Source organism: Stutzerimonas sp. S1 (genome assembly GCF_025966695.1).
In the GTDB taxonomy this organism is placed as follows: domain Bacteria; phylum Pseudomonadota; class Gammaproteobacteria; order Pseudomonadales; family Pseudomonadaceae; genus Stutzerimonas.
Genome location: NZ_JAOEIY010000009.1, coordinates 57,672 through 112,643, shown reverse-complemented (window position 1 = coordinate 112,643; position 54,972 = coordinate 57,672). Strand labels below are relative to the sequence as shown.

General features: G+C 63.2%; 47 protein-coding genes and 1 pseudogene (1 of these 48 cut by a window edge). 32 read left to right on the top strand and 16 right to left on the bottom strand.

Annotation, left to right across the window (positions count from 1 at the left end; all coding sequences use genetic code 11):
* Positions 1-63 precede the first annotated feature (63 nt).
* The 6 genes from msrQ to N8H22_RS19100 all read right to left on the bottom strand — a co-directional run bounded on the left by msrQ (position 64) and on the right by N8H22_RS19100 (position 6,050).
* Positions 64-687: a protein-methionine-sulfoxide reductase heme-binding subunit MsrQ gene (gene msrQ / locus N8H22_RS19125; protein ID WP_264592072.1), complete on the bottom strand. Its 624-nt coding sequence runs from the start codon at positions 685-687 to the stop codon at positions 64-66.
* Positions 687-1,694, bottom strand: a complete 1,008-nt coding sequence (gene msrP / locus N8H22_RS19120) for a protein-methionine-sulfoxide reductase catalytic subunit MsrP (protein ID WP_264592071.1) — start codon at positions 1,692-1,694, stop codon at positions 687-689. The genes msrQ and msrP overlap by 1 nt, the downstream gene beginning before the upstream one ends.
* A 54-nt stretch (positions 1,695-1,748) precedes the next feature.
* Positions 1,749-2,588: a CDP-diacylglycerol--serine O-phosphatidyltransferase gene (gene pssA, locus N8H22_RS19115; protein ID WP_264592070.1), complete on the bottom strand. Its 840-nt coding sequence runs from the start codon at positions 2,586-2,588 to the stop codon at positions 1,749-1,751.
* A 153-nt stretch (positions 2,589-2,741) separates the two neighbouring features.
* The gene (gene ilvC / locus N8H22_RS19110; protein WP_003303406.1) at positions 2,742-3,758 is read right to left on the bottom strand and encodes a ketol-acid reductoisomerase; all 1,017 of its coding nucleotides are present in this window, start codon (positions 3,756-3,758) and stop codon (positions 2,742-2,744) included.
* 73 nt (positions 3,759-3,831) lie between these two features.
* The gene (gene ilvN, locus N8H22_RS19105) at positions 3,832-4,323 is read right to left on the bottom strand and encodes an acetolactate synthase small subunit (protein ID WP_003288852.1); all 492 of its coding nucleotides are present in this window, start codon (positions 4,321-4,323) and stop codon (positions 3,832-3,834) included.
* Between the two features lie 2 nt (positions 4,324-4,325).
* A complete protein-coding gene (locus N8H22_RS19100; RefSeq protein WP_264592069.1) occupies positions 4,326-6,050 on the bottom strand; it encodes an acetolactate synthase 3 large subunit in 1,725 nt (574 codons plus the stop codon).
* 406 nt (positions 6,051-6,456) lie between these two features.
* Between N8H22_RS19100 and N8H22_RS19095 the strand changes: the two genes are divergently transcribed.
* On the top strand, positions 6,457-6,891 hold the full coding sequence (locus N8H22_RS19095) for a DUF4124 domain-containing protein (RefSeq protein ID WP_264592068.1): 435 nt from the start codon (positions 6,457-6,459) through the stop codon (positions 6,889-6,891).
* Positions 6,892-6,948: 57 nt separating this feature from the next.
* On the opposite strand, the gene N8H22_RS19090 is transcribed toward N8H22_RS19095, so the two are convergent.
* The 3 genes from N8H22_RS19090 to mrcB are packed head-to-tail and all read right to left on the bottom strand — an operon-like array spanning position 6,949 to position 10,338.
* Entirely contained in the window at positions 6,949-7,269 is a 321-nt protein-coding gene (locus N8H22_RS19090) for a YqcC family protein (protein ID WP_264592067.1), read from the bottom strand.
* Positions 7,269-7,967, bottom strand: coding sequence for a tetratricopeptide repeat protein (locus N8H22_RS19085; RefSeq protein ID WP_272890910.1), 699 nt, complete (start codon positions 7,965-7,967; stop codon positions 7,269-7,271). The genes N8H22_RS19090 and N8H22_RS19085 overlap by 1 nt, the downstream gene beginning before the upstream one ends.
* 58 nt (positions 7,968-8,025) lie before the next feature.
* Positions 8,026-10,338 (bottom strand): penicillin-binding protein 1B, encoded by a 2,313-nt coding sequence (gene mrcB, locus N8H22_RS19080; RefSeq protein ID WP_264592065.1) that lies wholly within the window; start codon positions 10,336-10,338, stop codon positions 8,026-8,028.
* Between the two features lie 158 nt (positions 10,339-10,496).
* Here mrcB and N8H22_RS19075 point away from each other — a divergent pair, with 158 nt between their 5' ends.
* The 4 genes from N8H22_RS19075 to N8H22_RS19060 all read left to right on the top strand — a co-directional run bounded on the left by N8H22_RS19075 (position 10,497) and on the right by N8H22_RS19060 (position 14,103).
* A complete protein-coding gene (locus N8H22_RS19075) occupies positions 10,497-12,059 on the top strand; it encodes a bifunctional aminoglycoside phosphotransferase/ATP-binding protein (RefSeq protein WP_264592064.1) in 1,563 nt (520 codons plus the stop codon).
* 72 nt (positions 12,060-12,131) lie between these two features.
* Positions 12,132-12,917 (top strand): class I SAM-dependent methyltransferase, encoded by a 786-nt coding sequence (locus tag N8H22_RS19070; RefSeq protein WP_264592063.1) that lies wholly within the window; start codon positions 12,132-12,134, stop codon positions 12,915-12,917.
* Between the two features lie 18 nt (positions 12,918-12,935).
* Positions 12,936-13,202, top strand: a complete 267-nt coding sequence (locus N8H22_RS19065; protein ID WP_264592062.1) for a TfoX/Sxy family protein — start codon at positions 12,936-12,938, stop codon at positions 13,200-13,202.
* A 103-nt stretch (positions 13,203-13,305) separates the two neighbouring features.
* Positions 13,306-14,103, top strand: a complete 798-nt coding sequence (locus N8H22_RS19060; RefSeq protein WP_264592061.1) for a cyclic nucleotide-binding domain-containing protein — start codon at positions 13,306-13,308, stop codon at positions 14,101-14,103.
* 212 nt (positions 14,104-14,315) lie between these two features.
* Here N8H22_RS19060 and N8H22_RS19055 read toward each other — a convergent pair whose 3' ends face one another.
* The 3 genes from N8H22_RS19055 to N8H22_RS19045 are packed head-to-tail and all read right to left on the bottom strand — an operon-like array spanning position 14,316 to position 17,008.
* Positions 14,316-15,194 (bottom strand): ChaN family lipoprotein, encoded by an 879-nt coding sequence (locus N8H22_RS19055; RefSeq protein ID WP_264592060.1) that lies wholly within the window; start codon positions 15,192-15,194, stop codon positions 14,316-14,318.
* Between the two features lie 9 nt (positions 15,195-15,203).
* Positions 15,204-15,971, bottom strand: coding sequence for a heme ABC transporter ATP-binding protein (locus tag N8H22_RS19050; RefSeq protein ID WP_264592059.1), 768 nt, complete (start codon positions 15,969-15,971; stop codon positions 15,204-15,206).
* Positions 15,971-17,008 (bottom strand): iron ABC transporter permease, encoded by a 1,038-nt coding sequence (locus N8H22_RS19045; protein WP_264592058.1) that lies wholly within the window; start codon positions 17,006-17,008, stop codon positions 15,971-15,973. Before N8H22_RS19045 ends, N8H22_RS19050 begins: the two co-directional genes overlap by 1 nt.
* A 121-nt stretch (positions 17,009-17,129) precedes the next feature.
* On the opposite strand from N8H22_RS19045, the gene N8H22_RS19040 reads away from it, so the two are divergent.
* From N8H22_RS19040 to N8H22_RS18975, 14 genes are all read left to right on the top strand, one after another.
* Positions 17,130-17,465, top strand: coding sequence for a Rieske (2Fe-2S) protein (locus N8H22_RS19040; RefSeq protein WP_264592057.1), 336 nt, complete (start codon positions 17,130-17,132; stop codon positions 17,463-17,465).
* A gap of 60 nt (positions 17,466-17,525) precedes the next feature.
* Positions 17,526-19,301: a protein-disulfide reductase DsbD gene (locus N8H22_RS19035; RefSeq protein ID WP_264592056.1), complete on the top strand. Its 1,776-nt coding sequence runs from the start codon at positions 17,526-17,528 to the stop codon at positions 19,299-19,301.
* Positions 19,302-19,453: 152 nt separating this feature from the next.
* Complete coding sequence (gene aroQ, locus N8H22_RS19030) at positions 19,454-19,897, top strand: type II 3-dehydroquinate dehydratase (RefSeq protein ID WP_264592055.1); 444 nt, start codon at positions 19,454-19,456, stop codon at positions 19,895-19,897.
* Positions 19,898-19,972: 75 nt separating this feature from the next.
* Positions 19,973-20,431, top strand: a complete 459-nt coding sequence (accB, locus tag N8H22_RS19025) for an acetyl-CoA carboxylase biotin carboxyl carrier protein (protein WP_165593595.1) — start codon at positions 19,973-19,975, stop codon at positions 20,429-20,431.
* A 17-nt stretch (positions 20,432-20,448) separates the two neighbouring features.
* Positions 20,449-21,798, top strand: coding sequence for an acetyl-CoA carboxylase biotin carboxylase subunit (accC, locus tag N8H22_RS19020; protein ID WP_165593596.1), 1,350 nt, complete (start codon positions 20,449-20,451; stop codon positions 21,796-21,798).
* Between the two features lie 232 nt (positions 21,799-22,030).
* Entirely contained in the window at positions 22,031-22,912 is an 882-nt protein-coding gene (prmA, locus tag N8H22_RS19015; RefSeq protein ID WP_264592054.1) for a 50S ribosomal protein L11 methyltransferase, read from the top strand.
* 70 nt (positions 22,913-22,982) lie between these two features.
* A complete protein-coding gene (locus N8H22_RS19010; RefSeq protein ID WP_264592053.1) occupies positions 22,983-24,251 on the top strand; it encodes a DUF3426 domain-containing protein in 1,269 nt (422 codons plus the stop codon).
* A 209-nt stretch (positions 24,252-24,460) separates the two neighbouring features.
* Complete coding sequence (dusB, locus tag N8H22_RS19005; RefSeq protein ID WP_264592052.1) at positions 24,461-25,474, top strand: tRNA dihydrouridine synthase DusB; 1,014 nt, start codon at positions 24,461-24,463, stop codon at positions 25,472-25,474.
* Positions 25,471-25,791: a DNA-binding transcriptional regulator Fis gene (fis, locus tag N8H22_RS19000; protein WP_264592051.1), complete on the top strand. Its 321-nt coding sequence runs from the start codon at positions 25,471-25,473 to the stop codon at positions 25,789-25,791. Before dusB ends, fis begins: the two co-directional genes overlap by 4 nt.
* Positions 25,792-25,888: 97 nt before the next feature.
* Positions 25,889-27,493 (top strand): bifunctional phosphoribosylaminoimidazolecarboxamide formyltransferase/IMP cyclohydrolase, encoded by a 1,605-nt coding sequence (gene purH / locus N8H22_RS18995; RefSeq protein WP_264592050.1) that lies wholly within the window; start codon positions 25,889-25,891, stop codon positions 27,491-27,493.
* Between the two features lie 240 nt (positions 27,494-27,733).
* Positions 27,734-29,026 carry a phosphoribosylamine--glycine ligase gene (purD, locus tag N8H22_RS18990; RefSeq protein WP_264592049.1) on the top strand — a complete coding sequence of 431 codons (1,293 nt, stop codon included), beginning with the start codon at positions 27,734-27,736 and terminating at the stop codon, positions 29,024-29,026.
* Between the two features lie 114 nt (positions 29,027-29,140).
* A complete protein-coding gene (locus N8H22_RS18985) occupies positions 29,141-31,942 on the top strand; it encodes a hybrid sensor histidine kinase/response regulator (protein ID WP_264592048.1) in 2,802 nt (933 codons plus the stop codon).
* 217 nt (positions 31,943-32,159) lie between these two features.
* Positions 32,160-33,098 (top strand): YbhN family protein, encoded by a 939-nt coding sequence (locus tag N8H22_RS18980; RefSeq protein WP_264592047.1) that lies wholly within the window; start codon positions 32,160-32,162, stop codon positions 33,096-33,098.
* A 99-nt stretch (positions 33,099-33,197) separates the two neighbouring features.
* Positions 33,198-33,926: a VC0807 family protein gene (locus tag N8H22_RS18975; protein ID WP_264592046.1), complete on the top strand. Its 729-nt coding sequence runs from the start codon at positions 33,198-33,200 to the stop codon at positions 33,924-33,926.
* 216 nt (positions 33,927-34,142) lie between these two features.
* Here N8H22_RS18975 and N8H22_RS18970 read toward each other — a convergent pair whose 3' ends face one another.
* The 4 genes from N8H22_RS18970 to N8H22_RS18955 form a co-directional block, all read right to left on the bottom strand.
* Complete coding sequence (locus N8H22_RS18970) at positions 34,143-35,042, bottom strand: AEC family transporter (protein ID WP_264592045.1); 900 nt, start codon at positions 35,040-35,042, stop codon at positions 34,143-34,145.
* Between the two features lie 121 nt (positions 35,043-35,163).
* Complete coding sequence (gene rfbD / locus N8H22_RS18965) at positions 35,164-36,084, bottom strand: dTDP-4-dehydrorhamnose reductase (RefSeq protein WP_264592044.1); 921 nt, start codon at positions 36,082-36,084, stop codon at positions 35,164-35,166.
* A gap of 281 nt (positions 36,085-36,365) precedes the next feature.
* Positions 36,366-37,106: a DNA/RNA nuclease SfsA gene (gene sfsA, locus N8H22_RS18960; protein WP_264592043.1), complete on the bottom strand. Its 741-nt coding sequence runs from the start codon at positions 37,104-37,106 to the stop codon at positions 36,366-36,368.
* Complete coding sequence (locus N8H22_RS18955) at positions 37,106-38,278, bottom strand: pyridoxal phosphate-dependent aminotransferase (RefSeq protein ID WP_264592042.1); 1,173 nt, start codon at positions 38,276-38,278, stop codon at positions 37,106-37,108. Before N8H22_RS18955 ends, sfsA begins: the two co-directional genes overlap by 1 nt.
* Before the next feature lie 191 nt (positions 38,279-38,469).
* On the opposite strand from N8H22_RS18955, the gene dksA reads away from it, so the two are divergent.
* The 13 genes and pseudogenes from dksA to N8H22_RS18890 form a co-directional block, all read left to right on the top strand.
* The gene (dksA, locus tag N8H22_RS18950) at positions 38,470-38,916 is read left to right on the top strand and encodes an RNA polymerase-binding protein DksA (RefSeq protein ID WP_008568911.1); all 447 of its coding nucleotides are present in this window, start codon (positions 38,470-38,472) and stop codon (positions 38,914-38,916) included.
* A gap of 48 nt (positions 38,917-38,964) precedes the next feature.
* Positions 38,965-39,870, top strand: a complete 906-nt coding sequence (gluQRS, locus tag N8H22_RS18945) for a tRNA glutamyl-Q(34) synthetase GluQRS (protein WP_264592041.1) — start codon at positions 38,965-38,967, stop codon at positions 39,868-39,870.
* Positions 39,871-39,964: 94 nt separating this feature from the next.
* Complete coding sequence (locus N8H22_RS18940; protein ID WP_003095129.1) at positions 39,965-40,141, top strand: hypothetical protein; 177 nt, start codon at positions 39,965-39,967, stop codon at positions 40,139-40,141.
* Positions 40,125-43,079 carry a sensor histidine kinase gene (locus N8H22_RS18935; protein WP_264592040.1) on the top strand — a complete coding sequence of 985 codons (2,955 nt, stop codon included), beginning with the start codon at positions 40,125-40,127 and terminating at the stop codon, positions 43,077-43,079. Before N8H22_RS18940 ends, N8H22_RS18935 begins: the two co-directional genes overlap by 17 nt.
* Positions 43,080-43,140: 61 nt before the next feature.
* Positions 43,141-44,550 (top strand): sigma-54 dependent transcriptional regulator, encoded by a 1,410-nt coding sequence (locus tag N8H22_RS18930; protein ID WP_264592039.1) that lies wholly within the window; start codon positions 43,141-43,143, stop codon positions 44,548-44,550.
* A gap of 647 nt (positions 44,551-45,197) precedes the next feature.
* Complete coding sequence (locus tag N8H22_RS18925; protein WP_264592038.1) at positions 45,198-46,586, top strand: polynucleotide adenylyltransferase PcnB; 1,389 nt, start codon at positions 45,198-45,200, stop codon at positions 46,584-46,586.
* Between the two features lies 1 nt (position 46,587).
* A pseudogene (gene folK, locus N8H22_RS18920) lies at positions 46,588-47,114 on the top strand (2-amino-4-hydroxy-6-hydroxymethyldihydropteridine diphosphokinase).
* 122 nt (positions 47,115-47,236) lie between these two features.
* Positions 47,237-48,037, top strand: coding sequence for a 3-methyl-2-oxobutanoate hydroxymethyltransferase (gene panB, locus N8H22_RS18915; protein WP_264592036.1), 801 nt, complete (start codon positions 47,237-47,239; stop codon positions 48,035-48,037).
* Entirely contained in the window at positions 48,034-48,897 is an 864-nt protein-coding gene (gene panC / locus N8H22_RS18910) for a pantoate--beta-alanine ligase (RefSeq protein ID WP_264592035.1), read from the top strand. The genes panB and panC overlap by 4 nt, the downstream gene beginning before the upstream one ends.
* Before the next feature lie 77 nt (positions 48,898-48,974).
* Positions 48,975-49,355, top strand: a complete 381-nt coding sequence (gene panD, locus N8H22_RS18905; RefSeq protein WP_008568931.1) for an aspartate 1-decarboxylase — start codon at positions 48,975-48,977, stop codon at positions 49,353-49,355.
* A gap of 313 nt (positions 49,356-49,668) precedes the next feature.
* Positions 49,669-51,336 (top strand): glucose-6-phosphate isomerase, encoded by a 1,668-nt coding sequence (gene pgi, locus N8H22_RS18900; protein ID WP_264592034.1) that lies wholly within the window; start codon positions 49,669-49,671, stop codon positions 51,334-51,336.
* A gap of 94 nt (positions 51,337-51,430) precedes the next feature.
* Positions 51,431-52,303 carry an oxygenase MpaB family protein gene (locus N8H22_RS18895; RefSeq protein ID WP_264592033.1) on the top strand — a complete coding sequence of 291 codons (873 nt, stop codon included), beginning with the start codon at positions 51,431-51,433 and terminating at the stop codon, positions 52,301-52,303.
* Between the two features lie 94 nt (positions 52,304-52,397).
* Positions 52,398-54,972 carry the 5' portion of a DUF748 domain-containing protein gene (locus N8H22_RS18890; RefSeq protein WP_264592032.1) on the top strand. The gene runs 317 nt beyond the window's last position, so 2,575 of the gene's 2,892 nt are visible here — the first part of the coding sequence; the start codon lies at positions 52,398-52,400; its stop codon lies off the right edge, out of view.

Below are 54,972 nucleotides of genomic sequence, written 5' to 3'. Positions count from 1 at the left end.
TTACTTAAGGACTGCGCCGGAAGTGGTGCGCATTATAGGGGCCTCAAAACTGGCGTCAACCGCTTATTTCAGTTTTGTTGCCAACTTGGTTCTTTGACTGCGAGGCCGCCCCATAGCAGAGGCCACGACTGGACACCGTAGAGCAAGCAGGATCACAGCTACACCGGCGTAAAACGCCCATCTGCCAGCGTCGGCACGTACAACCCAAAGCATATGCAGCAACACCACGATGACGATTACGTAGATCAGTCGATGCAGGGTTTTCCAGCGTTTACCGAGACGACGCATGCTCCATCGAGAGGAGGTAGCGGCCAGCGCGGTGAGCCCAAGTAACCCGAGCATCCCGACGAGAATATATGGGCGTTCGCTCAACTCCTCGGGCAAACGCGAGAAGTCCGCACCCAGCAGGAAGAAAAGATAACCAGCGAGATGCAGCAACGCGTAGGTGAAGCACCAAAGTCCGAGCTGGCGGCGTACGGCGAGCCAGCCGGCCCAACCCGTCACCCGCTGCATGGGCGTCATGGCAAGCGTTAGAAGCAAGAGGACCAGCGCGCCCTGCCCCAGGTTATCCACCAAAACCTTTCCAGGGTCAGGCCCCAGCGCAGACGTCCAGGCGAGATATAGCCAGTACAAAGGTACGCTGGCGGCGCATAGGAACACGCCCAGCCGCCACAACGGGTAACGCATCAGTAGTCCTTGGTGAGATCCATCGAGGCGTACAAACCTGCCACCTGATCGGCATAGCCGTTGAACAACTGGGTCTCCCGGACGTTAGGGCTGAACAAGCTGCCAGGAAGCCGCCGCTCACGAGCCTGAGACCAACGCGGGTGGGAGACCTGCGGGTTGACGTTGGCGTAGAACCCATACTCCTCAGGGGCCATCGACTGCCAGGTGGTGGCCGGCTGCTCACTTACAAAGCTGATCCGCACGATCGATTTGACGCTCTTGAAGCCGTACTTCCAGGGCACGACCAGCCGTAATGGCGCGCCATTTTGATTGGGCAGTACCCGCCCATACATGCCAACGGCGAGCAGGCTGAGCGGATGCATCGCCTCATCCATGCGCAACCCTTCGACATACGGCCAATCGATCAGTGCAAAGCTGGAACGCGTGCCACGCATCTCGTCGGGCCGGTAAGCCGTTTCGAAGCGAACAAACTTTGCCGCCGAAAGGGGCCGAACCCTCCGTACCAGGTCCGCCAACGGAAAACCTAGCCAGGGAATCACCATCGACCAGGTCTCCACGCAGCGCAGCCTATAGATTCGCTCCTCGAGCTGACCTTCAGCAAAAAGGTCGTCGAGCGGGTAGCGCCCTGGCTTTTCGACTTCACCATCAATCAGCACCGTCCACGGCTCGACTTTCAACTCAGCGGCATAACGTGCCGGGTCGCCCTTGTTGGGGCCGAACTCATAGAAGTTGTTGTACTGGGTGGCGTCCGCATACGGAGTGACGGCTTCGCCTTCCGAGGCGACAGCGCGCCAACGGGTATCGCTCAGTTTGCCTACGAACCAAGGAGAGGCTGGCGCGACGGGGACGCCGGGGTACTGCTCGGACGCCCCGACCAGAGAGGGCAGTCCTAATGCCGCCCCGGCAAGTGCTGCCCCCTGGATGAAGCTACGCCGACTTCGATAGACCGTCTCCGGCGTCACCTCGGATTCACGGCACGCACCGGAAGGGGGGATTCTGATCAGCATGAGTAGCTCCGCGTATCGGCTCTGGACGAGCAATACGCGCAGCCAGATGGAAAATCAACCCTCGACGCGCTTACGCCGACGCAGCTGCATCAGGTACTGAACCGGGCCGGAAACCGCATATGCGAGGAAGATCAGCAAGAGGATTCGAGGCGGGTCACTGAACACGACTGCAAACACCAGGACCACGACCAGAATCGCAACGAAGGGAACCCGCCCTTTCAGATCCAGATCCTTGAAGCTGTAGTACTTGATATTGCTGACCATCAGCAGACCGGCAGCCGCGACCATCAGCGCAAAGAGCATGACCAGCACCAGCGGCAGTTCGACACCACGAATGCCGGCTTCATCGAGCGCCCATACGGCCCACACCCAACCGGCAACCACACCCGCCGCGGCCGGGCTCGCCAGCCCGATGAACCAGCGTTTGTCCACCTTGCCAATCTGCGTATTGAAACGCGCCAGACGCAGCGCGGCGCAGGCGACGTAGATGAAGGCGACCGTGAGCCCGACATTGCCCAACTCGGACAACGCCCATTCATACGCCAATACGGCGGGCGCCAGACCGAACGCCACCATGTCGGAGAGCGAATCGTACTCAGCCCCAAAGGCACTCTGGGTGTTGGTCAGGCGCGCCACACGCCCGTCCAGACTGTCGAGAACCATCGCGACGAATACGGTCGCTGCGGCCACGTAGAAATTGCCATTGATCGCCGTAATGATCGAGAAGAACCCGGCAAACAGGTTGGCAGTGGTGAACAGGTTGGGCAGCAGATAAATGCCCCGATGGCGAACCTTGCGGCCATCGGCCTCTTGGGTTTCCTCGACATGCTCGTCGATCGGCAGCAGGCTCTCTGGCTCGACTGGCTTGTTCGGCTCTTCGGGTTGTCCACTCATGCGCATTCACCTTCTACAACAGGTACGGATAGATTTCGACCAGATCGACAGACTCGCGGTTCAGCCTGGCCAAACTCTCGATTTATACCAGAAGCCTGGCAGTCAGAACGAAAAAACGCGGCCGAAGCCGCGTTTTCTTGAGCAGGAGAACGATCAGTTCTTGCTCTTGTCGACGATCTTATTCGCCGCAATCCAGGGCATCATCGCACGCAGCTTCTCGCCGACCACTTCGATGCCGTGAGCCGCATTGTTGCGGCGGTAGGCCGTCATGGACGGATAGTTGGCGGCACCTTCGGTGATGAACATCTTGGCGTACTCGCCGTCCTGAATGCGCTTCAGGGCATTACGCATGGCGGCGCGGGACTCGGCGTTGATCACTTCAGGGCCGGTCACATACTCGCCGTATTCGGCGTTGTTGGAGATCGAATAGTTCATGTTGGCGATGCCGCCTTCGAACATCAGATCGACGATCAGCTTCAGCTCGTGCAAGCACTCGAAGTAGGCCATTTCCGGCGCGTAGCCAGCTTCGACCAGAGTTTCGAAACCGGCCTTGACCAGCTCGACGCAACCGCCACAGAGAACGGCCTGCTCGCCGAACAGGTCGGTTTCGGTTTCGTCCTTGAAGGTGGTTTCGATGATGCCGGTACGGCCACCGCCGACGCCGCAGGCGTAGGACAGCGCGACGTTACGGGCATTACCGGAAGCGTCCTGATAGATCGCGATCAGGTCAGGAATGCCGCCACCCTTGACGAACTCGGAACGCACGGTGTGACCCGGTGCCTTGGGAGCGATCATGATCACGTCAAGATCAGCACGCGGCACGACCTGGTTGTAGTGGATCGAGAAGCCGTGAGCGAAGGCCAGGGTCGCGCCTTGCTTCAGGTTCGGTTCGATTTCGTCCTTGTACAGACGGCCCTGGAACTCGTCCGGGGTCAGGATCATCACCAGGTCGGCAGCGGCAACAGCGGCCGGCACGTCACTGACCTTCAGGCCATGGGCCTCGGCCTTGGCAATCGACGACGAGCCCGGGCGCAGGCCGACGGTGACGTCAACACCGGAATCCTTCAGGTTGCACGCGTGTGCGTGGCCCTGGGAGCCGTACCCGATGATGGCGACTTTCTTGCCCTGGATGATCGAAAGATCGCAATCTTTATCGTATGAAACCTTCATGAAACTACCCCTGTTACCGGCCTCGTGGGCCATTCGATAAAACGTTGCCGACTGGCTCAGCGAGCGTGGCCAGTCAGATACTCAGTACCTTGTCGCCCCGGGAGATCCCGGTGACGCCACTGCGTACAACCTCAAGAATCGCTGCGGTTCCGATAGCCTGGATGAAGCTGTCCAGCTTGTCGCTGGTTCCGGCCAACTGAATGGTATAGACGCTGGTAGTCACATCGACGATCTGTCCGCGGAAGATGTCGGTGGTGCGCTTGACCTCGGCACGCTGGGCGCCGGTGGCCTTGACCTTGATGAGCATCAGCTCGCGCTCGATATGGGCGCTCTCCGACAGGTCCACCAGTTTGACTACCTCCACCAGCTTATTGAGGTTCTTGGTGATCTGCTCGATCACCTCCTCGTGGCCGATGGTGGTCAGGGTCAGGCGCGACAGCGTCGGATCCTCGGTCGGCGCCACGGTGAGGCTCTCGATGTTGTAGTTGCGCTGCGAGAACAGCCCGACCACGCGAGACAGTGCGCCCGGTTCGTTTTCCATCAAAAGGGAAATGATGTGTCTCATGATCAGGTCCGCTCCGTCTTGCTCAGCCACATGTCGCGCATTGCGCCGTCTTTGATCTGCATCGGATAGACATGCTCGCTGGTGTCAACGGCGATATCGAGGAATACCAGGCGATCCTTCATGGCGAAGGCCTCTTCCATTTTCGGCTTGAGGTCCTTCAGGTCGGTGATGCGCATGCCGACGTGACCATAAGCCTCTGCAAGCCTGACGAAGTCCGGCAGCGACTCCATATAGGAGTGCGAATAGCGGCTGTTGTACACCATGTCCTGCCACTGGCGGACCATGCCCAGCGCACCGTTGTTGAGGTTGATGATCTTCACCGGCAGGTCATACTGCAGGCAGGTGGACAGCTCCTGGATGTTCATCTGGATGCTGCCCTCGCCGGTCACCACCGCGACATCGGCTTCGGGGAAGTTCAGCTTCACGCCCATGGCTGCCGGCAGACCGAAGCCCATGGTGCCGAGACCACCCGAGTTGAGCCAGCGATTGGGCTTATCGAACTTGTAGTACTGGCAGGCAAACATCTGGTGCTGACCGACGTCCGAGGCAACATAGGCCTCACCCTTGGTCACTTCGCAGAGCACCTCGATGGCGGTCTGCGGCTTGATGATCGAACCATCGCCCTTGTCGTAAGGGAACAGCCCGCGGTTGCCGCGCCACTCGTCGATCTGCTTCCACCAGCTTGCGACCGTCTCGGCGTTCGGCGCCTGGCCAATTTCCTTGACGATGGCAACCATCTCGGTCAGCACGCTATCGACCGGACCGACGATCGGAATGTCGGCTTTGATGGTCTTGGAGATGGACGCTGGGTCGATGTCGACATGGATGATCTTGGCGTTTGGGCAGAACTTCGCCGCACCATTGATCACGCGGTCATCGAAACGTGCACCCACAGCCAGGATCACGTCGGAATGGTGCATGGCCAGGTTGGCGGTGTAGCTGCCGTGCATGCCGAGCATACCGACGAACTGGCGGTCGCTGCCCGGATAGCAACCCAGCCCCATCAGGGTGTTGGTCACCGGCAGGTTGAGCATCTTCGCCAGCTCGGTCAGCTGCGCCGAGGCGCCACCCAAGACCACGCCGCCACCGGCATAGATGATGGGCCGTTTGGCTCCCAACAGGAGTTCCGCCGCCTTGCGAATCTGGCCCGAATGCCCACGCACAGCCGGACTGTACGAACGCAGCTTGGCCTTCTTCGGAAAGACGTATTCGAATTTTTCGGCCGGGTTGGTCATATCCTTCGGGATATCGATGACAACCGGCCCAGGACGCCCGGATTCGGCGAGATAGAACGCCTTTTTCATCACTTCGGGGATTTCCGAAGGATGCTTGATCATGAAGCTGTGCTTCACGATGGGCCGGGAGATGCCAATCATGTCGGTTTCCTGGAAGGCATCGGTGCCGACCATGGTGCTGGGCACCTGGCCGGAGATGACCACCATCGGGATCGAGTCCATGAAGGCGGTGGCGATACCAGTGATGGCATTGGTCGCCCCAGGACCGGAGGTCACCAGCACCACGCCAGCCTTGCCGGTCGCACGCGCGTAGCCGTCGGCCATGTGGGTGGCGGCCTGCTCGTGACGAACCAGGATGTGCTCGATGGACTTTTCCTTGAAAAGTGCATCGTAGATATGCAGAACGGCACCGCCCGGGTACCCGTAGATGTACTTAACGCCTTCGTCACGCAGGAAGCGGACGACCATTTCAGCGCCGGATAAGAGTTCCACGTTGTTCACCTCTGAAACGCCAGATAGCGACTCCAGGATCGGAGCCACCTGAAATAGGTTTACTGCCGGCAGGGCATGAGCGACGGTGGTCGCCGACTACGTCAGCCACTGACTGAGCCAGTATTGGAAGAAGCCCTGTTGTCGCGGGCTCTCCACCCAGCGCGAGGTAACGCGTTGCGGGTGATGCAGGTCGGCGCGGGTAGCACCTCATGTCTGTCTAGACTGAGCCGGTATCACTTGCGGCGAAGCGGCTCAGGACAGCAAGCCACGGATTGTTCGGATTCGGCGCTGGCAAGTCAAGCCTGCCGTTGCGTTGTGACGCTTTTCAGCCTGTGACCTGGTGCAGCAGCGAAGCCAGGGCTTTTGGGTATAGTGCCGCGGGTTCTGCCTAAATGAAGGAAATAACATGCGATCGATGGTAATTGTCGGGAGCCTGCTGCTTGCCATCAGCAGCAGCACGATGGCGGCACAAGTGTACAAATGGGTTGATGCCCAAGGAGTCACCCATTTCGGCGCACAGCCGCCGGAGGGCCAGACGGCGCAGACACTGAATACCGTCACCCCACCGCCGAAGGTGGCCGCGACCGAACCGAGCGCCAGCGAAAATAGCGCGCCACTGGTGGATCAGAAGAAGATCGACCACAAGGTCAAACAGCAGGTCGCCGAGCAAGAGGCGGAGCTCAAGCGTTACTGCGAAACGTTGCAGACCAACCTTGCGCAACTGCAGAACAATCCCCGAGTGAGGGTCGAGGAAAACGGCGAGGTCCGCCGCCTGAAGGAGGAAGAACGCCAGGCCCGCATTGCGGAAACCCAGCAAAAGATCAACGAACGCTGCAAGTAAGGCTTGGGTCGGCTGATATCCATGCGACCCGACCCGGCTTACCTCAATACGCAGGGGCTAGCCGTTAGCGATGAGACGGTCGAAACCCTGCAAAGCCGCAAGCAGCGCGCCAACCGATCGTTCGCAGTACACCACTTCAGCCATTGCATGAATGCCAGACACCCTGGGCAGCGACTGGTCACCTTCCAGAATCGTCTTCATGCGCGGCAGGAAAACCCACTGCAACCATTCTTCGAACTGCAAGGTATCGACGCAAAACGGCTCGCGACTCGCCAGCGCCTCTGCAGGTGGCGGCTCAGAAGCCCACAACCCCAACAGACGCAACTCCCGCTCAATCAGCAGTAGCTGTTGCGCCACGTCGGGTACACGCGCATCCATCAGAGGCTGACCTTGGCGCGCTCGCGCGCCTGAGCTGCCCCGGCCGCATCGCCCTGCCGGTCCCGCGCCTGCGCGATCAGTTCCCACAGGCTGGCCTGCAGTGCCGGTCGCCCGCTGGCATAGCTCAGGGCGCGTCGGGAAAGCTGCTCTGCCTGCACGGCATCCCCCTGCGCCAACCGCACCTGAGCCAGACGATAGAGCACCTGGGGCTCACGCGGCGCGATTCGCTGTGCACGCTCCAGACTGGACGCAGCGCCATTGAGATCACCACCACCCTGCAGTTGTTGCGCAGTAGTCAGCAGGGCCAAGACCGGACCATCGAGCTGCTCGTCCGCCGATAACCCCTGCACCGAGGGAATACCGCTTGGCTGCGACGTGGGAGCCGGCGTGGACGGCACCGGCGACGGCGCGGCACTCCACGAGCCTGGCGAAGCCGGTGCTGAGTCAATCGAGCCGACAATGCCGCTGTCCGGTGCCGCATAAGTCTGCAGCGGCGCAGAGTTCCCCTGCGGGATCATCACCATAACGCCGGAGTCGTCCTGGGCCGGCTGAGGCGCCTGCGCGATGCCTGGCGCGCGGTATGCCTGGCGCGATGCTACTTCCTCGGAAACTGGCGCCCCGGCATCGACCACCGGGATCGCTCGCCGATCTACCGTGGCACACCCCGGGATCAGGGCGACGGCCGCAAGCACGCTCATCCATTGCTTGTTCAATCTTCAAACCTCTTCAAGAAGCTAGGGTCGCGAAGCTGACCGATTACTCCAACCAGCCACGCACCCAGTCCATCACCGACTCGGCCGGTTCCTGAATGCCACAACCTGGCCCGGGCATCGGCTCACTGCCGCGAATATAGGGCATCTGCACCGCACCGGGACAACGCTGATCAGTGCCTTGACCTGTACGCGAATCAACCCATACATGCACGACGTTATCCGGAACCGGCATATCGAGGGGCAGTGGATCAGCCCTTCGCATGAAATCGCTCCACACTTGCAACGCGCCACTGGCACCGGTCAGAGCGGTCTTGCCATTGTCGTCGCGACCGAGCCAGACCACGGCCAGCAGATCCTGGCTGAAACCAGCGAACCAGCTGTCGCGCGAATCATTGGTGGTACCCGTTTTACCGGCCAGGTTCAGCGATCGCGGCAGCTGATTGTAGGCGGAACGTCCGGTGCCCTCATGCATCACCCGTTGCATCGCGTACTGGGTCAGGTAGATCGCACCCGGATCGAAGCGTTGTTGAATCTGGAAGGGATAACGCTTGAGTGGCTCCCCTTCGGCCGTCAGCACGCTGCGGATTCCGCGTAACGGTGTATTGAAGCCGCCGTTGGCGAGCGTCTGATAAATGTCCGCAACCTCTATCGGCCGCAGGCCACCGGCGCCCAGTAGCATCGACGGATAGGCCGGCCAGTCCGGCTCTGCGCCCAATCGCGCCAGTGTCTTGAGTACATTAGGCACACCCAGATCGAGTCCCAGCCGTGCCGTCGAAAGATTGTAGGAATTGGCCAGCGCCTGGTACAGATAAACAGTACCGTGGGCTTGGCGCCCGTAATTCTGTGGCTTCCACACCTGCCCATCACCACCTTTGACCGAGAACGGCTCATCCTCGAGCAGGCTGGTCAGTGTGTACTGGCTGGGCTTCTCCAGCGCGGCAAGATAGATCGCCGGCTTGATCAGCGAGCCGATCGGCCGCACCGCATCCAGCGCCCGGTTGAAACCGGCATAGCCAGGCTGGCGACTACCGAGCATCGCCTGAATCTCGCCCGTCTCCGGATTGGTCACCAGCATCGCGCCTTCGACGGCCTCGGCACCCTTGCCGAGCCGCTTGAGCGTCTCGCTCATCGCCTTCTCGGCCTTGAGCTGCAGGATCGGATCGAAGCTGGTGAAGACGCGCAGGCCCTCCTCCGTAAGATCCTCCTCTCGATAATCCTGACGCAGCTGGCGCTTCACCAGATCGAGAAACGCCGGATACGAACTGTCAGCCATGCTGCCGCGCTGCGTCACGCCCAACGGCTGCTGCTTGGCGGAAGTCGCCTCCTCGACGGTCACGACCTGCTGCTCTGCCAGCAGATCGAGGATCAGGTTGCGGCGTTCCAGCGCCCGCTCGGGATGGCGCCTCGGGTTGTAGTAAGTCGGCCCCTTGACCATCCCAACCAGCAGCGCGACCTGATGCAACCGGAGCTCAGCCAATGGCCGGCCGAAGAAATACTGGCTGGCCAGCCCGAAACCGTGGATCGCCCGCCGACCATCCTGACCGAGGAAGACCTCGTTGAGATAGGCTTCGAGGATCTCCTGCTTGCCGTAATGCAGCTCCAGCAGCACGGCCATCATCGCCTCGGTGGCCTTGCGGCTGAGGCTGCGCTCGTTGGTCAGATAGAAGTTCTTCACCAGCTGCTGAGTCAGCGTACTGCCACCCTGGCGGACCTGCCCGGCCGTCAGGTTGACCCAAACGGCGCGCGCGATCGATTTCGGCGACACGCCGAAATGCTCGAAGAATTCACGGTCCTCGACAGCGACCAGGGTTTCCACCAGATACGGCGGCACCTGATCCAGCTTGATCAGGATGCGATCCTCATTGTGTGCCGGGTACAAGCCACCAATCATCAGCGGCTCGAGGCGTGCCACTGCCAGCTCGCTACCATTTGCGCGAGTCAGCCCTGCGACGTAGTCACCAGAAAAGCGCACCCGTACGCGCTGCGACGCCTCAGCCCCCTCATAGAACTGGAAGCCTCGGGTATGCAGCTCGACATTATTCGCGGCAACCGACGCGATACCGGGGCCAGTGGCCGCGCTCTCACGGCGATAGCCCAGCGCATCGAGCTCGGTGAGGAAATCGTTCTTGGCCAGCTTCTGGCCGACGAACAGCTCGAGCGGGCGAGCATAGACCTTGGCGGGGATAGTCCAACGCTTGCCGGAGAATTTCTCCTGCACCACGGCGTCCAGATAAATGGCGAAACCGGCGAGGATCACCAGGCCGACGATGGAAAGCTTGAGCAGCCACCCCAGCCAGGGACGAGCCCCGCCGGCGCGGCGTTTCGAGCGAGTACGAGAAGTGCGGGATTTAGTCATGGCGGCGCATTATACGCACCTTTACCGCGACGGTCAGACGCCCTCTCGGCGGTTTGCAGGGCCAAGCCCAGCGGCCATAATGCCGGGGTTTTCCGACCGCGCGGAGTGCTTCGCAGCGAGCCCCACGCCGCCTCCAACAAGTTCAACAAGGAAAGACCGTGAGCCAAGCACTCATCGCCGCCCTGCAGAATCCGGGCCTCTACCCTCATCCGGTCGACGGCTTCCGGATCATCGAGACGCACATTTCCTGGGTAATCCTCACCGGCCAGTATGCATACAAGATCAAGAAGCCTGTGGACTTCGGCTTCCTCAACTTCACCGAACTGTCGGCACGCAAGCATTTCTGCGAAGAAGAGCTGCGCCTGAATCAGCGCATGGCCTCGGATCTTTATCTGGAAGTTCTGCCGATTACCGGCACGGCGCAGGCGCCAGAACTGGGCGGCTCGGGCGAGCCCATCGAATACGTGCTGAAGATGCGCGAGTTCCCGCAAACCCAGCTACTTGCCGAAGTCCAGGCGCGTGGCGAGCTGACCGATGCGCACATCGACGCACTGGCCAAACAGATTGCCAGCTTCCACCTGCAGACGCCGCAAGTGCCAGCCGGCCACCCACTGAACAATGCCGAAGCGATCGTCGCGCCGATGGCACAGAACTTCGAGCAGATCCGTCCACTACTGACCGAGGAGGCCGACCTGCGGCAGCTCGATGCGTTGCAGGAATGGACCGAGACGAGCATCAGCCGCCTGACGCCATTGCTGCAGCAACGCTGCCATGACGGCTTCATTCGCGAGTGCCATGGCGACCTGCACCTGGGCAACGCCACCCTGATCGATGGAAAGGTGGTGCTGTTCGACTGCATCGAGTTCAACGAGCCGTTCCGGCTGATCGACATCGCCTCTGACGCCGCGTTCCTCGCCATGGACCTGGAGGATCGCGGCCTGAAGTGCCAGGCCCGTCGTTTCATCAATGGCTGGCTGGAACACACCGGCGACTACGCCGCACTGGAACTGCTCAAACTCTACAAGGCATACCGCGCTCTGGTGCGCGCCAAGGTCAACCTGTTCCGCCTGTATCAGGAGCAAGATGCCGTACAACGCAAAGTGATCCTGCGGCAATACCGCAGCTACGCCAACCTCGCGGAAAGCTACAGCGCAATACCCTCGCGCTTCCTTGCGATCACCCACGGTGTATCGGCGGTCGGCAAGAGTCACGTGGCTCTGCGCCTGGTCGAAGCGCTGGGCATGGTGCGGCTGCGCTCGGATGTGGAGCGCAAGCGCCTGCACGGCGCACAAGCGGCAGACGAACAAGGCCAGCTTGGTGCCGGCATCTACAGCGAAGGTGCCAGCGAAGCAACCTACCGGCACCTGCACCAGCTGGCCAGCCAGGCGCTGCATGCCGGCTTCTCGGTCGTTGTCGACGCCACCTATCTCAAGCATGCACAGCGTCAGGCCGCCTGGCAGGTGGCCGAAGCCACCGGCGTGCCGTTTCTCATCCTCGACTGTCAGGCACCGGATGCCGTGCTCGCCCAGTGGCTACAGCAGCGTCAGGCCGAGGGCGGCGATCCGTCCGATGCGACGATGGAGGTGATCCGTGCGCAACAGGCCAGTCGCGAACCGCTGAGCGAAAGCGAGCAGGCGCTCAGTCGCCGCATCGAAACGCATGATGCCGGCAGCCTGGACAATCTGCTCGAAGCCATCCGCCAGCATCTACCAGGCGTATGAGCTGTGGTGTCGCCGCGAGCGGATCGCGGTGACACCCCTATACTTGCCAGCATCACCTTGCGGAAGTCGATCATGCCTGGCCGTTCCGATCCAGCATCGCCAACGTCACGCGACAGCATCGAGCTGTTCTCGGCGCGCGCCCGCGACTACGCGCAGTTTCGCCCGGTTTATCCTGAGGCCCTATTTGACTGGCTGGCGCAGCACTGCAAGGCAACCGAGGCAGCGCTGGACATCGGTGCCGGCAGCGGGCAGGCGTGCCTGCCCTTGCAGCGACATTTCCGTCGGGTACTCGCTTGTGACGCCAGCGCCCAGCAACTGACCGCCGCAGCGCCGTGGCAATCAGTGGAACGCTTCGTCGCCGATGCGGAGCAGTTGCCGATCAGGGATGCCCGGCTAGACCTGATCGTGGTAGCCCAAGCGTTACACTGGTTCGCCGCCCCGAGCTTCTTCGCCCAGGCGCGGCGCGCCCTCAAGCCAGGTGGCCTGTTCTGCGCCTGGTGCTATAGCCTGCTGCAGATCGATCCGGCGCTAGACGACATCGTTCACAAGCTGCACGGCGAGACACTCGCCGGCTACTGGCCAGCCGGCCGCGCCAGCGTCGATGCAGGTTACCGGGATATCCATCCCCCCTTTGCGCGCCTCCCGGTTCCACCTTTTGCGATTGAGGCGAATTGGCGATTCGACCAGCTTATCGGCTACCTGCGCACCTGGTCTGCGGTGACCAAGTGGCAGCAGACGCACGGTCTCGACCCGATCGCTACGATTGAACAGCCGTTGCGCGAAGCCTGGGGCGACGAACAAACCCTGCGTCCCATCCGCTGGCCGCTACACTTTCTGGCAGGGTATCCCGTTCAGTAGCCACGCAAGGAAGCTACCATGCACGACGAACTCCTCACCCTGAGAAACCTCGGCAAGACCTCCGCACAGTGGCTCCACGCCTCCGGCATCCACACCGTCGCAGATCTGCAGCGTCTCGGCGCGGTAGGCTCCTACCGCGCAGTCAAAGCCCGAGGCTTCGGAGCATCGAAGGTGCTGCTGTATGCAATCGAAGGGGCGCTGCGCAACATGCCCTGGCAAGATCTGCCGGCAACACTCAAGGACGAACTGAATCAACATCTCGGCGATAGCCACAACAAGAGCTAGCTCACAACCTCCGCTGCACAGGATTTACTCCCTCCGAGCCCATGCCTATTGTGCGCGAACCGGCCCAGTCATCGATTTGCCCGTTCGTTCAAGGATTACCGACATGTATCTACTCGGGGAGCAACCGGCCTATGCCGATCGTCTGATCAACCGCTTGCAGGGCATTCCACCCCAGCTGCTCGAGGGCCTGTCGCCATGCGGGCCGGATATCGAGTACAGCCACACCGACGACCTCAGCAGCGCGCTTGCCGAAGAGCAACTGTTTCTCATCGAAAGCGGCTTGCTGCATGCGTCGATCGATGACAAGCCGCTGTTCTATCTGCAGGAAGGCGACCTCCTTGGACTACGCCAGGGCAGCGACCTGCCGCCTTGCCGCTACTGCAGCGATGAGCCGATCAGGCTGACCCCCTACGCGCGCAGCGAGGTGCTGGCCCATATCCACGCCGATGGCCGACGCCAGGAACTATTCATCCAGTACCTCATCGGCCATACCGCCCTGCTCTCCGACGCCCTGGCACGCCTCAAGCAGCCGGATATTCGGCCTGCTACTGGGTTCAAGCATTTCGCCGCCGGGGACGAACTGATTCACCAGGGCGATGAAGCAGACAACGTGTTCATCATCGTCGACGGCCGCGCCGAGGCCCGTGTCGACGGACAGAAAGTCGGAGACGTGCAGAAAGACGAGATTTTCGGCGCAATGGCGGTCTTCACGCGGGAAAAACGCAGCGCAACTGTCGTCGCCAGCGAGCCATGCACGGTCATGGTCATCCCCAAGGAACAGTTCCTCGGCCTGACTCAAAGCAATCCACGCATCGCCCACAGCCTGATCGAGAGCATGGCGCGCCGTATCGACCTGCTGAACAAGGAAGTCACTCAGCTTCGCCTTGCGGTCCCGGCCTGAAACAAGACCACGGCCGAAAAAAAATCGGAAGGACTGTTGACTTGGAAATGAGAATAGTTATTATTATCTCAACTGGTCGCGAGATCAGCCGGTAACTGAAGGCCCAGGCAGTCGGACTTTCAGGTTATCTCCTCATCAGGCTAATCACGGTTTTTAGACCCGACTCTGTCGGGTCTTTTTTTTGCCCTGCGCAAATGCACCACGCCAGGTTGTCAGCGCCTGCGCAGCTGCTCGCAGTAATCCTGGGCCAGCTGCCCGGGTGTGAACCAGACGAAGTCAGCCTGCTGCAGCGTTACCGGGTCGCCCACCTCGGCAAGAATCAACACGCGCGACGCCCCTGGCGCTGCCAGATCGAGCAGGTGTAACGGCACCCCGAGGTCGCGACGCACATGAAACGCGCCGGCAAGCAGCATCGTCGGCACAGGTGCTGCCTGCAGGCGCTCAGCCATGCGCCGATCACGCTGCTGCTGCACTGCCAACATGGCGGGCAACTGCGAATCGGGCAGCATGCCGCAGTGGGACTCGACAATCTGCGCGCGCAAGGCATCGCCAACGTCGGCGCGGCCGGATACGGCCCCGCTCAACTGCGGGACCCGCTGATAGATCGCCGAAACCTCCTTGCTCGCCAGGTTCGCATGCATGACCGGGTAAGGCTGCGCCAAAGCGTATTCGATCAGAGGGCCGTATAGCTCCCATGGCCAGCCGCGTTGCCATGCCAAGGCGCCCGGCAGGTCCTGCGGAGGCTGCCCAAGACGAATGCTTTCCTGCGCTTGGCCCACCGCGCGCTGCTGATCGGGCGTCAGCATCTCGAGCAGCAGGCTGCCCTGCGCGCGACGCGTCACCAGTGCCTGCAACAACCATTGCTGCAGCAGATGGTGGTCGGGATTGTCATGACGCTCGCCGACCAGCAGATAGTCCGCGCTGGCAAGCTGCTCGACCAGCTGTTCGGCCGTCAGCCGTTCGCCGCTGCGCAGGTCGACGATCGCACCGAGATCAGCATGCTCGCGCCCTTCTGGACTTTGCCATTCAGGCAGCGGCGGTAACGAAGAGCAGGCTGACAGCAACAGTATCAACGGCAAGAGAATGCGCACGGCGACTCCTCAACGGGCAATGATCAGCGGATGGTTGCGCTCGGGATGACGCTGTACCAGCACCTCCAGTCCAAACACCGCACGCAGCAGGTCAGCCTGCAACACCTCCTGCGGCGTGCCATTCGCCTGGGCGATTCCGTCCGCAAGCAGCAGCAGACGGTCACAATAGCGCGCCGCCAGATTGAGGTCATGCAGGATCACCAGCACAGCACCACCCCGCTCAGCGAAGTCTCTGAGCACCTGGAGGATGGCGTGTTGATGCGCCGGATCGAGCATGGACGTCGGCTCGTCAAGCAGCAGCACCTGCCCTTCACGGCCCGGCCACAACTGCGTCAACACCCGCGCCAGATGGACCCGCTGACGCTCGCCGCCCGAGAGTTCCAGATAAGTGCGCAGCCGCAGATGTAAAGCGTCGGCTGCAGTCAGCGCCTCGGTGATGATCCGCTCATCCGCCTCGCGACCGCTGTCATGAGGCAAGCGCCCCATCGCCACCACTTCATCCACACGAAAGGCGAAACTCAATGTCGAGGTTTGCGGCAACACCGCCAGGCTGCGGGCTCGTTCCCGTGCGCCCCAGCTCGCCATCCGCCGGCCGTGCAGCAGCACCTGCCCGCTGGCCGGCGCCAACTCACCACTCAGCGCACTGAGCAGACTGCTCTTACCGGCACCATTGGGCCCGAGCACACCGAATACATGACCCCGCGGCACCTGCAGATCGATGTTCTGCAACACTAATCGGCCGCCCCGGCGAACAACAAGCCCCTCGGCCGACAGCATCAGGCACGTCCACGTAGCAATAGATATAGAAAGAATGGCGCGCCGAGCAGCGCCGTGACGATGCCGATTGGCAGCTCCGCCGGCTGCAGCAGCAAGCGCGCGACCAGATCAGCCAGCAGTAACAGGCTGGCGCCCGCCAAGGCTGATGCGGGCAGTACGATGCGATGATCCGGGCCGACCAGCAGACGGATCAGGTGCGGTACCACCAGCCCGATGAAGCCGATCATCCCGGCGGCCGCCACCGCCGCGCCGACGCCCAGAGCGGTACAGAGCACCAGCTCGCGCTTGAGCCGTTCGACATCGAACCCCAGATGACGCGCCTCGGACTCGCCGAGCAGCAGCGCGTTCAGCGCGCTGGCGCGTGTCGGCAACCACAGCACGACAACAAAGGTCACCAGCAGCAACGGCCACAACCGGTCATAGCCCGCACCACTCAAGCTACCCAAGTTCCAGAAGGTCAGCGTGCGCAGTGTGGTGTCGTCGGCGAAGTAGGTAAATAGACCGATCAGCGCACCGGCGAGTGCGGTCAACGCAATCCCGGCGAGCAACATGGTCGGGACCTGCGCCTGTCCCTCTCGTCGGCCCAGGCGGTACACCAGCGCAGTGACGCCCAGGCCGCCAGCAAAGGCGCATAAGGACAACAGGTACGGTTCGAGCACGGCCGGCAGCCCGCCCAACAGCGCACCACCAACGATGGCGAAGGCCGCCCCCAGCGCGGCGCCACTGGACACGCCGATGAGTCCTGGATCGGCCAGTGGATTGCGAAAAAGCCCTTGCATGGCCACCCCGGACAGCGCGAGCACCGCGCCCACGGCCAGCCCCAGCAAGACGCGCGGCAACCGAAGCTGTCCGACGATCAGCTCGGCCTGGCCCGACCCGGGATCCGCCGGCCACAGGCCCAGCAGGCCCAGCGTCGCCCTCAGCGTATCGCCCAAAGGCAGGCTCACCGGTCCCAACGCCAGCGAGAGCCACAGCACCATCAGCAGCAGCAGGCCGAGTAGCAGGAACAGCACACGCACGGGAAGAACGGGCCCCATCGAATGGCTCGCCAGAGGAAAAGAGCGAAGAAGGATAAGAGCGGGGCCGCGTCGCCGCCAGCCCTGCCCCGGCGCAATCGCTGCAACTGCGTAATAATCGTCGGCCGAAGGAGGAGTAGCCATGATCCGTTTATGTGCGTCGAACGAACTGGCCGAAGGCCAGAGTCGAGGCTTCACCCTGCAGCAACTGCAGGTACTGGCGGTGCGCCGCGACGGCGCGCTGTACCTGTATGAAAACCGCTGCCCGCATCGCGGCATCGCTCTGGAATGGCTGCCGGACCAGTTTCTCGACACCAGCGGCAGTCTGCTGCAATGCGCCACCCACGGCGCGCTGTTTCTAATCGAATCTGGAGAATGCGTGGCAGGCCCCTGCAGCGGGCAGTCGCTGCGTTCGCTGCAGGGAGTCGAGCAGGATGGCTTCATCTGGTTGCGCGCCGACTCTCAGGGTGACAGTTGAGCACGAGCAGCACACGACCAGCTTGGTTATCATGCCGCCATTGCTTTAAGTGAGGTCGCCATGCGTCGCCTGCTGAGTCTGCTTCTTCTCCTCGCCGTACTGCCTGCCAGCGCCGGTTTGTTCGACAGCAAACCGAACCCCACACTCGGCGCGCCACTCAACAACAGCGCGGACTTTCTGCCGGTACGCGAAGCATTTCGCCTGAGCCTGGTCGGCAGCACTCCGACTCAGGTGAAGCTGCGCTTCGTTGCCGCTGAAGGCTACTACCTCTACCGCCATCGCTTCGAGTTCAAAACTCAGCAGCCCGGCGTCAGCATCGGCGAGCCGCAGCTGCCCGCCGGCGAACAGAAGACCGACGATTATTTCGGCGAAGTGGAAGTCTATTACGGCGTGCTGGATGTCGAGCTGCCGGTCAGCAATCCCAAGCAGCAGCCATTCACTCTGCAAGTCTCCTATCAGGGCTGCGCAGACAAGGGCCTGTGCTACCCGCCGGAAACCGAGAGCCTGACTATCGGCGATCGCGCCGCGGCCAGCGTCTCCGCTCCGGCCGCAACAGGTCCGGATTCCGAGACCAGCCTGTCCTGGCGGGCGATCGGGCTGTTCTTCCTTGCCGGGCTGGGTCTGACCTTCACCCCCTGCGTGCTGCCGATGCTGCCGATCCTCTCCGGAGTGGTACTGCGCGGCCAGACAGGCGGCCTGCGCAGTTTCCTGCTGGCGCTGGCCTATGTCTTGCCGATGGCGGGCGGTTTCGCCGTACTCGGCGCACTGATGGGCGTGTTTGGCGCCGAACTGAATCTGCAGGCGCGCCTGCAGTCACCGTGGATCCTGATTCCTTTCGCGCTATTTTTCGTCGCCTTCGCCCTGGCCATGTTCGGCCTGTTCGAGCTGCGGCTGCCCCAGGCGCTAGCCGGGCGTCTCGACCGTCTCGCCGGCAATGCTCGGGGTGGCTCCTTTACCGGAGCGGCGCTACTGGGTGCAATCTCGAGCCTTCTGGTATCGCCATGCGTTTCCGCACCGCTGGCTGGCGCACTGCTCTATATCAGCGCCAGCGGTGATGCCCTGGGCGGTGGTCTGAAACTGTTTGCCCTGGGCCTCGGGATGGGCGCCCCGCTGGTGCTGTTCGCCACCGGTGGCGGTGCGCTGCTACCCAAGAGCGGCCCCTGGATGGTCGGCGTGCGCAACACCTTCGGCGTACTGCTGCTGGCCGTCGCGGTATGGATGCTCGAACGCGTACTGCCAGGCCCTCTGGCCCTGGCCCTGTGGGGGTTGCTTGCAGCGGGGACGGCACTGTTCCTCGGCACGCTGGAACTGACCAGCAAGACGCCAAGGCAGAAACTCGGTCAATTGTTGGGGCTAGCGCTGCTGGTGTATGCACTGGCCGCATGGATCGGTGCACTGCAGGGCGGCTCCGACCCGCTACGACCGCTACCGCAAGCCAGCGGCGCACCGGAAGGCCGCATAGCGACCGAAGGCTGGCAAACCATCTCCACGCCCGCCGAGCTCGACTCGCAACTGGCGGCAGCCCGCGCCGCCGGTCAGCCATTGATACTGGACTGGTATGCTGACTGGTGCATCAGCTGCAAGGTTATCGAGCGAGAAGTATTTGCCCATCCTCAGATTGCTCCCCGCTTGGGTGATTATCGCCTGATCCGCTTCGACATCACCGACAGCAACGCGGCACAGCGGGCTTTGCTCGACCGTTATCAACTGTTCGGTCCGCCGGCGATCCTGTTCTTCGATCGGACCGGCGAAGAGATCACCGAAGTCCGCGTCGTCGGCGAACTGGATGCGCGCGACTTCGGCGAGCGTCTGGATCGCGCCAAGCAGTTGCTGTAGGACGTCCTTGCGGCAATCTCCAGTCATAATGCGGCCATTTACCGCGATCGACACATGACTGGACAGTCATGGCTTGCTTCGGGCATAGTTTTTCCCCTTCTGGCAGCCCACCACGATGTCACCGCCAGTCATTAGAAAAACAAGGAATGCCCATGGCCACGCTTCTGGTACTCCACGGCCCTAACCTCAACCTGCTCGGCACACGCGAACCCGGCGTCTACGGCGCAGTGACGCTGGCGCAGATCAATCAGGATCTGGAGCAGCGTGCGCGTGAAGCAGGCCACCACCTGATGCATCTGCAATCGAACGCCGAGTACGAGCTGATTGAGCGTATCCATGCCGCGCGCAGCGAAGGCGTCGATTTCATTCTGATCAATCCGGCGGCCTTCACCCATACCAGCGTCGCGTTACGTGACGCATTGCTGGCCGTGAGCATCCCATTCATCGAAGTGCACCTGTCCAACGTGCACAAACGTGAGCCTTTCCGCCATCACTCCTACTTCTCCGACGTAGCGGTAGGTGTGATCTGCGGCCTTGGCGCCAGCGGTTATCGACTGGCATTGGAGGCTGCCCTGGAACAACTCGCCGCTGTCTGACAGGCCTGTGCACACGCCGGACCTCGAAGAAGCGCGCAGCAATGCCCTTTGAACTTACTTGGGAGTCAATGCTTCATGGATATTCGCAAAGTCAAAAAGCTGATCGAACTGCTGGAAGAGTCCGGTATCGACGAACTGGAGATCCACGAGGGTGAAGAATCGGTTCGCATCAGCCGTCACAGCAAGCAGGTGGCGATGCAACAGCCGATCTATGCACACGCACCTGCCGCTCCAGCGCCGGCCCCAGCAGCTGCTGCCGCTCCGGCTGCCGACGCCGCTCCGGCCGCGCCAAAGCTGAACGGCAACGTGGTCCGCTCGCCGATGGTCGGCACCTTCTACCGCGCCTCCTCGCCGGAAGCCAAGGCGTTCGTCGAAGTCGGCCAGACCGTCAAGAAAGGCGACATCCTCTGCATCGTCGAAGCCATGAAGATGATGAACCACATCGAGGCTGAAATCGGCGGCACCATCGAATCCATCCTGGTGGAGAATGGTCAGCCGGTCGAATACGACCAGCCGCTGTTCACCATCGTTTGAACCGCGGAGAGCCTGCGATGTTGGAAAAAGTACTGATCGCCAACCGCGGCGAAATCGCCCTGCGAGTCCTGCGCGCCTGCAAGGAACTGGGCATCAAGACCGTGGCGGTACATTCGACCGCCGACCGCGATCTGATGCACGTGTCGCTCGCCGATGAGTCCGTGTGCATCGGCCCGGCCTCGTCCGCCCAGTCCTACCTGAGCATTCCGGCGATCATCGCCGCCGCCGAGGTAACCGGTGCCGACGGCATTCACCCCGGCTACGGCTTCCTCGCCGAGAACGCCGACTTCGCCGAACAGGTGGAGAAATCCGGCTTCACCTTCATCGGCCCGACCGCCGACGTGATCCGCCTGATGGGTGACAAGGTGTCGGCCAAGCACGCCATGAAGAAAGCCGGCGTGCCGACCGTACCGGGCTCCGATGGCCCGCTGCCGGAAGACGAACAGCTGGCGCTGAAGATCGCCCGTGAAGTCGGCTACCCGGTGATCATCAAGGCCGCCGGCGGCGGTGGTGGTCGCGGCATGCGCGTGGTGCACAAGGAAGAGGACCTGATCGCCTCGGCCAAGCTGACCCGCAACGAAGCAGGTGCAGCCTTCGGCAACTCGATGGTCTACCTCGAGAAATTCCTGACCAACCCGCGCCACGTGGAAATCCAGGTACTCGCCGACGGCCAGGGCAACGCCATCCATCTGGGTGACCGCGACTGCTCGCTGCAACGCCGCCACCAGAAGGTGATTGAGGAAGCCCCTGCCCCGCTGATCGACGAAGAAGCCCGCCGCAAGGTCCAGGCCCGCTGCGTCCAGGCCTGCATCGACATCGGCTACCGCGGCGCCGGCACGTTCGAGTTCCTCTATGAAGACGGCAACTTCTACTTCATCGAGATGAACACCCGTGTACAGGTGGAGCACCCGGTCACCGAGATGGTCACCGGCATCGACATCGTCAAGGAGATGCTGCTGATCGGTGGCGGTCAGAAGCTGTCGATCAAGCAGGAAGATGTGGTCATTCGCGGCCACGCCGTGGAATGCCGCATCAACGCCGAAGACCCGCGCACCTTCATGCCCAGCCCAGGTAAGGTGAAGCACTTCCATGCCCCGGGCGGCAACGGCGTGCGTGTCGATTCGCACCTGTACGACGGTTACGCGGTACCGCCGCACTACGACTCGCTGATCGGCAAGCTGATCACCTTCGGCGCCAACCGCGACGAGGCCATGGGTCGTATGCGCAATGCCCTGGACGAGCTGATCGTCGACGGCATCAAGACCAACGCCCCGCTGCACCGCGACCTGGTGCGCGATGCAGGCTTCTGCAAGGGCGGCGTCAACATCCATTACCTGGAAAAGAAACTGGGTATGGACAAGCACTGAGCCACGGCTCGCTGCTGCACGCAGAGGCCGCCTTCGGGCGGCCTCTGTCGTTTGTGCTCCGAATATGAAGTACAAAGGCGCAGCCTGAACTACGGTATACCGGTCTCGCCCGACGCATTCCTGAGAGAAATCGCTGTGCGAGCTTCCCTCTGCACAAGGGCCGCTGGCCGCATCTCGCAGCCTCCAGTAAGCTTGCCCGCTTTTCCCCGCCCGTTTCCAAAGAGGCCTTCCCATGCCCTGGCTGCAAGTCCGACTCGCCATCACCCCCGATCAGGCCGAAGCCCTGGAAGACCAGCTGCTGGAACTAGGCGCCGTCTCGGTAACCTTCATGGACGCCGAGGACCAGCCGATCTTTGAACCGGACCTGGGCACCACTCCCCTGTGGAGCCACACCCACCTGCTCGCCCTGTTCGAGGACGGTACCGATGGCGACGCCGTGCTCGCCCACCTGAGCCTGTTGCGCGGTGGCGATCTGCCCGTGCATGAAGTCGAGCGCATCGAGGACCAGGACTGGGAACGCAGCTGGATGGACAATTTCCAGCCGATGCGCTTCGGCCGCCGCCTATGGATTGTGCCGAGCTGGCACGAGGCGCCGGAGCCCGACGCGGTCAATCTGCTGCTCGACCCCGGGCTGGCCTTCGGCACCGGCACCCACCCGACCACAGCCCTGTGCCTGGAGTGGCTGGACGGTCAGGAGCTCGCCGGCTGCCGAGTGCTCGACTTCGGGTGTGGCTCGGGCATCCTCGGCATCGCCGCCCTGCTGCTCGGTGCCGAATCGGCACTGGGCACCGACATCGACCCTCAGGCGCTGGAAGCCTCCCAGGACAACGCTGGACGCAACGGTATCGATCCGACGCGCTTCCCGGTCTACCTACCGACTGATCTGCCGCAGCAGCCGGTCGACGTCGTGGTCGCCAACATCCTCGCCGGCCCGCTGGTGCAGCTGGCGCCGACCATCACCGCGCTGGTCAAGCCGGGCGGCCGCCTGGCACTGTCGGGCATCCTCGCCGAACAGGCAGACGAGGTGCGCGCCGCCTACCAGGACACCTTCGATCTCGACCCGACCGAGGACAAGGAAGGCTGGGTTCGCATCAGCGGAACTCGCCGCCGTTGAACCGCAACCGCGCTGCCGTCGTGCAGCGGCCATGGGCTAGACTAGCGAGCAATCTTCGCCGGAACCACGCATGAGCAGCTTCATCACCCAGTGCCCCCACTGCCACACCAGCTTTCGCATCAGCCGCAGCCAGCTCGGTGCCGCCCATGGCGCGGTACGCTGTGGGGCCTGCCTTGAGGTGTTCAACGCGGCGCGCCATCTGCAACCCGACGAAACCGCCGCACCACAGCCATCACCGCCCCCTGCGGCCAACGTAACGCCCCCGGCGACATCGCCCTCCACGCCAGCCGCCACAACGACTGGCGATGCGACGCTCTGGATTCACGACGATCTGGATCTGGACAGTCTCGACCTCGACGAGGAACTGGCCAAGCTGGAAGCTCAGGAACGACAGTTCGCGCAGGAGCTTGCCCAGCGCGACGCGGCTCTGCGTCCAATCGAAGAACCGCCGCGGGTCGATTACAGCGAGCCGGCGGAACCCGAGGCGCAAACAGCACAGTCCTCGGTCGATACCGCACCTCCCCCGCCTACGCCTACGCCTACGCCTACGCCTGAGACAATCGAGGACGAAGAATCGCTGCATCTGACTCCAGTCAGCGCTTCAGCTCCGCTGCCGCCCAGCCCACTGGCCGTTTCGGCCGACGGACCGTTGACCGCCAGGCTGCAGCACGACGCGCTCGTCGCAAGACGCGAGCCCCACGCCGACGACGCTCCCGAGCTCGACGAACCAGAGCTGCCTGCCACACCAGTCAATAGCAGGGCACCCGAGGAGCGCCGCGAGCCGGAGCTGCCGAACCAACCGCTGTTCGAGCTCGAAGACGAGCCACTGCAGCTTGCCTGGCAGCAACGCAAGAAGCCCTGGGGCCGCTGGCTGGCCTGGGGTGTACTGAACCTGCTCGCTCTGCTTGTCCTGATCGGCCAGTACGTGGCGTACAACTTCGAGGAATTGGCCCGGCACGACCGCTATCGCCCATGGCTCGAGCAGCTTTGCCCGACGCTCGGCTGCACCTTGCCCGCCAAGGTGGACGTCAGCCAGATCCGCAGCAGCAATCTGGTGGTACGCAGCCATCCCGACTTCAGTGGCGCGCTGGTGGTGGATGCCATCCTGTACAACCGCGCGCCCTTCTCGCAGCCGTTCCCTCTGCTGGAAATGCGCTTCGCCGACCTCAACGGCAAGCTGATCGCCAGCCGCAGCTTCAAACCCAGCGAGTATCTCTCCGGGGAACTGGCCGGACAGGCGGAGATGCCGCCGCAGGTCCCGATCCACATTGCCCTGGATATTCTCGACCCTGGCACCAAGGCTGTGAATTACAGCCTGAACTTCCAGTCTCCGGAATAGCGAAGGGGTGCGGGAAGCTGCCAGCCGCCCGTCACCCTGTTCGCACGCAGGGCACGCGCAAGACTGCTTCTAACTGTTGGCGATAAGCCGACCGCTGTTCAGATTTTGTTCAAAACCACCTTTAACCCGTCATGCAGAGCGGGTATTATGCCCACCCTTTTTTGCAGTCCCGATCGACCTAACAAGCAGGCCCCAAGCAGGGAATCTTCATGTCAGCGGTACGCATCGGCCCTTACACCTTACCGAATCGTCTGATTCTCGCGCCCATGGCCGGCGTGACCGATCAGCCGTTTCGCCAGCTTTGCAGACGCTTCGGCGCGGGCATGGTGGTTTCGGAAATGCTCACCAGCGACGTGCGCCTGTGGAACAGCCGCAAGTCACGGCTGCGACTGCAGCATGCCGGCGAGCCGGAGCCCCGTTCGGTGCAGATCGCTGGCGGCGACCCCCAGATGCTCGCCGAAGCGGCCCGCCGCAATGTGGAGATGGGCGCACAGATCATCGACATCAACATGGGATGCCCGGCAAAGAAGGTCTGCAACAAGGCAGCCGGCTCCGCACTGATGCGTGACGAGTTGCTGGTCAGACAGATTCTCGAGGCAGTTGTGGCCGCGGTCGAGGTGCCGGTGACCCTGAAGATCCGCACCGGCTGGGACCATCACAACAAGAACGGCCTGACTATTGCCCGGATCGCCGAGCAAAGCGGAATTGCCGCCCTCGCCGTGCATGGCCGCACGCGTGCCGACCTCTACACTGGTGAGGCCGAATACGACACCATCGCCGCCATCAAACAGAGCGTGTCGATTCCCGTATTCGCCAACGGCGACATCGACTCACCGCAGAAGGCGCACCAGGTGCTGCTGAAGACCGGCGCTGATGCCCTGCTCATCGGCCGTGCGGCACAGGGCCGCCCATGGATCTTCCGCGAGATCGATCATTATCTCGGCACCAGCGAGCTACTGGCGCCGCCGCAGCCAAGCGAAATCGAAGCCACCGTGCTTCAGCATCTGGATGCCTTGCACGATTTCTACGGCGATGTGATGGGCGCCCGCATCGCCCGCAAACACGTCGGCTGGTATCTGGAAACACTGCCGGGCGCACGGGATTTTCGTGCCCGGTTCAATCGTCTGGAGAACAAGGACGCGCAGGGCGCCAGTGTTCGGGCTTTTTTCGCCGAACATCGAGCAGAGCCCGACTCGGGGGATGGACAGGGGGTGGCCGCATGACGCTGTTGAACGAAACTTTGGTAACTGGAACCGCATCCGTGAGCGACAACGTGAATCTGAAGCAGCACTTGAGTACGCCGAGCGAAGCAGGGCAAACCCTTCGCGGCAGCGTGGAGAAAGCGCTGCACAACTACTTCGCCCGTCTCGAAGGCGCCGACGTCACGGACGTTTACAACCTGGTGCTCTCCGAAGTAGAAGCACCGCTGCTGGAAACCGTGATGAACTACGTCAAGGGCAACCAGACCAAGGCGTCCGAGCTGCTAGGTCTGAATCGCGGCACCCTGCGTAAGAAACTCAAACAGTACGATCTTCTCTGAAACACCCGGCGGTGGGCCTCGGGCCACAGTGGCAAGGCGTTCAGCCGGGCCGCGGGCCCGGCTCACGCGTTGAAGCCTGTAGCCTTAGGAACCGTCAATGACCGACCAAACCACCCGCCTCCCCGTCCGCCGCGCGCTGATCAGCGTGTCCGACAAGACCGGCATCGTCGACTTCGCCCGTGAGCTCGCCGCTCTCGGCGTGGAGATCCTCTCCACCGGCGGCACCTACAAGCTGCTCAAGGACAACGGCATCGCCGCTGTGGAAGTCGCCGATTACACCGGCTTCCCGGAAATGATGGACGGTCGGGTGAAGACCCTGCATCCGAAGATCCATGGCGGCATCCTCGGCCGTCGCGATCTGGATGGCGCGGTCATGGCCGAGCACGGTATCGCCCCGATCGACCTGGTGGCGGTCAACCTCTACCCGTTCGCCGCCACCGTCGCCAAGCCAGGCTGCACTCTGCCGGACGCCATCGAGAACATCGACATCGGCGGCCCGACCATGGTCCGCAGCGCGGCGAAGAACCACAAGGACGTCGCCATCGTGGTCAACGCCGAAGACTACGCGTCCGTGCTCGACAACCTGAAAAATGGCGGCCTCACTTACGCCCAGCGCTTCGACCTGGCGCTCAAGGCCTTCGAGCACACCGCCGCCTACGACGGCATGATCGCCAACTACCTCGGTGGCATCGATCAGTCCGCGCAGACCCTCAGCACCCAGGATCGCAGCCTATTCCCGCGCACCTACAACATGCAGTTCATCAAGGCGCAGGACATGCGCTACGGCGAGAACCCGCACCAGCAGGCGGCCTTCTATGTCGAGAAGCCGGAAGAAGCCTGCGTTGCCACCGCGAAGCAGCTGCAGGGCAAGGAACTGTCGTTCAACAACGTGGCCGACACCGACGCCGCGCTCGAATGCGTGAAGAGCTTCGTCAAGCCGGCCTGCGTCATCGTCAAGCATGCCAACCCGTGCGGCGTCGCCGTCGTGCCAGAAGACGAAGGCGGCATCCGCAAGGCCTACGACCTGGCCTACGCCACCGATAGCGAATCAGCCTTCGGCGGGATCATCGCGTTCAACCGCGAACTGGACGGCGAAACCGCCAAGGCCATCGTCGAGCGTCAGTTCGTCGAGGTAATCATCGCACCGAAAATCTCCCAGGCCGCGCGCGACGCCGTCGCCAGCAAGGCCAACGTCCGCCTGCTGGAGTGTGGCCAATGGCCGGCCGAGCGCAGCCCGGGCTGGGACTACAAGCGTGTCAACGGCGGCCTGCTGATCCAGAGCCGCGACATCGGCATGATCACGGAAGCCGACCTGAAGATCGTCACCCGCCGGGCACCGACCGAGCAGGAAATCCACGATCTGATCTTTGCCTGGAAAGTGGCCAAGTTCGTCAAATCCAACGCTATCGTCTATGCCAAGAACCGCCAGACCGTCGGCGTTGGCGCCGGCCAGATGAGTCGTGTCAACTCCGCGCGCATCGCCGCTATCAAGGCCGAGCACGCCGGGCTGCAGGTACCGGGTGCCGTCATGGCCTCCGACGCCTTCTTCCCGTTCCGCGACGGCATCGATAATGCCGCCAAGGCCGGCATCACCGCAGTGATCCAGCCCGGCGGCTCGATGCGCGACCAGGAAGTGATCGATGCGGCCGACGAAGCCGGTATCGCCATGGTCTTCACCGGCATGCGCCACTTCCGCCACTAAGTGGCATGGCCGCGCTGAAGCGGGTGTCTGCGGCGTTTCGGGTGCCTTCGCCAATGCTCATTGCCAACAGGCAACTGCGCTTGTCGAAGGCACCGCGCCTTGCATCCACCCACTCCATCGCGACCCGAAAGCAATGTTGAGGCCGCGATTCGGAACACCGAACGCCAGACATCGTAGGGTGGATAACGCTCTGCTTATCCACCAAGCGGGCCGCAGGCCCGCCCCCAACGGGAGAGAGAAATGAACGTACTGATCATCGGCAGCGGCGGTCGTGAACACGCGCTGGCCTGGAAGGTCGCACAGGATCCGCGCGTCGCCAAGGTCTTCGTCGCCCCCGGCAACGCCGGCACTGCGACCGAGGCCAAGTGCGAAAACGTCGCCATTGACGTGTTGGCCATCGAGGCGCTGGCCGACTTCGCCGCCGCCAACGTGCAGCTGACCATCGTCGGCCCGGAAGCACCGCTGGTGAAGGGCGTGGTCGATCTGTTCCGTTCGCGCGGCCTGGATATCTTCGGTCCGACCGCTGGCGCCGCCCAGCTGGAAGGCTCCAAGGCGTTCACCAAGGACTTCCTGGCTCGCCACAAGATTCCGACTGCCGATTACCAGAACTTCACCGAAGTCGAGCCGGCGCTGGCCTACCTGCGCGAGAAGGGCGCGCCGATCGTGGTCAAGGCCGACGGCCTGGCCGCCGGCAAGGGCGTGATCGTCGCCATGACCCAGGCAGAAGCCGAGGAAGCGGTGCGCGACATGCTGTCCGGCAACGCCTTCGGCGACGCCGGCGCGCGCGTGGTAATCGAGGAGTTTCTCGACGGCGAGGAAGCCTCGTTCATCGTCATGGTCGACGGCGAGCACGTGCTGCCGATGGCCACCAGCCAGGACCACAAGCGCGTCGGCGACGGCGACAGCGGCCCGAACACCGGCGGCATGGGCGCCTACTCGCCGGCCCCGGTGGTAACTGCCGAAGTGCACCAGCGGGTGATGGACGAGATCATCTACCCGACCGTGCGTGGCATGGCAGCCGAAGGCAACGTCTACACCGGCTTCCTGTACGCCGGCCTGATGATCGACAAGGCCGGCAAACCGAAGGTTATCGAGTTCAACTGCCGCTTCGGCGACCCGGAAACCCAGCCGATCATGGTGCGCCTGGAGTCCTCGCTGGTGCTGCTGGTCGAGGCCGCGCTGGCCAAGGCCCTGAACAAGGTCGAAGCCACCTGGGATCCGCGCCCCACCGTGGGCGTGGTGCTGGCCGCCGGCGGCTACCCGGGCGACTATGCCAAGGGTGACGTGATCGAAGGCCTGGCCGACGCCGCGCAACTGGACGGCAAGGTGTTCCACGCCGGCACCGCACTGAACGCCCAGAGCCAAGTGGTCACTGCCGGCGGTCGGGTGCTATGCGCCACCGCTATCGGCGCCAGCGTCGCCGATGCCCAGCAGCAGGCCTATCGCCTGGCCGAGAAGATCCGCTGGAACGGCTGTTTCTACCGCAAGGACATCGGCTATCGCGCTATCGCCCGCGAACGGTCCGGCGACTGAAGCACCGCTCGCCGGAAAATGCGTACGGGGCCGGCATTCCGCGTCCCCGCACGATTACAGCCGATTGGCGGCATGGCTATAATCCCTCGTCACACACATGAAGGGACTTCACCAGTGGGTCGGCTTCGGATCGCCATCGCATTCATCTTTAGCCTGCTCCTGACTGCGCTGAGTCCGCTTTCGGCACAGACCGTCTCGCCACCCTCCTTCGCTGCTGCCTCCACCGAACGCTCAGAACCGCCAAACTGGCGCATGCTGGTCGATCAATCGGGACGCCTGACGCTTGCCGAAGTGATGGCGCAACGGCCGCTGTTCCAGCGACTGGACAAGCTTGCCTATAGCGCCCCAGCTAGTGACGACGCTGTCTGGCTGCAAGTCAGCCTGCCACCCCATACGCAACCGCACTGGCTGTGGCTGTTCGCTCCGCGAGTGCAGTATCTCGACTACTACCTGCTGCGCGATGGTGAGCTCGAACAGCATGTGGCGACCGGCGAACTGCGGCCGATGACCTCGCGACCGCTGCCCGAAAGGGCCTACGTGTTTTCCCTGCCCAACGACGATCACCCCCGCGAAGCCTATATCCGGCTGCAGTCCAGTCATCCGATGATGACCTGGTTCAAGATGCTCGACGAAGCCGGACTGGTCGCGCAGGCGCAGCCAGCGTACCTGTTCGGTGCGCTGTTCGGCGCGCTGGCGCTGCTGATGGTCTACAACCTGCTGCGGTTCGCCTATACCCGCAGCTACAGCCACATCTGGCTGAGCTTGTTGCACGCCGGGCTGCTCAGTTGTGCGGTGGCCAACCTCGGTCTGCTGGCGGTATGGATGCCGCAACTGATCTACAGCCAGCCGATGATCGCCGACCTATCGGCGCTGGTCGCATGTCTGGCCCTGCTGGGATTCACCCTGGGCTTCTTTCGCCAGCGCCAGCGCAACTGGATCAACTGGCTGCTCGGTATCCAGTTCAACCTGACCCTCGCTCTGGCCGCAGCCATCCCGCTGGCGCAGTGGCTCTGGTACAGCTGGCTCATCTACTCGGCGGTCCTGCTGGTCGCCCTCAGCACGCTGGCGGTCGCGATCTACCAGTGGCGACAGCACTATCGGCCGGCCCGCCTGGTGGTCGCCGGTATGCTGCTGTTCAACGGCGGTTTCATTTTCTTCATTCCGGCGGCGCTGGGCTTCGACCAGCTCGATCCCGGCTGGCTGACCGGCGGACTGTTCAGCGTAGCCACCCTCAGCGGCCTAATGCTCAGCTTTGCCCTGCTCGAGCGGCAGCGGCAGGCGCAAGCAGACAGCCGCACCCAACATACCGCCGAAGCGGTGATCAGCGCCGAACTAAAGACCAAGGCGGACTTCCTCGCCAAGATCAGTCACGAGATCCGCACACCGATGAACGGCGTGCTCGGCATGAGCGAGCTGCTGCTGGGAACCTCACTGTCGGCCAAGCAACGCGACTACGTGCAGACGATCCATAGTTCCGGCAACGAGCTGCTGAACCTGATCAACGAGATCCTCGACATCTCCAAGCTCGAGTCCGGGCAGATCGAACTGGACGATGTGCAATTCGATCTCAACGCACTGCTCGAGGACTGTCTGAACATCTTCCGCGCCAAGGCGGAGCAGCAGAAGGTCGAGCTGATCAGCTTCGTCCAGCCACAACTGCCGCCGGTGGTGGCCGGCGACCCCACACGTCTGCGCCAGGCCTTGCTCAATCTGTTGGAAAACGCCTTCAAGCAGACTGACGAAGGCGAAGTCCTGCTGATCGCCGCGCTCGACGAAGCGCCCGACAAGCCGCGCCTGCGCATCACAGTGCAGGACAGCGGTCGCCCGCTGGAAGCCTTCGAACGTGATGCCCTGCTCAATGCCGCGCTGGACAGCCAGGACTTTCTGGCGGCGACCCGCCATGGCGGGCGCCTCGGCCTGATCATCGCGCGCCAGCTGGTACAGCTGATGGACGGTGAACTCGGCGTACAAACCGGAACCGAGCGCGGCAACACGCTGTGGATCACTCTGCCACTGACCGACGAAGGGCTTGCCCAGGCCGACTCCAGCCTCGACAGCAGGCTGCAGGGCACACGCCTGCTGGTGGTCGACGACAACGACACCTGCCGCAAGGTGCTGGTCCAGCAATGCACCAGCTGGGGCCTGGAGGTCAGCGCAGTGGCATCGGGCAAGGAAGCGCTGGCGCTGCTGCGGACCAAGGCGCACCTGAAGGAATATTTCGACGTGGTGCTGCTCGACCAGGACATGCCGGGCATGACCGGCATGCAACTGGCCAGCAAGATCAAGGAAGACTTCAGCCTCAACCACGACATCCTGCTGATCATGCTCACCGGCATGAGCTGCGCACCGAGTAAGGTCATCGCGCGCAACGCCGGAATCAAGCGCATCCTCGCCAAGCCAGTGGCCGGCTATACGCTGAAAACCACGCTGGCCGACGAACTGGCCCAGCGCGACCAGCGCAGCGAACGAAGGCTGATCACCACCACCCAGCCCAGTACGGCACCGCTGGTGGTGCCGGATGATTTCCGCATTCTCGTCGCCGAAGACAACAGCATCTCCACCAAAGTCATCCGCGGCATGCTCAACAAGCTGCATCTGCAGCCGGACACCGCGAGCAACGGCGAGGAAGCTCTGCGGGCGATCCAGGCCCAGCCCTACGACCTGGTGCTGATGGATTGCGAGATGCCGGTGCTCGACGGCTTCGAGGCCACCCGCCAACTGCGCAGCTGGGAAGTCAGCCACGGGCGCCCGCGCACGCCAGTGGTAGCACTCACCGCACATATTCTCAGCGAACACCGCGAACGTGCGCGCGAGGCCGGCATGGATGGACACATGGCCAAGCCGGTGGAGCTGTCGCAGCTGCGCGAGCTGATCGAGCACTGGGTGCAGGTAAAAGCCGCCAATGTCGTCGTTTGATCCGGTCTAGAGAGCCTAGCGTCCGTTCTCAATGGCCATGGGCACGGTTGCTCCCCGCACGATTGACTGACTCCACACTGAACAAACGTGCCCGTGCGCTGCCGATTACCAGTACGGATAAACCTCTGTGAAGGCGTGCGGTGCTCTGCGGCCAGCCCATGCGACGGTCGCAACCCGGGCCCGGCCCGAGCGCCCCGGCGAAGTAAGGAACCGAACGATGATGAAACGAAGCGATGCTGCCTGGACCCTGTTGGGAATCATGGCGGTACTGCTGTCCGGCTACCTGCTGTATCAGGAGGTGCGCACCATTTCGCTGGCCGAGCTCGGCAACAGCTTGCAGGCCATCGACACCTTGCACTGGCTGCTGGCGGCGCTCGCGACCCTGGGTGCCTACGTGGCACTGGCGTGGTACGACCGCATCGCCATGGCGCACCTGGGAAAGCGCATCTCCTGGTGGTTCATCACCCTCTGCTCGTTCACCACCTATGCCCTGGCGCACAACATCGGTGCATCGGTGTTCTCCGGCGCGGTGGTGCGTTACCGAGCCTATCGCAGCAAGGGCCTGACGCCACAGGAGATCGGCATTCTCATTGTCTTCTGTTCGCTGACCTTCGGTCTTGGCACGCTACTGGCGAGCGGTGCCGTACTGGTCCTGCAGCCGAGTGTGCTGGCCCGCATCGTCGAGGTACCGAGCTGGGTGGCGCTGAGTCTCGGCACGCTGCTATTGGCGGTGGTCGGGCTCTACATCTTCGGCGCCTGGCGCCAGCTCGCACCCTGGCGTCTGGGCAAGTGGCACATCGAGTACCCGCGCCTGAAGGTGGTGGCTCGCCAGCTGATGGCAGGGCCACTTGAGCTGCTGTGCGCGGCGGCAATCATCCATTTCGCTCTGCCCGCCGAAGCCCACCCCGGCTACCTGACGGTACTCGGCGTGTTTCTCGCCTCATTCTCGCTTGCCCTCCTGTCCCATGCCCCGGGAGGGCTCGGCGTGCTGGAGGTGACCTTTCTCGCGGCGCTGCCGGAGCTGCCTACCGCCGATGTGCTCGCCGCGCTGATCGTCTTTCGCGGTTTCTATCTGCTGCTACCCTTCGCGCTGGCGATCCTCGTGGTGCTGGGCTTCGAGATCGGCCAGTGGTCGGAACGTCGCAAGAACGAGTAGGCAGATCAGCACCGATTTCGTGCCGGCTGAGCAACATCCGCTGGCGAAGCGGGCGGCCACGGGCGATCATGCGGCCCTCTTAGTACAGCCATCGATGACATGACCGACTCTCACCACACTCACCCCGAGCACAAACCGCGCCCGCTGATCGATCTGGCGGTCAGTATCGTCCTTCCCTCGCTGATTCTGATGAAGCTCAGCGGCGAGCAACGCCTCGGCGCCGATGGTGCGCTGCTGCTTGCCCTGGCGTTTCCGCTCGGCTGGGGGCTGTGGGAGCTGGTCAAGTACCGCAAGTTCAACTGGATCGCCCTGCTCGGCCTGGTCAGCGTGCTGCTTACCGGCGGCATCGGCCTGCTGCAGCTGGACACCCAGTGGCTGGCCATCAAGGAAGCAGCGGTGCCCGGCATCATCGGCATCGCCGTGCTGGCGTCGACGCGCACGCCCTACCCGCTGATCAGAACGTTGCTGTACAACCCCAAAGTGCTCAACGTCGACAAGATCCACGAGCAACTGGAGCGCAATGGCCAGACCGCACACTTCGAGGCACGCCTGCAGCGGGCCACCTATCTGCTCAGTGGCACGTTCTTCTTTTCCTCGTTCATGAACTATGTGCTGGCCAAGTGGATCGTCAACAGTCCGGCCGGCAGCGAGGCCTTCAATGCCGAGCTGGGGCGCATGACTCTGCTCAGCTACCCGATGATCGCTATTCCCAGCATGCTGATGATGATGGCGATCTTCTTCTACCTCTGGCGCACCATCCACGGCCTGACCGGGCTGCGCCTGGAGGATATCGTGGCGACGCCTCACGAGCGGCGTCCGGGGAAGTAAGCGGAACGGCTGCGCCCCTAAGCGCCTGACGCTCCGCTCGGTGAGATCAGAACACCAGCTTGAAGAGGCCAATCACCACGATCAGGCCGATGATGAAAATGATGCCCGCGGTACCGCCGATGAATTTCAGCATGCCGTTCTCCATTTATCAGAGGGTGTAGTGGTGTGACACCCTCCTCCCCGGCACGTTCGGGCGAGTTCCGGCGCAGCGGATTTTCACGGCGTCATCAGCAACATCCACAACGGCAGGCTGCCGGCAGCCAGCACGGTCGAGAGGAACACCGTCGAACTCACCGGGCGGGTATCGTCGGCGTGCCTGACAAAGGCCAACACGTTCACCCCGCTCGGGCACGCGGCCAGCAACACCAGCACGCTGCGCGCGGCGTGGTTAAGTCCGGGCAGCTGGGCGCTGAACCACCACACCAGCAGTGGGAACAGCGCCAGCTTGACGGCTGTCAGCACCAGCACGACGGCACTCGGCCGCAGTCGATAGCGCGACAGGCTGATTCCCAGGACCATCAGTGCACAGGGCAGCGCCGCCTGGGCTAACCAGCCCGCCATCCGCCAGAACGGCTCGGGCAGCTCGAGAGCAGAGAGATTGAGCAAGGCTCCGAGCAGCAGGCCGATGATCAACGGATTGGCCAGATTCTTCAGCAACGCCCGGGCGCTCACTTTCTCACCCGAGCCGAACGCGGCGTAAAAGCTTTGCAGCGAGAACAGAATCAGGCTGTGAAATACCAGAATTGCGAATACGTAGACCAGACTGGCGGCGCCCAGCAACGTGGTCACCAGTGGGATACCGACTAGCACGTTGTTCGAATAGGCTGCCGTCAGCCCAAGCGGTGTCGCGCGCCCACGCCAGCGATGGGCGATCAGGTTGACGATCAGGAAGATGCTCAATACCGGTCCGAAGTAAGCCAGCAGCAGCATGGGCGACATGCCATCACCAAGTTCGGCACGAGCGATACCGGTGAATAGCACCGCCGGCATGAACAGTTTGAAGGTGACGTTGGCCAGGCCCTCGGCGCCCGCGCTTCCCAACCATTGCCGCCAACCCAGCAGGTAGCCGAGTACGATCAGCCCGAAGATCGGCAAAATTGCCTGCACCACCACCATTGCGCCGACTCCCGCCCTGAGTATCCATGCGCGATTGCGCAAAGGGCGGCAGGATACCCGGCCAGAACGGCGTCGCCCAGCCGCAACGGCGCAGTGCCGAGCATGTCTCTAGTGGTTGGCGTTACGCCCGCCGCACGCCGGCTTCCAGCGGTCGCCGCTCCAGCCGCGACAGCTCCACCAGCACTTCGCCAAGATCGGCATGCCAATCGCGCGGGGCCAGACCGAACGCCGCTTCGAAGCGGCTGCAGTCGAGGACCGACCAGGCCGGACGTCGTGCGGGGGTCGGATACTGCGCAGTCAGAATCGGCGAAAGCTGCGGCAGGCGCTCGATCAGCCCCAGCTCGTGCGCCTGCCGGAAAATCTCGCCGGCGAAGTCGTACCAGGAGCAACTCGGCTGCCCACTGTAGTGGTAGAGCCCCCATTCCAGCGTCCCCTGCCGAGCGTAGCGGCTGGCCAGCTCGAGCAGCACGCCGGCGATGCTGCCGGCCTGGGTCGGACAGCCGATCTGATCACTGACCACACCGAGCGCATCGCGCTGCCGTCCAAGGCGCAGCATGGTCTTGACGAAGTTGTGCCCGTGCACGCCGTAGACCCAGCTAGTACGCAGGATCAGATGCGCCGGCTGGCGCGCCGCGATGGCCTGTTCGCCAGCCAGTTTGCTCGCACCGTACACGCCGGTCGGCGCGGTGTGATCGCTTTCGCGGTAGGCGGCGCGGGCATCGCCGGCGAAGACGTAATCGGTCGACAGATGCAGCAGCGGAATGCCGGCCTGGCAGGCGGCGGCGGCCAGATTGGCGGCGCCATCCCGGTTGACCGCATAGGCCTGCTCGGCATGGGTCTCGGCATTATCGACATGAGTATAGGCCGCGGCGTTGATGATCAGTCCCGGGCGCTGCTCTTGTATCTCACGCGCGATCTGTTCCGGGGATGAAACATCCAGTTGCTGACGGTTACGCCCCAGTGCCACAAGGCCGAAACCCGGCGCGCGATTGACCACCTCATGGCCAACCTGACCGCCAGCACCGCATACAAGGATTCGCATTAATTTGTCGCCTCATCGAGAACAGCCACGCAGCGGAACGGGCCGTCCGGATTTTGATTCAAGGACAGGCGTGGTTACACCGGTCGCGAGTCGTGCATCCCGCGCGCGATGACAAGCGGGACTTCGCTATGGCTCGGTGCCTTCAAGCACCGGGCCAGAGCAATCGCCGACCTGGTACGCCGGCCACGTTGAGGCCAATCGAATCGGACTTTGTTCCCCAGAAGCAGCATTCTGCTACAACTTTTTCCCGTCCAGCCGACGAATGCCCGACCGGCGGCCGCTCACACGGAGCCGATGGCGGCCAGATCGCACCCATCGATCAGCACCGGCAGCGGGCGCTCCACGCGTATTTCCTCAGGCGACAGCTGCACCGCATAGGCCAGCACCTGCACGCCGGCCGTAATCGCCTCGCGCAGCGCACTCGCGTACAGCGGATCGATCTCGCTGGCCGGCCGCACTGCTTCGACCCCGGAAAGGTTCACACAGTACAGCTGCACCGCACGCACGCCGGCGCGCGCCAGCACCGCCAGCTCCCGCAGATGCCTGGCGCCACGGGTCGTGACCGCATCGGGGAAGGCGGCCACTGCGCTATTGCCAAAACCCAGGGTGACGCTCTTGACCTCAACGAACGCCGGCCCACAGGCATAGTCGAGGCGAAAGTCCACGCGACTGTTCTCGACACCGTAGGCCACCTCACGCTTGAGTCCGCTGAACCCGGCCAACTCGCGGATCACCCCGCCCAGCAGCGCCTCTTCCACCAACGGATTGGCACGCGCCGTGTTCACGCAGGCCAGCCGCCCTTGTGGCGTCTCCACCAGCTCCCAGGTGCCGGGCAGCTTGCGCCTGGGATCATCACTGCGCTGGAACCAGATCCGCGCGCCCTCCCCCATGCAGTTGAGCATCGAGCCGGTGTTCGGGCAGTGGATGCACAACTCCTCCCCAGCATCGGTGACGATATCGGCCAGAAAGCGCTTGTAGCGGCGGACCAGCCTTCCCTGCTCCAGCGGCCTGGCGAAGCGCATCAGCCGCGCCAGCTCCGCAGGCCACGGGCGATCCGCTCCACTGCTTGCTGCAGGCGCGGCAAATCCTGGGTGTAGGCGAAGCGCACATGATGGCCGGCCTGATGGCGGCCGAAATCCAGCCCCGGCGTGATGGCGACGAACTCGCGCTCCAGCATGTGCTGGCAGAAGGCATAGGCATCGCCGCCGAAAGCGCTGATATCCGCATACAGATAGAAGGCCCCCTCCGGCTCGACCGCAATGCCGAAGCCCAGCTCGCGCAGGGCCGGCAACAGGAAGTCGCGACGCTTGGCGAACTCAGCGCGACGCGCCTCGAGAATTTCCAGCGTAGCCGGCTCGAAGCAGGCCAGCGCCGCGTGCTGGGCCATGCTCGGCGCACTGATGTACAGATTCTGTGCCAGTTTCTCCAGCTCCGGGACGGCGACCGGCGGCGCCACCAGCCAGCCCAGGCGCCAGCCGGTCATGCCGAAGTACTTGGAGAAGCTGTTGAGCACGAAGGCCTCGTCGTCGACCTCCAGCACGCTGGTCGCATCCACGCCATACGTAAGCCCGTGGTAGATCTCGTCCACTACCAGGTGTCCGCCATGCCCTTTCAGCGCCGCTGAGAGCGCGGCCAGCTCGTCGCGACCAAGCAAGGTGCCGGTCGGATTGGCCGGCGAGGCGACCAGTGCACCGACGCTCTGCTTGTCCCAGTAACGTTCGACCAGTTCGGGCGTCAGCTGATAACGCACCTCGGGGCCGACCGGCACTAGCTGCGCGGCGCCTTCCACCAGACGCAGGAAATGGCGATTGCACGGATAGCCGGGGTCGGCCAGCAACCAGTGCTTGCCCGGATCGACCAACAGGCTCGCGGCCAGCAGCAACGCGCCGGAGCCACCGGGAGTAACCAGAATTCGCTCGGGGTCAATAGATAGTCGATAGCGACTGGCGTAGAACCCGGCGATGGCTTCGCGCAGCTGCGGCAGTCCACGCGCCGGTGTATAGCGGGTATGCCCGGCCGCCAGCGCGGCCTGGCCGGCGGCGACGATGGGTGCAGCCGTGGTGAAGTCCGGCTCGCCAATTTCGAGGTGAATGACGTCGTGGCCCTGAACTTGCAGCTGGTTGGCCCGCTCCAACAGCGCCATGACGTGGAAAGGTTCGATTGCGCGGCTTCGTGCGCTGTAAGACGAGGTCATCTGACCTTCCTGTTGAGGACGAAACGTGAATTCTACCCAAGGTCCCAAGACTGCTGCAGCCACCGTGATATTCGGGAGTAGCGCACCCCGAGACGATCTGGTAAGTTCGCCCGCTTGCAGCCGCAGGGCCGGCACGGGCCGGCAAGGGACAAATCATCCTGCGCAATGGACATAGCGAGAGGCGTTCATCCATGCCCATTACCAAAGCAACACCGTCGAGCAAGCAACTGATTCGCGCCTTCGAGCCCTACAAGGAAACCAAGGGCGAGGAATACATGAGCGACAAGATGCGCGCTCACTTCACCGGCATCCTGAACAAGTGGAAGCAGGAGCTGATGGAAGAAGTCGATCGCACCGTGCACCACATGCAGGACGAGGCGGCCAACTTCCCCGATCCGGCCGACCGCGCCAGCCAGGAAGAAGAGTTCAGCCTGGAACTGCGTGCCCGTGATCGCGAGCGCAAGCTGATCAAGAAGATCGACGAGACCCTGCAGCTGATCGAAGACAACGAATACGGCTGGTGCGATTCCTGCGGCGTCGAGATCGGCATCCGCCGGCTCGAAGCCCGCCCCACCGCCACGCTCTGCATCGATTGCAAGACGCTGGCGGAGATCAAGGAAAAGCAGATCGGTTCCTGATCCCGAACGGGGCGCTTCGGCGCCCCGCTTCATTTCCAGCCCCGCCTCATGTCCGCTACCACTCAGACCCAGCCCGACCGCTACGTCGGTCGCTTCGCCCCGACACCCAGCGGCTACCTGCACTTCGGCTCACTGGTCGCAGCCCTCGCCTCCTACCTCGATGCTCGCGCCGTCGGCGGCAGCTGGCTGCTGCGCATGGAGGACCTCGATCCGCCGCGGGAAATGCCCGGTGCGCAGCAGGCGATCGTCGAAACGCTGGAGCGCTACGGTTTTGCCTGGGACGGCGCCATGCTGCGCCAGAGCGAGCGCCAAGCGGCCTACGACGCGGTGATCGAGCAGCTGCTGGATGCCGGCCTGGCGTATGCCTGCACCTGCTCGCGCAAGCAGCTAGAAGCTCATCCCGGCCCCTATCCCGGCTTTTGCCGCGACGCGCGGCATGACCTTCAGGACGCCGCGATCCGCCTGCGCGTGCCGCAACGCGAGTACGCCTTCGTCGACCGTGTGCAGGGCGAAGTCCGCCAGCATCTGGGACGCGAAGTCGGCGACTTCGTCATCCGTCGTCGCGACAGCCTGATCGCGTATCAGCTCGCGGTGGTGCTCGACGATGCCTGGCAGGGCGTCACCGATGTGGTACGCGGCGCCGATCTGCTCGACTCGACGCCGCGCCAGCTGTACCTGCAGGAGTTGCTCGGCTTGCCGCAGCCACGTTATCTGCACTTGCCGCTGATCATCCAGCCTGATGGGCACAAGCTGGGCAAGAGCTACCGCTCACCGCCGCTGCAACCTCACGAAGCAAGCCCGCTGCTGCTGCGTGCGCTGCGCGCGCTCGGTCAGCAGCCTCCTACCGAGCTCGACGGCGCGCCGCCCCCGCTGATCCTCGCCTGGGCAGTGCAGCATTGGAAGGCCGTGCGGATTCCACGCACCCGCACCCTCGCCGAAGCCCAGCTGCGCTGACGCTAGCGTGGCGCAACCAGCCAGCACCGCGTGCCGGTGGCCGCACTCAGGCCACTTCCATTACCATCGCCACACTTCCGACACGAGACCCGGCATGTACATCTACCGACTGGTGCTGCTCCTAGTGGTGGGGATCTATCTGTTCTCTCCAGCGATCATGGACTGGTGGATCGACCCCAACGGCGCCTGGTATCGGCCCTACCTGCTGTGGCTGATCCTCATCGTGGTGACTTTCATACTCCAGAGCCAGCGCGATGCAGACGAGCTTTAGCCTGAGTCAGCTGATCCTGATCAGCGCCGCCTATCTGCTGACCCTGTTCGGCGTCGCCTGGGTCAGCGAGCGCGGACTGATCCCGCGCTGGATCATCCGCCACCCACTGACCTACACCCTCTCGCTGGGAGTCTACGCCAGCGCCTGGGCCTTCTACGGCACGGTGGGCCTGGCCTACCAATATGGCTACGGTTTCCTCGCGACCTATCTGGGCGTGTGCGGGGCCTTCCTGCTGGCACCGGTGCTGCTCTATCCGATCCTGCGCATCACCCGCACCTATCAGCTGGCCTCGCTGGCCGACCTGTTCGCGTTCCGCTTCCGCAGCACCTGGGCCGGCGCACTGACCACGGTCGTCATGCTGATCGGCATGCTGCCGCTGCTGGCGTTGCAGATCCAGGCGGTGGCCGATGCCATCGGCATTCTCACGCTGGAACCGATGCAGGAACGCGTCGCCCTCGGCTACTGCGTGCTGATCATGCTGTTTACCATCCTCTTCGGCGCACGCCACATCGCCGCGCGCGAGAAACACGAAGGGCTGGTCTTCGCCATTGCATTCGAGTCGGTGGTCAAGCTGATCACCTTCGGCGCGATCGGCCTGTATGCGCTCTATGTGGTCTTCGGCGGGCCACACCAGCTGGAGATCTGGCTGCTGCAGAACCAGTCGGCGCTCGAAGCGTTGCACACGCCGCTGCAGGAAGGGCCGTGGCGCACCCTGCTGCTGGTGTTCTTCGCCTCGGCCATCGTGATGCCGCACATGTACCACATGACCTTCGCCGAGAACCTCAACCCTCGCGCACTGGTGAGCGCCAGTTGGGGTCTGCCGCTGTATCTGCTACTGATGAGTCTGGCGGTGCCGCTGATCCTCTGGGCCGGCCTGAAGCTCGGCGTCAGTACCAATCCGGAATACTTCACCCTGGGCCTGGGGATCACCGCGCAGAACGAAACCCTGGCCCTCATCGCCTTCGTCGGCGGACTGTCCGCCTCTAGCGGCCTGATCATCGTCAGCACCCTGGCGCTGTCGGGCATGGCACTCAACCACCTGGTACTGCCGCTTTACCAGCCACGCAGCGAGGGCAACATCTACCGCTGGCTGAAATGGACGCGACGCAGCCTGATCTTCGCCATCATCATGGCCGGTTACGGCTTCTACCTGCTGCTCGGTGCCGAGCAGGACCTGTCCAACCTCGGCATCGTCGCCTTCGTCGCCACCCTGCAGTTCCTTCCCGGCGTGCTTTCAGTGCTCTACTGGCCCACTGCAAACCGGCGCGGTTATATCGCCGGGTTGCTGGCTGGCATCGGCGTCTGGGTGGTGACCATGCTGCTGCCGCTGGTGGGCAATCTGGACGGCTTCTACATTCCGCTGTTCAACGTCGTCTACGTACTGGACGACACCAGCTGGCACCTGGCGGCGATCGCCTCGCTGGCGATCAACGTACTGGCCTTCACCCTGATTTCCCTGTTCACCGACACCAGTGCCGAGGAGCAGAGCGCGGCCGAGGCTTGCGCCGTGGAGAATGTACGGCGACCGCAGCGCCGTGAGCTGCTGGCCGCCTCGCCACAGGAGTTCGCCACCCAGCTGGCCAAACCGCTCGGCGCCAAGACCGCACAGCGCGAAGTCGAACAGGCGCTGCGCGACCTGCAGCTGCCGTTCGACGAACACCGTCCGTATGCCCTGCGCCGCCTGCGCGACCGCATCGAAGCCAACCTCTCCGGACTGATGGGGCCGAGCGTCGCTCAGGACATCGTCGAAAACTTCCTGCCCTACAAGAGCGCCAGTGAAGGCTATGTCACCGAGGACATCCACTTCATCGAGAACCGCCTGGAGGAGTACCACTCGCGCCTGACCGGACTGGCCGCCGAACTCGACGCCCTGCGCCGCTATCACCGCCAAACCCTGCAGGAGCTGCCGATGGGCGTCTGCTCGCTGGCCAAGGATCAGGAAATCCTCATGTGGAACAAGGCGCTGGAGGAGCTCACCGACATCCCGGCGCTACAGGTAGTCGGCTCACGCCTGCCCTCCATTGCCGAGCCCTGGAAAAGCCTCTTGGAGGGCTTCATCCGTCAACCTGACGAGCACCTGCACAAGCAGCGGCTTTCGTTCAACGGCCACCGGCGCTGCCTCAATCTGCACAAGGCGGCGATCGCCGAACCGCTGGCGCCCGGCAACAGTGGGCTGGTGCTGCTGATCGAGGACCTGACCGAAACTCAGGAACTGGAAGACCGTCTGGTGCACTCCGAACGCCTGGCCAGTATCGGTCGTCTCGCCGCCGGGGTCGCCCACGAGATCGGCAACCCCATCACCGGCATCGCCTGCCTGGCGCAGAACCTGCGCGAAGAACGCGAAAGCGATGCCGAGATCACCGAAACCAGCAACCAGATCATCGAGCAGACCAAGCGCGTATCGCGCATCGTCCAGTCACTGATGAGCTTTGCCCATGCCGGCGAACGTCAGCAGCGGGCCTATCCGGTCAGCCTGGCCCAGATCACCCAGGAAGCCATCGCCCTGCTCTCGCTGAACAAGAACCGTACCGAAGTGCAGTTCTTCAACCTCTGTGCCCCCGAACACCTGGCCGAGGGCGATCCGCAACGCCTCGCCCAGGTGCTGATCAACTTGCTGTCCAATGCCCGCGACGCCTCGCCGCCAGGCGGCACCATCCGCGTCAGCAGCGAAGTCGCCGAGCAGACGGTGTATCTGATCGTCGAGGATGAGGGCAGTGGCATTTCCAAGGAGATCCAGGGTCGTCTGTTCGAGCCGTTCTTCACGACCAAAGACCCCGGCGAAGGGACCGGGCTGGGCCTTGCGCTGGTCTATTCGATCGTGGAAGAGCATTATGGCCAGATCGATATCGACAGCCCGGCCGACCCGGAAACACAACGCGGCACCCGTTTTCGCATCACCCTGCCGCGGCATGTCGAAGCGTCACATGCCGTAAGTTGAAGAGGCGACCGTCGTACCGGCCAAGTGCCGGCTCCGCCTTCAGACCGTCGAGAGAGTACTGATGTCACACATTCTGATCGTCGAAGACGAAACCATCATCCGCTCCGCCCTGCGGCGCCTCCTCGAACGCAACCAGTACGAGGTCAGCGAAGCCGGTTCGGTGCAGGAAGCGCAAGAGCGCTTCAGCATTCCCGGTTTCGATCTCATCGTCAGTGACCTACGCCTGCCCGGCGCACCGGGTACCGAACTGATCAAACTGGCCGAAGGCACGCCGGTGCTGATCATGACCAGCTACGCCAGCCTGCGCTCGGCGGTGGACTCAATGAAGATGGGCGCGGTGGACTACATCGCCAAACCGTTCGACCATGACGAGATGCTGCAGACTGTCGCGCGCATTCTGCGCGACCGCCAGGAGTGTGCCAGCGCACCGGTAACAGTCGCTGCAGATACGGCCGGAGCACCGGTAACCAGCGCTCACGGCGACATCGGCATCATCGGCAGCAGCCCGGCGATGCTCGACCTGTTCGGCAAGATCCGCAAGGTTGCTCCGACCGACTCCAATGTCCTGATCCAGGGTGAATCCGGCACCGGCAAGGAACTGGTCGCCCGTGCGCTACACAATCTGTCGCGGCGGACCAAGGCACCGATGATCTCGGTGAACTGCGCGGCCATTCCGGAAACCCTGATCGAATCCGAACTCTTCGGTCACGAGAAGGGTGCATTCACCGGCGCCAGCGCCGGCCGCGCCGGGCTGGTCGAGGCGGCCGACGGCGGCACACTGTTCCTCGACGAGATCGGCGAACTGCCACTGGAAGCGCAGGCGCGCCTGCTGCGCGTACTGCAGGAAGGCGAGATCCGCCGCGTCGGCTCGGTGCAGTCACAGAAGGTCGACGTCCGCCTGATCGCGGCCACCCATCGCGATCTCAAGACGCTGGCCAAGACCGGGCAGTTTCGCGAAGACCTCTATTACCGCCTGCACGTCATCGCACTGAAACTGCCCCCGCTGCGCGAGCGTGGCAACGATGTACTGGAAATCGCCAAGGCTTTCCTCGCCCGCCAGGGCCAACGCATGGGCAACGACGACATGCACTTTTCCCGCGACGCTGAACAGGCGATCCGCCATTACCCCTGGCCAGGCAACGTGCGGGAGCTGGAGAACGCCATTGAACGCGCAGCCATTCTCAGCGAGAGCGCAGAAATCGACGCCGAACTGCTGGGCATCGATATCGAACTCGACGGCCTGGAAGACGAATTCGACGAGCCTTGCTCTCCGCTGCTATCCAACGCGAGCAACGAACCCACCGAAGACCTGTCGCTGGAAGACTACTTCCAGCACTTCGTGCTCGAGCATCAGGATCACATGACCGAGACCGAACTAGCCCGCAAGCTTGGCATCAGCCGAAAGTGCCTGTGGGAACGACGCCAGCGTCTGGGTATCCCGCGCCGAAAATCCAGTACCGCGACCGGCTGAGGTTGTTACCGGCGCGTTCGCGGCCGTAACAAAAGCGGGAGCATCGGTAACGGTGCTCCCGCTTTTTTAGGCACACTCGCCGCATATAAATTTCTAACAAGCTGATAAATAACGATTTTTCAAATCTGGCACGACAACTGCTTTATATCCGGCACAACAACAATAACAAGCAGACCCATAACAAGAACAAAACGTAACGACTCCAGCAAAACAACGACAAGAAGGCGGAGACGCAGCTAACTGATTCTTTTGGAGAGGATTTGCCCGGGGGGGTTCACCCCGCGACCAGGCCGAGAACAACAAAAACTGCATAGAGCAGGGCCCGTACTGGTTGGATCATCGATCACTGGCAACTCAGCGACCAAAGAAATCCGTTTGCTATTGGTTCCCACGGTAGGAACCTTCCTGACGGCGATGGCCGGAAGGAGCAGGCGAAACAACAAGAACAACACGCCTGAATACCAATAACAACAAAGCACGCGACATCTTTATGAGGGGAGCTTCGGCTCCCCTCAGTGCTTATCAGGCCACGCTTTTTGACACCCTCCTCTGCTTCGTTCACCATCCTCGCCTCCCGATGCTAGAATCCGCGCAGGTTTCGCGGTTCTCCCGCACGCCAACCGTCCTTTCGCCACACAGTGCTTCCCATGCTGAAAAAGCTGTTCCAGTCTTTTCGATTACCTCTGCGCCGCATCCCGCACGCTCGTCGCACACCCGAAATACTGTCCAGTCGGCAGCACTCACTGCAGCGCAGCGAGATCAGCCGGCACGCGGTCAGCGTGGTCGAGCGGCTGCAGCAGGCAGGCTATGAGGCCTACGTGGTAGGTGGCTGCGTTCGCGATCTGCTACTGGAACTGAACCCGAAGGACTACGACGTCGCGACCAGCGCAACCCCCGAGCAGGTACGCGCCGAGTTCCGCAACGCTCGAGTCATCGGACGGCGTTTCAAGCTGGTGCATGTGCATTTCGGTCGCGAGATCATTGAGGTGGCCACCTTCCGCGCCAATCACCCGGAAGAGGATGACGACGACGCCAGCCACCTGGCCTCCCGCAATGAAAGCGGGCGGATCTTGCGCGACAACATCTACGGCACTCTCGATGACGATGCCCAGCGCCGCGATTTCACCATCAACGCGCTGTATTACGATCCGACCAGCGAGCGCATCCTCGACCATACCCACGGCGTGCATGACATTCGCAACCGCCTGATCCGTCTGATCGGCGACCCCGAGCAGCGCTATCAGGAAGACCCTGTGCGCATGCTGCGTGCGGTGCGCTTCGCCGCCAAGCTCGACTTCGAGATTGAGCGTCACAGCGCCGAGCCCATCGCCGACCTGGCCGACCTGCTCGATGGCATTCCGTCCGCCCGCCTGTTCGACGAGACACTCAAACTGTTCCTGGGTGGCAAGGCCGAGCGCACCTTCGAGCTGCTGCTCGAATACGATCTGTTCGCCCCGTTGTTCCCAGCCAGCGCCGCGGCGCTGGAGCGCAATCCCGAATATGCCGGCACGCTGATCCGCAACGCGCTGGCTAACACCGATCTGCGCATTCAGCAGGGCAAACCAGTGACACCGGCCTTCCTCTTCGCAGCCCTACTCTGGCCCGCCCTGCCGGCCCGCGTATTGGAACTGCAGGACCGCGGCATGCCACCGATTCCGGCGATGCAGGAAGCCGCTCACGACATCATCTGGGAGCAGTGCCAGCGCACCGCGATTCCCAAGCGCTTCACCATCCCCATGCGCGAGATCTGGGACATGCAGGAGCGTCTGCCACGCAGGCAGGGCCGCCGCGCTGACCAGCTGCTGGAAAATCCACGCTTCCGCGCCGGCTACGATTTCCTGCTGCTGCGCGAAAGCGCCGGCGAACAGACCCATGGCCTGGGTGACTGGTGGACCGACTACCAGGAAGCCAGCGACAGCGAGCGGCGCGTCATGATCCGCAATCTCGGCAGCAAGGACGACAGCGCACCGCGCAAGCGTCGCCGCAGCGGCGGGCGCCGTCGACGCAGCCCCGGCGCGAGCACTCCGGCTGAATAAGATGGAACGTGTCTACATCGGCCTGGGCAGCAACCTGGCCGAACCGCTGCAACAGCTACGCAGCGCGCTACGCGCACTGGCGGAACTCCCACAGAGCACCCTTGCGGCCGTTTCGTCACTCTATGCCAGCGATCCGCTCGGCCCGCCCGATCAGCCGCGCTATGTAAATGCCGTGGCGGCGCTGGACACCACGCTCACGCCTATCGCGCTGCTTGACGCTCTGCAGGCGATCGAACTGGCCCAAGGGCGCGAGCGTAAGGCCGAGCGCTGGGGGCCGCGCACACTGGACTTGGACATCCTGCTGTTCGGCGAGCGGCTAATCGACGAGCCGCGCCTGCAAGTGCCGCACTATCATCTGCAGGCACGGCCTTTTGTGCTCTATCCGCTCGCCGATGTGGCGCCGACCGATCTGCGTCTGGCCGATGGCCGCACCCTCAGTGATCTGTTGGCCGCCTGCCCATTCACCGGACTCGAGCGCCTTAGGGACCGCGTGTAACCGCTTCGGTAACGAGCGTAACAACCGGGTAACACTCACGATTGACTTAGCCAGTCGCCGACCGGACTATAAGCGCCCTCTGCTGGTGCGCAGCGCGTCGAAGCGCCGCAACCGGCAACCGTGATCTCTCAGAGGCTCGAAGAGGACGGCATCAATGCCAGACGTAACCCTGACCACGCTGCAAGGCCTCAAGCAGAAGGGCGAGAAGATCGTCATGCTCACCTGCTACGACGCCACCTTCGCCAAGACTGCCTGCGATGCTGGCGTCGAGATGCTGCTGATTGGCGACTCGCTGGGCATGGTCCTGCAAGGTCACGACAGCACGCTGCCGGTTACCGTGGCCGATATGGCCTACCACACCGCCAGCGTCAAACGCGGTAACCGCGGCGCGATGATCGTCGCCGACCTGCCGTTCATGGCCAACGCCACCACCGAGCAGACCCTGAACAACTCGGCACTGCTGATGCAGGCCGGCGCGCACATGATCAAGCTCGAGGGCACAGCCTGGCTGGCCGAATCCATTACCCTGCTCGCCGAGCGCGGCATCCCGGTATGCGCGCACATGGGCTTGACGCCACAGGCCGTAAACATCTTCGGTGGCTACAAAGTCCAAGGCCGCGAGGAAGCGCAGGCACAGCAGATGCTGGCCGACGCCCAGGCGCTGGAAGCCGCCGGCGCCGCCATGCTGTTGCTCGAGTGTGTGCCCAGCGAGCTGGCAGCCCGAATCACCCAGGCGGTGCGCATTCCGGTGATCGGCATTGGTGCCGGCAGCGACACCGACGGCCAGGTTCTGGTCTTGCACGACATGCTCGGCCTGTCGCTCAGCGGCCGCGTGCCGAAGTTCGTGAAGAACTTCATGCGCGAGCACGGCGACATCCCCTCCGCCATCGCCGCCTACGTGAAGGCGGTCAAGGCCATCGAATTCCCCGCAGCCGAACACGGTTTCTCCGCATGAACATCGTCAAGACCATCGCTGACCTGCGTGCCGCCGTCGCGCGTGCCCGTGGCGAAGGCAAGCGGATCGGCTTCGTGCCGACCATGGGCAACCTGCACGCCGGGCATATCGCCCTGGTGAAGAAAGCCGGCCAGCGTGCCGACTTCGTGGTCGCCAGCATCTTCGTCAATCCGCTGCAGTTCGGCCCCAACGAAGACCTGGCCAACTATCCACGCACCCTGGCAGCTGATCAGGACAAGCTGTTCGAGGCCGGCTGTCACCTGCTGTTCGCCCCCAGCGTGGAGGAAATGTACCCGCACGGCCAGGAGCAGCAGACCATCGTACGCGTCCCTGGCGTATCCGAAGGATTGTGCGGTGCCAGTCGTCCAGGCCATTTCGATGGTGTGTCCACGGTGGTGACGAAGCTGTTCAACATGGTCCTGCCGGACTTGGCCGTGTTCGGCCAGAAGGACTTCCAGCAACTGGCGGTGATCCGCACCATGGTGCGCGACCTCAATATGCCGGTGCAGATCATTTCCGAGCCGATCGTGCGCGCCGAGGATGGGCTGGCACTTTCATCGCGCAACGGCTACCTCAGTGCCGAGGAGCGCGCCAGCGCGCCAGCGCTGTATCGCACGCTCTGTGATATGAAGGAGGCCGTACTCGGCGGACAACGCGACTACACCGCGCTGATCGACCGTGGCCTCGCGCAACTGCAGGCAGCTGGACTGCGTCCGGACTATCTGGAGATTCGCAATGCGCCCGACCTGCAGCCGATCAGCGATGCCTCTCACGAGCTGGTCATCCTGGTGGCAGCCTTCCTCGGCAAGACTCGTCTGCTGGACAATCTGCTGGTCGATCTCACGTCGCCAGCCAAGTAACCGCCCGCCCAATGGCCTTGATCACACTCGGGGCTTCGGGCACACTCTGCGCCGCTTGCGCACCGGAGGACCCTGCCATGCACGCCATCATGCTCAAGGCAAAACTGCACCGCGCCGTGGTGACTCACTCAGTGCTCGACTACGAAGGCTCCTGTGCCATCGACGGCGACTGGCTCGACCTAGCCGGAATCCGTGAGTACGAACAGATCCAGATCTACAACGTCGACAACGGCGAGCGCTTCACCACCTATGCCATTCGTGGCGAGGAAGGCTCGAAGATCATTTCCGTCAACGGCGCCGCTGCGCACAAGGCAGGGGTTGGCCATCGCCTGATCATCTGCACCTATGCGCACTACAGCGAGGCCGAGCTGGCCAACTTCAAGCCCCACGTCCTGTACATGGGCGCCGATGGCGATCTCAGCCATACCAGCAACGCGATTCCGGTCCAGGTCGCCTGAAGGCACCGACAGCACCGCATACCTCCAGCCCGAAGCGCACACCACGCTTCGGGCTTTTTCATGGTCGGGCGCCGCGGGGCGAACGGAACACCGCAGCCGTTTCGCAGGTCAGAGCAGTCGCTAACGGCACGGGAGCAGCGCGGCCGGCCAGGTCGATACCGCCGCCGGCCATAGCGCCCGCACGCGCAACGAATGTCGCTGTGCCAGCACCATCAAACGGCTGTTGAAGCCCATGCAGCGCGTGGCGCATGATCCCTGCGCCCGGAGCCGCAACGTCTTCATGGCCCGTCAACGCAAAGGAAGCCGCATCACCATGAGCTATTACCAGCACCCGCTCGATGTCACCACGCTGTCATCCTGGAATGTCCTGGAAGAACATCGCCTGGCCATGCAGCACTTCAACATGCGTGAGGCCTTCGCTGCCGACCCGGCGCGCTTCGAAGAACTGTCGGTTTCCTGCTGCGGCCTGTTTCTCGACTACTCGAAAAATCTCATCACTCCCGAAACCCGTACGCTGCTGGTCAACCTGGCGCGCGAGGCGGGCGTCGAGCAAGCCGCCCACGCCATGTTCAACGGCGAACCGGTGAATGCCTCGGAGAATCGCCCGGCATTGCACACAGCACTGCGCCGGCCAATGGGCGACAACCTGGTCGTCAATGGCGTAAATCTCATGCGCGAAGTGCACACCGCGCTGGCGCAGATGACCGACATCGTCGGACGCATTCACAACCACCTGTGGCGCGGCTACAACGACAAGCCGATCACCGACGTGGTAAACATCGGCATCGGTGGCTCCTTCCTCGGCCCGCAGCTGGTATCCGAAGCGCTGCTGCCCTTCACCCAGCAATCCGGCGTGCGCTGCCATTACCTGGCCAATATCGATGGCAGCGAATTCCGTGAGGTAACCGCCAACCTCAATGCCGAAACCACGCTGTTCATCGTGTCCAGCAAGTCGTTCGGCACCCTGGAAACGCTGAAGAACGCTCAGGCCGCGCGGACTTGGTACCTGGCCCGTGGCGGCACCGAGGAAAAGCTCTACCGCCACTTCATCGCCGTGACCAGCAACAAGCAGGCAGCGATCGATTTCGGTATCCGCGAGAAAAACATCTTCCCGATGTGGGACTGGGTCGGCGGTCGCTACTCGCTCTGGTCGGCGATCGGCTTGCCCATTGCCCTGGCCATCGGCATGCACAACTTCAAGGATCTGCTTTCCGGCGCCTACAGCATGGACCAGCACTTCCTCCACGAGCCATTCGAAAGCAATATGCCGGTCCTGCTGGCGATGCTCGGCATCTGGTACCACAACTTCTGGGGTGCGCAGAGCTACGCGTTCCTGCCCTACGATCACTACCTGCGCAACTTCGTCAAACACCTGCAGCAGATGGATATGGAGTCCAACGGCAAGAGCGTGCGCCAGGACGGCACACCTGTCTCCTGTACCACCGGACCGGTGATCTGGGGCGGTGTCGGCTGCAATGGCCAGCACGCCTACCACCAGCTGCTGCACCAGGGCACCCCGCTGATTCCCGCCGACTTTATCGTGCCGGTGGTCAGCCATAACCCGGTCGCCGATCACCAGGAGTGGCTGTACGCCAACTGCCTGTCGCAAAGCCAGGCGCTGATGCTCGGCAAGACACGCGCCGAGGCCGAGGCCGAATTGCGCGCCAAGGGCCTCCCGGAGGCAGAAGTACAGCGCCTGGCACCGCACAAGGTGATCCCCGGCAATCGCCCAAGTAATACGCTGGTGCTGGAAAGCATCAGCCCAGGACGCCTGGGTGCGCTGATCGCACTCTATGAGCACAAGGTGTTCGTACAGGGCGTCATCTGGGGCATCAACTCCTTCGACCAGTGGGGGGTAGAGCTGGGCAAGGATCTCGGCAAAGGCGTCTACGGTCGCCTGACCGGCTATGACAGCCCGCCGGCCGAAGACGCGTCGACCCAAGGCCTGATCGACTTCTTCCGCGGCCGGCACCGCGGCTAACGCCCTCTTCATCCGGCGCGCAGCGGCGGATGGAAGCCTTCCTCGTGCAGACCGTTACGGTCTGCACGCCCTTCCACTCAGCCGCCTCCTTCGCATGGACTTCATTCGCCGCCATATAGAATCCCAGGTGCTCGGCCTCACCGGCCTGGCGCTCGGCGGCATCGACTACGAGAACCCACCCGGAGAGCCCGGCCTGTTCGGCCCCGACTCGGCCTGCTGGCAGGTCCATAGCGACTTCACATGCATGCTCGCCGGAGGCATCAGCGCGCTGCTGCAGGCGCTGCATCCGCTGGCACTGGCTGGCGTGTGGGATCACTCCAATTTTCGCAGCGATCTGCTGGGTCGATTACGGCGCACCGGCCAGTTCATCGCGGCAACCACCTACGGCAGCCGCGCCGATGCCGAACGTCTGCTGGCGCGGGTCAGGAAGGTCCATATTCAGGTGCGAGGGCAGACTGCCGACGGCACGCCTTACGCGGCATCCGACCCGGAGCTGCTGACCTGGGTGCACGTGGCCGAGGTGAGCAGTTTCCTCAGCGCCTATCTGCGTTATCGCGACCCGGCATTACCGGCTGACCGACAGGATCGCTATTACGCCGAGGTTGCCTTGATCGCCGAACACCTCGGTGCGCGACAAGTGCCGCGCTCGCGCGCCGAAGTCGCTGCCTATTTCGCCAGCATCCGCCCTGCCCTGCAATGCGACGAACGCTGTCGCGAACTCCTCGACATCCTGCGGGCCGCGCCATCGCCAAGCCACCTGGCGAGGCCGTTTGGCGCCCTGATGATGCAGGCGGGGATTGAGCTGCTGCCTCAATGGGCCGGGGCGCTGTACGGCCTCGACTTCGGCCAATCCCGACGTCAGGCAATCCAGGCGGGCGTCAACGCCAGCGCGCCGCTGCTGCGCTGGGCAGTGCGCAACGGCTCCGTGCATCGCGCCCGTCGACGCATGGGGCTGCCACCGAGCTAGAGCCTTGCAACCGGTTTACTGAGCTGTATCGCAAGAGGAACCTGCAGGTCGTGCCATACTCCAAGGCAACCAACTGCCAGGAATCCCCCCGGACATGCCCAACGGAATGAAGCGTGCGCTCATCGGAGCAGTGAGCGTTCTGGTCTGCTACTGCCTGCTCGGCTTTCTCATTCTTCCTGGCGTTGCCCAACGCATCGCCAACCAGCAGCTAGCACGCTATGCCACTACGCCGGCCACGCTGGAGCGTATCGAGCTGAATCCGTTCAGCCTCGAGCTGAGCGCATTCAACCTGCACATTGGCGCACCCGAAGCCAGGCAGGTGGCATTTGAACGACTCTATATCAACCTGTCCTGGGACAGCCTGTGGCGGCGCACGCTGCACCTTGCCGACGTCGAGCTCAACCGCCCATCGGTGCAGGTGCTGTTCGACCGGGACGGCGCGCTCAATCTGTCCCGCCTGTTCAAGCTGCCGCAAACCCCGGAACCAGAAGCAAAGGACGACAGCGAGGTCTTCCCCCTGCGTATCGACCGCCTACTGCTGGCCGACGGCGATGTCGCCTTTCAGGACCTGCGCCCGAGCGAACCGATCAACCTGCGCTACGATGCGCTGAACGTCGAGCTGCACAACCTGGCGACCCGTTCCGACGGCAGCGCCGACGCCAGTCTCGTTGCCAACGGAGCGAGCGGCGGCCGCATCGCCTGGCAGGGCCAGTTCAGCCTCGCGCCGATAGCCTCCAGCGGGCAATTGCAGGTCGACGGCCTGCCACTCAAGGACATCTGGCCCTACGTGCACGACGTGGTCCCGCTACGATTGCAGGAGGGCCGTCTGGACCTGAGCACCGCCTACCGCCTGGATCTGAGCGAAGGAACCGTGCTCAACCTGGAAGATGGGGCGCTCACGCTGGCCCCACTGGCAATCGACGGTCCCGACGACAAGGCTCTGATCCGTCTGGAGCGGCTGGAGGTCGGCAACACCTCGCTGGATCTGGCCGAGCAGCGCGTTACCATCGGCACCCTGCGCAGCAGCAACCTGGAAACCTGGGCCGCCCGCGAGGCCGACGGTACGCTCGACTGGCAGACACTCTTCGCGGCTTCGCCGGCTCCGGCACCGCAGCCGCCGTCCGAGGCAGACGCCGCGCCTGAGACCAAACGGCCCTGGCAGGTGCTGTTGCGCGACGCGCAGCTGCGTGACTACCGCATCCACCTCGCCGACCGGGTTCCCGAGCAGGATGTCGCTTTAGACGTCGGCCCGCTCAATGTCGATGTGCGCGACTTCGACAGCCTCGGCACTTCGCCCTTCCAGCTCGCCGCACAAACCGGGATCGGCCCTCAGGGCGCGCTGCAGGCCGAAGGGCAGCTGCAGCTGAGCCCAGCCAGCGGCACGCTGGCGATCACCACCCGCGATATCGACCTGCGCATCGCCCAGGCCTATCTCAGCCCATTCATGCATCTCGAGCTGCGAAGCGGGCTGCTCGACAGCCGGCTTGCCGCCGAACTGCAAAGCAGCACGCCGCTGGCCTTCTCGATCACCGGCGAGGCCGATATCACCCAGCTGCACACGCTCGACACCATTGGCAATCGCGACCTTGCCAAATGGGAGCGCCTGCATCTGGACGGCATCGATTACCGCCATCCACAAAGTCTGAGCATCGCCAAGGTGCAGCTCAATCAGCCGTATGCCCGCTTCATCATCAATCCGGACCTGACCACCAACCTCAACGATCTGCTGATCCAGCAACCCGAGGCTGCGAACGCAGAGCAGAAAGCCGACACCGCGCCAGCAGGCCCCCCGCTGGCGCTACACATCGGCGAAATCACCATCGCCGACGGGTCGGCCAACTTCGCCGACCTCAGCTTGCGCCCGCCCTTCGCCACGGCGATCCAGGAGCTCAACGGACGGGTCGGCACGCTTGACAATCAGCGGCAGACGCCGGCGGCGGTCAACATCAAGGGCAAGGTGGATCGCTACGCGCCCGTCAGCATCAAGGGCCAACTGACGCCATTCGATCCACTGCAGCGTCTGGACATCGCCACCAGCTTCAAGCAAGTCGAATTGACCACGCTGACACCCTATTCCAGCAAGTTCGCCGGTTACCGTATTCGCAAGGGCCGCCTCAACCTCGACCTGCATTACCGCATCCAGCAAGGACAGCTCAACGCTGAGAACAAGGTGGTGCTCGAACAGTTGCAGCTCGGCGAAAAGGTCGACAGCCCGAACGCTGTGGATCTACCGATTCGCCTGGCGGTGGCGCTGCTGAAGGACACCAAAGGCACGATTTCCATTGAGCTGCCGGTCACCGGTAACCTCAATGATCCACAGTTCAGCGTCATGCCGATTGTCTGGCAGACCCTGCGCAATCTGGTGCTGCGCGCCGCACAGGCACCGTTCAAGTTCATCGCCGGCCTGGTCGATGGCGATCAAGATCTCAGCCAGATCGCCTTCGCTGCGGGCAGCAGCGAGCTCGACAGTGAGGCGCGCAAGGCGCTCGATACACTCGCCCGGGCCCTGCAGCAACGCCCTACGCTGCGCCTGGAAGTTGAGGGTATGAGCGCCACCAGCAGCGATGGTCCGCTGCTCGCGGAGCAGCGGTTGCAACGTGAGTATCAGGAGAGCCAGTACCGCATCTTGCAACGGCGCGGCGATAAGGTGCCGGCCGACGCCAGCCTGA

What these genes read in the sequence shown, in the direction of transcription:
- msrQ (WP_264592072.1), bottom strand. Translation starts at nt 687, where the DNA reads ATGCGTTACCCGTTGTGGCGGCTGGGCGTGTTCCTATGCGCCGCCAGC.
- msrP (WP_264592071.1), bottom strand. Translation starts at nt 1,694, where the DNA reads ATGCTGATCAGAATCCCCCCTTCCGGTGCGTGCCGTGAATCCGAGGTG.
- pssA (WP_264592070.1), bottom strand. Translation starts at nt 2,588, where the DNA reads ATGAGTGGACAACCCGAAGAGCCGAACAAGCCAGTCGAGCCAGAGAGC.
- ilvC (WP_003303406.1), bottom strand. Translation starts at nt 3,758, where the DNA reads ATGAAGGTTTCATACGATAAAGATTGCGATCTTTCGATCATCCAGGGC.
- ilvN (WP_003288852.1), bottom strand. Translation starts at nt 4,323, where the DNA reads ATGAGACACATCATTTCCCTTTTGATGGAAAACGAACCGGGCGCACTG.
- N8H22_RS19095 (WP_264592068.1), top strand. Translation starts at nt 6,457, where the DNA reads ATGCGATCGATGGTAATTGTCGGGAGCCTGCTGCTTGCCATCAGCAGC.
- N8H22_RS19090 (WP_264592067.1), bottom strand. Translation starts at nt 7,269, where the DNA reads ATGGATGCGCGTGTACCCGACGTGGCGCAACAGCTACTGCTGATTGAG.
- N8H22_RS19085 (WP_272890910.1), bottom strand. Translation starts at nt 7,967, where the DNA reads ATGAGCGTGCTTGCGGCCGTCGCCCTGATCCCGGGGTGTGCCACGGTA.
- mrcB (WP_264592065.1), bottom strand. Translation starts at nt 10,338, where the DNA reads ATGACTAAATCCCGCACTTCTCGTACTCGCTCGAAACGCCGCGCCGGC.
- N8H22_RS19070 (WP_264592063.1), top strand. Translation starts at nt 12,132, where the DNA reads ATGCCTGGCCGTTCCGATCCAGCATCGCCAACGTCACGCGACAGCATC.
- N8H22_RS19065 (WP_264592062.1), top strand. Translation starts at nt 12,936, where the DNA reads ATGCACGACGAACTCCTCACCCTGAGAAACCTCGGCAAGACCTCCGCA.
- N8H22_RS19060 (WP_264592061.1), top strand. Translation starts at nt 13,306, where the DNA reads ATGTATCTACTCGGGGAGCAACCGGCCTATGCCGATCGTCTGATCAAC.
- N8H22_RS19050 (WP_264592059.1), bottom strand. Translation starts at nt 15,971, where the DNA reads ATGCTGTCGGCCGAGGGGCTTGTTGTTCGCCGGGGCGGCCGATTAGTG.
- N8H22_RS19045 (WP_264592058.1), bottom strand. Translation starts at nt 17,008, where the DNA reads ATGGGGCCCGTTCTTCCCGTGCGTGTGCTGTTCCTGCTACTCGGCCTG.
- N8H22_RS19040 (WP_264592057.1), top strand. Translation starts at nt 17,130, where the DNA reads ATGATCCGTTTATGTGCGTCGAACGAACTGGCCGAAGGCCAGAGTCGA.
- N8H22_RS19035 (WP_264592056.1), top strand. Translation starts at nt 17,526, where the DNA reads ATGCGTCGCCTGCTGAGTCTGCTTCTTCTCCTCGCCGTACTGCCTGCC.
- aroQ (WP_264592055.1), top strand. Translation starts at nt 19,454, where the DNA reads ATGGCCACGCTTCTGGTACTCCACGGCCCTAACCTCAACCTGCTCGGC.
- accB (WP_165593595.1), top strand. Translation starts at nt 19,973, where the DNA reads ATGGATATTCGCAAAGTCAAAAAGCTGATCGAACTGCTGGAAGAGTCC.
- accC (WP_165593596.1), top strand. Translation starts at nt 20,449, where the DNA reads ATGTTGGAAAAAGTACTGATCGCCAACCGCGGCGAAATCGCCCTGCGA.
- prmA (WP_264592054.1), top strand. Translation starts at nt 22,031, where the DNA reads ATGCCCTGGCTGCAAGTCCGACTCGCCATCACCCCCGATCAGGCCGAA.
- N8H22_RS19010 (WP_264592053.1), top strand. Translation starts at nt 22,983, where the DNA reads ATGAGCAGCTTCATCACCCAGTGCCCCCACTGCCACACCAGCTTTCGC.
- dusB (WP_264592052.1), top strand. Translation starts at nt 24,461, where the DNA reads ATGTCAGCGGTACGCATCGGCCCTTACACCTTACCGAATCGTCTGATT.
- fis (WP_264592051.1), top strand. Translation starts at nt 25,471, where the DNA reads ATGACGCTGTTGAACGAAACTTTGGTAACTGGAACCGCATCCGTGAGC.
- purH (WP_264592050.1), top strand. Translation starts at nt 25,889, where the DNA reads ATGACCGACCAAACCACCCGCCTCCCCGTCCGCCGCGCGCTGATCAGC.
- purD (WP_264592049.1), top strand. Translation starts at nt 27,734, where the DNA reads ATGAACGTACTGATCATCGGCAGCGGCGGTCGTGAACACGCGCTGGCC.
- N8H22_RS18980 (WP_264592047.1), top strand. Translation starts at nt 32,160, where the DNA reads ATGATGAAACGAAGCGATGCTGCCTGGACCCTGTTGGGAATCATGGCG.
- N8H22_RS18975 (WP_264592046.1), top strand. Translation starts at nt 33,198, where the DNA reads ATGACCGACTCTCACCACACTCACCCCGAGCACAAACCGCGCCCGCTG.
- N8H22_RS18970 (WP_264592045.1), bottom strand. Translation starts at nt 35,042, where the DNA reads ATGGTGGTGGTGCAGGCAATTTTGCCGATCTTCGGGCTGATCGTACTC.
- rfbD (WP_264592044.1), bottom strand. Translation starts at nt 36,084, where the DNA reads ATGCGAATCCTTGTATGCGGTGCTGGCGGTCAGGTTGGCCATGAGGTG.
- sfsA (WP_264592043.1), bottom strand. Translation starts at nt 37,106, where the DNA reads ATGCGCTTCGCCAGGCCGCTGGAGCAGGGAAGGCTGGTCCGCCGCTAC.
- N8H22_RS18955 (WP_264592042.1), bottom strand. Translation starts at nt 38,278, where the DNA reads ATGACCTCGTCTTACAGCGCACGAAGCCGCGCAATCGAACCTTTCCAC.
- dksA (WP_008568911.1), top strand. Translation starts at nt 38,470, where the DNA reads ATGCCCATTACCAAAGCAACACCGTCGAGCAAGCAACTGATTCGCGCC.
- gluQRS (WP_264592041.1), top strand. Translation starts at nt 38,965, where the DNA reads ATGTCCGCTACCACTCAGACCCAGCCCGACCGCTACGTCGGTCGCTTC.
- N8H22_RS18940 (WP_003095129.1), top strand. Translation starts at nt 39,965, where the DNA reads ATGTACATCTACCGACTGGTGCTGCTCCTAGTGGTGGGGATCTATCTG.
- N8H22_RS18935 (WP_264592040.1), top strand. Translation starts at nt 40,125, where the DNA reads ATGCAGACGAGCTTTAGCCTGAGTCAGCTGATCCTGATCAGCGCCGCC.
- N8H22_RS18930 (WP_264592039.1), top strand. Translation starts at nt 43,141, where the DNA reads ATGTCACACATTCTGATCGTCGAAGACGAAACCATCATCCGCTCCGCC.
- N8H22_RS18925 (WP_264592038.1), top strand. Translation starts at nt 45,198, where the DNA reads ATGCTGAAAAAGCTGTTCCAGTCTTTTCGATTACCTCTGCGCCGCATC.
- panB (WP_264592036.1), top strand. Translation starts at nt 47,237, where the DNA reads ATGCCAGACGTAACCCTGACCACGCTGCAAGGCCTCAAGCAGAAGGGC.
- panC (WP_264592035.1), top strand. Translation starts at nt 48,034, where the DNA reads ATGAACATCGTCAAGACCATCGCTGACCTGCGTGCCGCCGTCGCGCGT.
- panD (WP_008568931.1), top strand. Translation starts at nt 48,975, where the DNA reads ATGCACGCCATCATGCTCAAGGCAAAACTGCACCGCGCCGTGGTGACT.
- pgi (WP_264592034.1), top strand. Translation starts at nt 49,669, where the DNA reads ATGAGCTATTACCAGCACCCGCTCGATGTCACCACGCTGTCATCCTGG.
- N8H22_RS18895 (WP_264592033.1), top strand. Translation starts at nt 51,431, where the DNA reads ATGGACTTCATTCGCCGCCATATAGAATCCCAGGTGCTCGGCCTCACC.